Genomic DNA, 56191 nt, shown 5'->3' on the forward strand with positions numbered 1-56191 from the left:
TTACATTCCGAACCCGGAAGCTAAGCCTCACAGCGCCGATGGTACTGCAGGGGGGACCCTGTGGGAGAGTAGGACGCCGCCGAACAATCATTCACAAAGAACCCCCGATCCGTTCCGGATCGGGGGTTCTTTGCATTTCCGGTGACGTATCGTCAGGGCATGGACGATCAGACGACGGTCATGGCGAACAGTGTGCTCCGGCCCGAGCAGCGCGAGGGTGCCCTGCGGGTCCTGGCGGACGCCCAGGTGGTGGACGGTCGGGCCGCGGTGTCCGAGCAGGGCCGGCTCCGGCTCCGTTCCTCGGACACGCCGCGCGGGTCGGTCACCCACTTCGTCGAGAGCGAGGGCGCCGGCGGGCCCGCTGCGGCGGGGACCGGTGGCGCGGGGGCCGTCGTCGGCTACGGCCAGCTGGAGATCCAGGAGCGCCCGGCCGCCGAGCTGGTGGTCGACCCGGCGGCCCGTGGCCGGGGCTTGGCCCGTCCGCTGGTGGACGCGGTGCTGGCGGAGGCCCACCGGGCGGGGCGCGACGCGGTGGACTTCTGGGTGCACGGCGGTCATCCGGCGGCCCGGCACCTGGCCGGGGCGTACGGCGCCGAGCTGGTCCGCGAGCTGAGGCAGATGCGCCGCACCGGGCCGCAGACCGAGGCCGTCGCCGTCCCCGGGGGCGTCGAGCTCCGCACCTTCCGTCCGGGGGAGGACGACGCGGAGTGGCTGCGGCTGAACGCGCTGGCCTTCGCCCACCACCCGGAGCAGGGTGCCTGGACGGAGCAGGACCTCGCCGAGCGGCTGGCGGAGCCGTGGTTCGACCCGGCGGGCTTCTTCCTGGCCACCCGGAACGGCAGGGTGGTCGGCTTCCACTGGACGAAGGTGCACCCCGCCACCGCCACCGAGCCCGCCCTGGGCGAGGTGTACGTGGTCGGGGTGGACCCGGCCGAGCAGGGCAGCGGGCTGGGCCGTGCGCTCACCGCGGCCGGCCTCCGTCACCTGACCGGCTCAGGCGGGGGCGAGCGCGGGCTGAAGACCGTGCTGCTCTACGTCGACGCTGACAATCCGGCCGCCGTGCGGGTATATGAACGACTGGGGTTCACCATCCACGAGGTGGACCTCATGTACCGCGTGCACCACCAGGCCGGCCCGTCCGGCCAGGTCGGTGCGTCCGACTAGGCCGACGAGGCCGAATCGGCCGGGACACCCAGGACAGCCAGGACAGCCCCGACGGTCCGGACGGCCGGGACGGCCCGGCGGGCCCGGCGGGAAGCGGAGCGGTGGCCGGTCCCGGCGGGCCCACTAGCCCGACCGGGCGGCCCGGGGCAAGGGGTCGGACGACACCGGCCCTTGCCCCGACCGACTCAGCTTTCCTCCTGGCCATGCGGTGTTTACCGTGGATTCAATTGCTGCCGCGAAGATCACAGGATGAAGTCCGTAGTGTCTCGCTCGTGCAGAGTCGACCGCCACGCGTCGGCCGGCCCTGTACGGACCGCGCCCGGCGGGTGGGCGCTGGCCACGGGTGAGGACGACGGCCCGCAGAGCCATTCGCGTCCGGACGCCGTCCTGCTGCTGGAGGAGCTGGAGCCCATGAGCATTCCTCGCCCCGTCTCTGCCGCGCTGTCCCCGCCGGCCCGGATGTCCAGTGCGCTGGGGATACCGCCCGAGCTGCCGGCCGAGGACGAGCAGGAGTTCGACGCCCTGCCCCAGGGCCGCTTCCTCGATCGCGAGCGCAGTTGGCTCGCCTTCAACGAGCGGGTCCTGGAGCTCGCCGAGGACCCGGGGATCCCGTTGCTGGAGCGGGCCAAGTTCCTCGCCATCTTCGCGAGCAACCTGGACGAGTTCTTCATGGTCCGGGTGGCCGGGCTGAAGCGCCGCATCGCCACCGGCGTCGCCCAGCGCAGCGCCTCGGGCCTGCAGCCGCGCGAGGTGCTGGACCTGATCTGGACCCGCTCGCGGGAGCTGATGGCCAGGCACGCCGCGGCCTTCCAGCAGGAGGTGCTGCCGGACCTCGCCGCCGAGGGCATCGAGGTGGTCCGCTGGCCGGAGCTGGCGGAGAAGGAGCAGGCCCGGCTGCACACGCTGTTCCGGCAGAAGATCTTCCCCGTGCTGACCCCGCTGGCGGTCGACCCGGCGCACCCCTTCCCGTACATATCGGGACTCTCGCTCAACCTGGCCGTCGTGGTGCGCAACCCGGTGTCCGGGCACAAGCACTTCGCCAGGGTGAAGGTGCCGCAGTCGCTGGCCCGCTTCCTGGAGGCCTCGCCGCAGCGCTACGTCCCGCTCGAGGACGTGATGGGAGCGCACCTGGAGGAGCTCTTCCCCGGCATGGAGGTGCTGGCCCACCACGCGTTCCGGGTCACCCGCAACGAGGACCTCGAGGTGGAGGAGGACGACACCGAGAACATCCTCAAGGCCCTGGAGAAGGAGCTGATGCGGCGGCGCTTCGGCCCGCCGGTGCGGCTGGAGGTCGAGGAGTCCATCGACCCCTACATCCTGGACCTGCTGGTGCGGGAGCTGAACATCACCGAGGCGGAGGTCTTCCCGCTGCCCGGGCCGCTGGACCTGACCGGTCTGTTCGGCATCGCCGAGCTGGACCGCCCGGAGCTGAAGTACCCGAAGTTCGTGGCGGGCACCGCGCGCGGGCTGACCGACGTCGAGTCGGCCTCGCAGCCGGACATCTTCGCCGCGATGCGCGAGCGGGACGTCCTGCTGCACCACCCGTACGACAGCTTCTCCACCTCGGTCCAGGCCTTCCTGGAGCAGGCCGCCGCCGACCCGGACGTGCTCGCGATCAAGCAGACGCTGTACCGCACCTCGGGCGACTCGCCGATCGTGGACGCGCTGATCGACGCGGCGGAGTCCGGCAAGCAGGTGCTGGTGCTGGTCGAGATCAAGGCGCGCTTCGACGAGCAGGCCAACATCAAGTGGGCCCGCAAGCTCGAGGAGGCCGGCTGCCACGTGGTGTACGGCCTGGTCGGGCTGAAGACGCACTGCAAGCTGTCGCTGGTCGTCCGCCAGGAGGGCGACACCCTGCGCCGCTACTCGCACGTGGGCACCGGCAACTACCACCCGAAGACCGCCCGGCTCTACGAGGACCTGGGGCTGCTGACCTCGGACCCGCAGGTCGGGGCGGACCTCTCGGACCTGTTCAACCGGCTCTCCGGGTACTCGCGCCGGGAGTCCTACCGCCGCCTGCTGACCGCCCCGCGCGGTCTGCGCGACGGCCTGGTGTCGCGGATCCACAACGAGATCGCCCACCACCGGGCCGGCCGCCCGGCCCACGTGAAGCTCAAGGTCAACTCGATCGTCGACGAGGCCGTGATCGACGCGCTGTACCGGGCCTCGCAGGCCGGGGTGCCGGTGGACGTCTGGGTGCGCGGGATCTGTGCGATCCGGCCGGGGGTGCCCGGGCTGAGCGAGAACATCCGGGTGCGCAGCATCCTGGGGCGCTTCCTGGAGCACTCCCGGATCTTCGTGTTCGGCAACAACGGCGACCCGGAGGTCTGGATCGGCAGCGCCGACATGATGCACCGCAACCTGGACCGCCGGATCGAGGCGCTGCTGCGGATCACCGATCCCGCGCACCGCGCCGAACTGTCCGGGCTGATCGACCTCGGGGTGTCGGACGAGACCGAGTCCTGGCACCTGGGCCCGGACGGCGCGTGGACCCGCCACTCGCAGGACGCCGAGGGCCGGTCGCTGCGGCACGTCCAGGACCTGCTCATCGACTCGCGCCAGCGCCGCCGGGCCGCCACCTCGCGCTGACGCGACCACTGATGCGAGCCGCTGGAGCCACCGGCCCCGATGCCCGCGGGCCGGAGCTCCAGCGGTCGGCCACCAGCCCCGGGGGGACGAACCCGGGGGAACGGGGATCTACCACGCCATGACCGATGCGCCGATGACGGCCCAGGCGGCCTCCACCGCGACCGCCGGGGACATCCTCTCCAGCCATCTCACCGCCCAGGCGGGCGCGTTCCTGCGCGCCCTGCCGCTGGCGGTGGGCGAGGTCGGCGCCAGACCGGGGACGGCCGCGGTCGTCCCGGCGGCCGGCACCGCGGACCTGCTGCGGTCGGTGCGGCGGGTCGGCGGGCTGCTGCACACCTTCGGCACGCTGTTCGAGCAGGGCTGGGCCCAGGAGTCGCGCACCGAGCTGCGCTGGCTGCTCAACCTGCTGGCCCTGGAGCCCGGCTACGTCCGCCGCTCGGCCCGCCTGCTGGGCGCGCTGGACTCGCTGAGCGGCAGCGACCCGGAGGGGACGGGCATGCTGGCCGGGCACGCCGGGGCGCCCAAGGCGCGGGCGCTGCTGGACCGGCAGCTGACCCTGGCCCGCACCCGGGCGCACTCCTCGGTGCTCCAGGAGCTCCGCTCGGCCCGGCTGCACGCGCTGGCGGACCGGATGACCCTGCTGGTCGGCGAGGCCCCGCTGCTGGAGGCGGCGGGCGGACGGGCGGCGGCGGTGCTGCTGCCGCAGGCGGCCGCCGCGTTCGCGGCCCTGTCGGCCAGCGCCCAGCAGCTCCCGCTGCAGCGGGCCGCCACGCCGTACGGCGGGGACGGCATGCGCCGGCTGGGCGCGGTGCCCGCGGCGCGGGGCCCGGCGGACGCGGACGCGGCGCTGGCGGCCGACGACGCCCCGTGGGCGCGGACGCGGATCCTGGTGAAGCGGGCCCGGTACGCGTCGGAGGTGTGCGGCCGGGGTGCGGCGGAGCTGGACGAGCTGGACGCGGTGCTGGGCCGGCACCAGGAGGCGGCGGACGCGGCGGTGACCGCGGCCACGGCGGCGCGGACGCCGCGGATCACCCCGGCGACCGCGTACGTGCTGGGCGTGGTGCATGCTGATCAGCGACTGGAGGTGGAGGCGGCGCGGTACGCCTTCTGCCGCCGGTGGCCCGACCTGTCGCCCGGCCCGGACGGCTGGCCGGACCTCCCCCCTGCCGAGGGCTGGGGGCATTCCCCCGCACCACGGACGGCCTGAATTGCGTGATCGCCTGAGCACCGGGCGGGCAGAGGACAGCCCCACGACGAGGGCGGCGCACGCCCCGGTGATCCTGGCGGCCGGCGCGGTGCTGTGGCTGCCCGGCCGGCCGAAGAAGAGCGGCCGGCTGGGGCGGCCGCGGATCGCGGTGATCCACCGGCCCAAGTACGACGACTGGAGCCTGCCGAAGGGCAAGCTCGACCCGGGGGAGGGGATGGTCGCGGCGGCGCTGCGCGAGGTGCGGGAGGAGACCGGCTACTCCTGCGTGCTGGGACCGGAGCTGCCGTCCCAGCACTACCTGGTGCAGGGCCGGCCGAAGGAGGTCCGGTACTGGGCGGCGGTGCCGTCGGGCGGGGCCTTCCGGCCGAACCGCGAGGTGGACCGGCTGGAGTGGCTGCCGGCGGGCAAGGCCCGCGCGCGGCTGACGCACGGGCGCGACCGGCTGCTGGTCGACGCCCTGCTGCTGGTCCTGGGGGCGCGGCCGGTGCGGGCGGGCGGGGTGCCGCCGGCGGAGGAACGGCGGAAGTGATCTCGTCGCGCCCTTGCCGTGACGCAACCGTTACTACCTGACGTAGTTTCCTGTCATCCGTTCGAGGTTCACTCCCCGTTCACTTGCGACCGGCTGTCGTGTCACTTACCCGGCCTAACTTCGGGTCTACCGGAGGGCCGCACGGGCCCCGGACCACAGCAAAACCCGCGCTCCGCCGTCCTCGCACGGCCCGCGCGACGGGCAATGCCACAGAAAGGGACACCCCAGTGAAGCTCCAGCGGAACGGCCGCTCCAAGGCCCTCGCCATCGGTGCCATGGCGCTCGTCAGCTCGCTGTCGCTCGCCGCCTGCGGCTCGGACGATAACAACAACACCACGGCGTCCAACGGCTCCAGCGGTTCGGCCTCGGCCGCCGCGGCGATCAACTGTGGCAAGCCCGGTGCGCTGATCGCCGCCGGCTCGACCGCCCAGGGCAACGCGATCGACGTGTGGAAGACCACCTTCGGTGCGGCCTGCTCCGGCACCACGGTCAACTACGGCGGCGTGGGCTCCGGCGCGGGCGTCCAGCAGTTCACCCAGGGCAAGGTCCAGTTCGCGGGCTCCGACTCGGCCCTGAAGCCGGCCGAGGTCGACGCGACCAAGGCGGTCTGCACCGGCGGCCAGGGCATCGACCTCCCGATGGTCGGCGGTCTGATCTCGCTCGTCTACAACGTGGACAACGTCGACAACCTGGTCCTGGACGGCCCCACCGCCGCCAAGATCTTCGACTCGCAGATCACCAAGTGGAACGACCCGGCGATCGCCGCCCTCAACCCGGGCGCCAAGCTGCCGGACGCCGACATCCAGTCGTTCCACCGCTCGGACGACTCCGGCACCACCGACAACCTGACCAAGTACTTCTCCAAGGCCTCGGGCGGCGCCTGGACCTACCCGTCCAGCAAGACCTGGGCGGCCAAGGGCGGCCAGTCGGCCAACGGCAGCGCCGGCGTCGCGGCCCAGGTGAAGCAGGTCAAGAACTCGATCAGCTACGTCGAGCTCTCCTTCGCCCAGACCAACAACCTGAAGAGCGCCGCCATCAACACCGGCGCCTCCAAGCCGGTCGCGGCCACCGCCGAGAACGCCGCCAACACCTTCGCCAAGGCCAAGGTCGCCGGCACCGGCAGCGACCTGGCGCTGACGCTCGACTACGCGACCAAGGACGAGGGCTCCTACCCGCTGGTCCTGGTCACCTACGAGATCGTCTGCGACAAGGGCAACAAGGCCGACACGCTGGACACCCTGAAGGCCTTCCTGAGCTACACCATCAGCGACGCGGGCCAGAAGGCGATCGGCGAGAAGGGCTACGTCCCGCTGCCGAAGGAGCTGACGGACAAGGTCAACGCGGTCGTCCCGACCCTGGCCTGACCGTACGGCACGACCGGTGGGGCGGCCCCGTGAGCGAGGGGGGCCGCGGCCGCCCCACCGGAACGCACTGACCCAGCACCACGTCCGGGGCACCGCCGCCATGGTGCCGTCCCCCTTCCGGGGCGGCACCACCAGACCGGAGTAGACAATGACTTCATCCTCCCCTGCCGCCCCGCGAGGCAGGGAACGCCGGAAGCGCGACAGCCGCGTCGGCGACAAGATCTTCATGAACCTCGCCCGGGGTTCGGGCATCTTCCTGCTGGTCATCATGGCCGCCATCGCCGGCTTCCTGACCTGGCGGACGGGCCTGGCGCTCAGCAAGGACCAGGGCAACTTCCTCACCACCTTCGAATGGGCGCCGGACGCCCCGAAGCCGGTCTTCGGCATCGCCGTCCTGGTCTTCGGCACGATCGTCAGCGCCATCATCGCGATGGTGATCGCCGTCCCGGTGGCGATCGGGATCGCGCTGTTCATCTCGCACTACGCGCCGCGCCGGATCGCCCAGCCCTTCGCCTACCTGGTGGACCTGCTGGCCGCCGTGCCCAGCATCGTGTACGGCCTCTGGGGCGCGCTCTTCCTGGTGCCGCACATGGACGGCCTGACCAGCTGGCTGAACGAGTACCTGGGCTGGACGTACGTCTTCGACCAGACCAAGACCGGCACCACCCCGCGCAACCTGTTCACGGTCGGCATCCTGCTGGCGATCATGATCCTGCCGATCATCACCGCGGTCTCCCGCGAGGTGTTCCGCCAGGTGCCGCGGATGCACGAGGAGGCGGCTCTCGCGCTGGGCGCGACCCGCTGGGAGATGATCCGCACCTCGGTGCTGCCGTTCGGCCGCCCCGGAATCATCTCGGCCTCGATGCTCGGCCTCGGCCGCGCCCTCGGCGAGACCATCGCGGTCGCCGTGGTGCTCTCCGCGAGCAACGTCCTCTCGCTGCACGTCCTCGACCCGGGGGGCGGCACCTTCGCGCAGAACATCGCGCTGAAGTTCGCCGAGGCCGGTGACACCGGCCGCAACGCCCTGATGGCCTCCGGCCTCGTCCTGTTCGTCATCACCCTGCTGGTGAACGGTGCCGCGCGGCTGATCGTCGCCCGCCGCAAGGAGTACTCGGGGGCCAACGCATGATCTCGGAGCTCGCCTCTGTCCCCGCGGACGCCCGGCCGACCGGCCGGCCGCTGACCGCCAACCGGCTGCCCAAGTGGGCCCCGGCCGCCGTCGCCGCCGGCTCGCTCGCGCTCGGCTGCGGGATCGGCGCCGTCGGCGGGCTGGAGAGCCACCTGCAGTGGGGCCTGATCTCCGCCCTGCTCTTCGTGGCGATCGGCTACGGCCTCTCGGCCCGCGTCGAGGGCCGCCGCCAGGCCAAGGACCGGCTCGCCACCTCGGTGGTCTGGGTCGCCTTCATCCTGGCCGTCGTCCCGCTGGTCGCGCTGACGGTGTACACCGTCCAGCAGGGCATCGCGGTGGTCAACGGGAACTTCCTGAGCCACTCGATGAAGGGCGTCATCCAGTCCGGCCCCGGCGGCGGCATCTACCACGCGCTGATCGGCACCCTGCAGCAGGTCGCGCTGGCCACCGCCATCGCCGCTCCGGTCGGTCTGCTGACCGCCGTCTACCTGGTCGAGTACGGCCGCGGCAAGCTCGCCAAGGCGGTCACCTTCTTCGTCGACGTCATGACGGGTGTCCCGTCGATCGTCGCCGGTCTGTTCATCCTGTCGCTGTGGAACCTCGCCCTGGGCTTCAACTACTCCGGCTTCTCGGGCAGCCTCGCGCTGGCGATCCTGATGATGCCGGTCGTGGTCCGGTCCACCGAGGAGATGCTCAAGCTCGTCCCGAACGAGCTGCGCGAGGCCTCGTACGCGCTCGGCGTGCCGAAGTGGAAGACCATCCTGCGGATCGTCCTCCCCACCGCGATCGGCGGCATCACCACCGGTGTGATGCTCGCGGTCGCCCGCATCACGGGCGAGACCGCCCCGGTGATGATGCTGGTCTTCGGCGCCGACTACATCAACAGCAACCCGTTCGACGGGCCGCAGCAGTCCCTGCCGATGTACATCTGGCAGCAGTACTCGCTGGTCAACAACGACTACGGCTACGCCCGTGCCTGGGGTGCCGCGCTGGTGCTGATCGCCTTCGTGATGGGGCTCAACCTCATCGCCCGGGGCATCGCACGCTGGCGCTCGCCCAAGGGCGGACACTGAACGACCGACTGACGTACGACACAGCATTCATTAGCGGCCCCCAGGCCGCGGGCGAGAGAAGTAACGATCATGGCCAAGCGCATCGACGTCAGCGGACTGTCCGCCTACTACGGCACCACCAAGGCCATCGAGGACATCTCGATGAGCATCGAGCCCCGCTCGGTGACGGCCTTCATCGGCCCCTCCGGCTGCGGCAAGTCCACCTTCCTGCGCACCCTCAACCGGATGCACGAGGTGATCCCCGGCGCCCGGGTCGAGGGCAAGGTGCTGCTGGACGACGAGAACCTGTACGGCGCCAGCGTCGACCCGGTGGCCGTCCGCCGCTCGGTCGGCATGGTCTTCCAGCGCCCGAACCCGTTCCCGACCATGTCGATCTACGACAACGTGATCGCCGGCCTCAAGCTCGCCGGCGTGCGCAAGAAGTCCGTCCTGGACGACGTGGTGGAGCGCTCGCTGAAGGGCGCCAACCTCTGGAACGAGGTCCACACCCGGCTGAACAAGCCCGGGGCCGGCCTCTCCGGCGGTCAGCAGCAGCGTCTCTGCATCGCCCGCGCCATCGCGGTCGAGCCGCAGGTCCTGCTGATGGACGAGCCCTGCTCCGCGCTCGACCCGATCTCGACCCTCGCCATCGAGGACCTGATCGGCGAGCTGAAGTCGCAGTTCACCATCGTCATCGTGACCCACAACATGCAGCAGGCGGCCCGCGTCAGCGACCGCACCGCCTTCTTCAACCTGGCCGGCGTCGGCCAGCCGGGCAAGCTGATCGAGCTGGACGACACCCAGCGGATCTTCTCCAACCCCTCGGTCCAGGCGACCGAGGACTACATCTCCGGCCGCTTCGGCTAGACCGGACCGCCCGTCCCGCGCCGCCCGGCGCGCACGACGGGACCGAGACTGCTCCGCGGTGCTGCATGGCGGTGCCGCCGTGGAGCATGAAGAAGGGCCCGCCCCCGAGATGTGGGGGCGGGCCCTGTCACGTCCGGGGCGCTCAGCCCCAGAAGAGGTGGACGAACCAGTAGATCAGCGCCGCGACGGCGCCCGCCGCCGGCATGGTGATGAACCAGCCGAGCACGATGTTCTTGGCGACGCCCCAGCGCACCGCGCGGATCCGCTTGGTGGCCCCGGCGCCCATGATCGCCGAGGTGATCACGTGGGTGGTGGAGATCGGTGCCTTGAAGACGAACGAGGTGATGTACATGACCGTCGAGGCGGTGGCCTCGGCGGCGAAGCCCTGCGGCGGGTCCAGCTCGATGATCTTGCGGCCGAGCGTCCGCATGATCCGCCAGCCGCCCGCGTAGGTGCCCAGCGAGAGCATCGTCGCGCAGGAGATCTTCACCCAGACCGGGATGTCGCCGGTGGTCTGGCGGCCGGAGATGGTGAGCGCCATCACCACGATGCCCATGGTCTTCTGGGCGTCCTGCAGACCGTGCGCCAGCGCCATCGCGGCGGCCGAGGCGGTCTGCGCGACCCGGAAGTTGCGCTTGGCGCGGTGCGGGTTGGCCCGGCGGAAGATCCACAGGATCGCCAGCATCACCAGGAAGCCGCCGATCAGGCCGACCACCGGCGAGACGATCATCGGAATGACGATCTTGTCGATCACTCCGCTCCAGATCACCTCGGTGCCGCCGGCCAGCGCCGCGCCCACCAGGCCGCCGAACAGGGCGTGCGAGGAGGAGGACGGCAGACCGAAGTACCAGGTGACCAGGTTCCAGGCGATCGCGCCGACCAGGGCGGCGAACAGGATCGCCATGCCCTGGTTGCCGCTCGGCGTCTCGATGATCCCGCTGGAGACGGTGTGCGCCACGCCGCTGCCGAGGAAGGCGCCGGCGAGGTTCATCACGGCGGCCATCGCGAGCGCGGCCCTGGGGGTCAGCGCCCGGGTCGAGACCGAGGTGGCGATGGCGTTCGCCGAGTCGTGGAAGCCGTTGGTGTAGGTGAAGAAGAACGCAACGCCGATGACGGCGATGAGTGCAGCCGTGTCCACGAGGGTCAGGACTCCTTGACGGCGATGGTCTCCACCGTGTTGGCGACGTGCTCGAAAGCGTCCGCCGCCTCCTCAAGGACGTCCACGACCTGCTTGAGCTTGAGCACCTCGATGGCGTCGTACTGGCCGGAGAACAGGTGGGCGAGCAGCTTGCGGTGGATCTGGTCGGCCTGGTTCTCGAGCCGGTTGACCTCGATCCAGTACTCGGTCAGGTTCGACATGGTGCGCAGGTTCGGCATCGCCTCGGCGGTGAGCTCCGCGGCCCGCGCCAGCACCTCGATCTGCTGCTCGATCCCCTTCGGCAGGGTCTGGATGTCGTAGAGGACGACCAGGTCGACGGCCTCCTCCATGAAGTCCATGATGTCGTCCAGCGACGAGGCGAGGCTGTAGATGTCCTCGCGGTCGAAGGGCGTGATGAAGGACGAGTTCAGCTGGTGGAAGACCGCATGGGTGGTGTCGTCCCCGGCGTGCTCGGCGGCGCGCATGCGCTCGACGATCTCCGCGCGGGCCGACACGTCTGATCCCAGCAGTTCCAGCAGGAGCTTCGATCCGACGACGAGGTTCTCCGCGGCCGCGGCGAACATGTCGTAGAAGCTCGTCTCCTTCGGGGTCAGGCTAAAACGCACGGAAATCTCCGATGTGCGGGGTAGGGACTGAACGATGCTAGGTGCAACCGAGCGCATTCACGCAAACGGGGTGGTGCCCCCGGAGTCGGAACCTCCCCTTCCGTTCGGCGTGGCACCGGCCGCCCCGGACCGCCCGCCCGGGTGCGGACCTGAGGCCCAGTCTGACGGAACCCCGCCCGGATCGTCCCCGTCGTGCGGACGGAGGACCGGGGCGACGCTCAGACGGCTCAACCCGGCCCCCGGCCCCTCCGGGAGCGCCCGGAGCCGCCCCCGGACGGACGGCACATGCCGCGTCGGCCGTCGGAACACCACGGACGCCCCCGGTGTTGGACACTGGTGGCCGACGCAGCCACCAGGCACCCAGACGAAGGCGGGCCGATGACCACGACGCAAGCGCGCACCGCGCCGGACCACGCGCCCGAGCCCGGCGGCGCGCCCGGGACCGACCCGGCACCCGCCGCGGCCGCCCACCACGGCCCGCACGGCTACAGCGCGCAGAAGGACGCCCATCTGAAGCGGCTGCGCCGGATCGAGGGCCAGATCCGCGGCCTCCAGCGGATGGTCGACGAGGACGTCTACTGCATCGACGTGCTCACCCAGGTCTCGGCCAGCACCAAGGCCCTGCAGTCCTTCGCGCTCTCCCTGCTGGAGGAGCACCTGCGGCACTGCGTCGCCTCCGCCGCCGAGGAGGGCGGGGCCGAGCTCGACGCCAAGGTGGCGGAGGCCACGGCCGCGATCGCCCGCCTGCTGCGCAGCTGAGCCCCCGCGGCCGGCGCCGACCCGGCGCCCCCAGCCGCCCCCTGTCGACCCGGTGACGGCCACCGGGCGCCGACGGCCGTCACCGGGTGCCGGACTCCGTCGGCTCGTCGGCCGGCCCGGGCTCGGCCCGGTCGAGCAGCACCTCGTCGATCCGCTCGGTCGGCAGCCGGTCGCCGGCGCTGGCCGTCGCGGCGATCATCAGCTCGCCGGCCAGCTCGATCTCGTCGAGGGCCGCGTCGTCGTGGCCGCCGCTGCGGCCGCCCGTGGACGACACCACCTGCACCACCCCTTCAGTGCCTCGCCAGCCCGGGCGGCAGCCACCCGACGTCCAGCCTAGGCACTTCGGGGCCCGTCCACATGGCACGGACGGGCCATCTCGGCGCCGCCGAAACGGGTGACCGCCGCTCCCCGGACGGCCACCCGCGCCGGCGGCGCCCCGTCTCGCCCCGGCGCCGGAGCAGTGGCCGGACGGCCTACTTCGGGCTCTCCGAGGGCTTCATCGCGTAGATGTCCGAGGCCGGCGGCTCGGCCGCCTCCACCGGCTTGCCGAAGTCCGTCAGCGAGGTGGTCGAGGTCACCTTCACCTGGTCCTTGGCCTCCTTCGAACCGGCCACCCCGGCGAAGGTGAACACCTCGACCACCTTGTGCAGCCGGCCCTGGTCGTCCAGCCAGACGTCGTACGGGACCTCCTTCACCGTGAAGGTCTGGCCCCCCATCCGCAGGCCGTCCCCGCCCCGGCCACCGGTCGCGTCCGCCGCCTTGGCGAGGTCGAGGGTGCCGCGGTAGTGGTGCAGCGCCACCCCGTCGACCGTCTCGGTGCCCACCGCGTCGGCCTTCTGCGCCCCGCGCAGCGCGCCCGCGGCCGAGGCCGGGTCGGTCGCCCCGCTGCTGACCAGGTTGCCGTCCGGCAGCTGGCGCACGTCCAGCTTGACCCACTTGCCCTCGGGCACCTTCGCGCCGCTGTTCTGCAGGTAGACCGTGCCGGGCAGGACCACCTCGACGATCTTCCCGGTGGTCGCCGCGCCCGGGGGCACCTGGACCTCCAGCCGCCCGATCCGCTTCACGTAGTCGTAGCCGCCCGTCCCCGAGAAGACCGCCTTCTTCTCGGACGACTCGGTGACCAGCTCGGTCGCGGTGTGCGCGGAGCCGGTGCGGCCGGTGATGTCCGCCGCGTTGCGCACCGCCGTCAGCGGGTCCGCGGCGAGCTGGTCGGGGGCGGCCGACCGCTCGTCCGCGGAGTCGGCGGCGGAACCGCCCGCCGAGCACCCGGCGGTCAGGCCGGCCAGGGCGACGGCGAGCAGGGCGGCCCCGGCCGCCGAGCGCAGGTGCGGTACCTGACGGCGGCGACCCGGCCGCCCGGCGCGCTGCTGGTCGGTCATCTTCATCCTCGCGCAACCCCCTCGGGCCCGACTGCCCTGCCGGACACCACCGGGTGGGCAGAGCTGTTGTCGGGCAAACGAGTTGGGCCGCAAAGGGTTACGCGGGACCCACCGGCCCCTCCCGTCCGAGCGGCTCCTGGACGGCGTCGCGCGCCGGGCGTCCGGCGCGTTACGGTGAATCCCGTGCACAGTGAGCTGCCGGCCGCCCCCGGCACCCGGATGCCCGAACACCGCGTCGCCGTCAGCGAACGCGGCTCCTTCGCCTTCGCCACCTGCAGCTGCGGCTGGTACTCCCCGGCCCGCCGCTCGCGCGACCTGGCCCGCCGCGAGGCGGACGGGCACCTCGCCGCGACCGGCGCCCCGCCGGGCTGACGACGGGCCCGCGGCCCCCTCGGGCCGGCCGCCGGCCGCCGGCACCCGGCACCCGCGGCGCCGGAACGGACCGCCGGCTCAGGCCGCCAGGTCGGACTCCGGCGGCTGCTCCTCGCTGCGCACCGCCCCCCGCTCGCGCCCGCGCCGCCGCCCGCGCGGTGCGGCGGAGCCGCCGCGCTCCGCCGCCCGGATCAGCGGGGCGACGGCCGTGCGGCTCAGCGCGTGGCAGAGCGGTACCAGCACGGCCATCGCGATCGGCGCCAGCAGCAGCACCACGGCGGCGGCCAGTGCGAAGCCGCCGATCACGTCGGTCGGGTAGTGGACGCCCATGAACATCCGGCAGAAGCCCTGCAGCAGGGCCAGGCCCCCGGCGATCCAGCCGAGCCGGCGGTTCACCAGGAACAGCGCCACCGCCACGCCCATCGTCATGGTCGAGTGGTCGCTCACGAAGGAGTGCGTGCCGGCCTTGCCGTCCACCAGCACCAGCAGCCCGGGGTGGTCCACGAACGGGCGCGGCCGGTCGACGATCGCGGCGATCGGCAGGTTCGCCAGCTCGGCGATGGCGACCGAGAGCGGCACCCAGAGCAGCCCGGCCACCGCCACCGGCGCGTCCGGGCGGCGTCTGGCCTGCAGCCAGGCCACCAGGCCGAGCATCGCCAGGCCGATCAGGATGCCGTACTCGCCGATCCACGAGACCAGGTGGTCCAGCCACTGCGGTGAGCGCTTGGCCAGGCCGTTGACGGCGTAGAGCAGGCCGAGGTCGGGGTTGGTCGTGTCGGCAAGCGGCGTCGACACGCCGCACCTCCTTCTGGTCCGCTGCACCTGGTCGTTCCGCCCGGGGCCCTCCCGGGGCGGGAAGCTGACGGTGGGCCACCGGAACCAACGTCATCGCCGGTGCACAGCGTTCCACGGAAACGCGCGGTTATGGAAACTTGACTCAGCGTCCACAGGGCACTCACACGTCCCCCGCCGGGAGCGCTCAACCCCTCGCCGCCGGCCGGGCCGTCCCGGTGGCGCCGGTGGCACCCGGGCCGGTCGGGGCGGGCGGCGCGGCCGCCGCGGGCCGGGCGGCCGGGGCCGTGGCGGGGCCGGCCGGGGCGGGGGTGGCCGGAGCGGTGCCGCCGCCCGGGGCGGCGGCCGGGGCGGCCGGCGGCGTGGTCGGGTCCTGCGCGCCCGGACGGCTCGGGGCGCTCACCGAACCGTCCGCGTTCCGGGTTGGCAGCGCCTGCGCGCCGTCCGAGGTGACCCGGGTCGCCCCGATGTACTCCCGGGTGTCGATCTTGTCGTAGCGGATCACCGCGCCGGTGTGCGGCGCGTTGATCATGTACCCGCCCCCGACGTAGATCCCGACGTGGTGGATGCTCCGCGGATCGTTCAGGTCCGTCGCCCAGAACACCAGGTCCCCCGGCCGCAGCTGATCGCGCGACGGGTGCGGGCCGGCGTACCACTGGTCGTTCGCCACCCGTGGCAGCGTGATGCCCACGCTGGCGTACGCCGCCTGGGTCAGCCCGGAGCAGTCGAACCGCCCGTTCTGCGAGGGCAGGCCCTCACCGCCCCACAGGTACGGCGTGCCGAGCTTGCTCTGCGCGAAGTAGATCGCCCCCGCCGACTGCGCGGACACCTCCACCGGCGCCGTGGGCGCCGTGAAGCTGCGGGCCATCGCCTGGATGTTCCGCACGTAGCCCTGGGTCTCCTTGTACGGCGGCACCCCGTTGTACCTGGTCACCGCGTACGGGCCGGCGTTGTAGGCGGCCAGCATGTTCGCCTGCCGGTCGCCCGGCACCTTCGCGACGTCCCGCGCCAGCGCGCAGTCGAAGGTCGCCGCCGAGGCGATCGCGTCGAACGGGTCCCAGACGTCCTTCTTCCCGTCTCCGTCGGCGTCCGTCCCGTACGACGCCCAGGTCGCCGGCATGAACTGCGCCATTCCCTGCGCCCCGACGCCCGATTGGGCCTTCGGGTCGAATCCGCTTTCCTGGTACAGCTGCGCCGCGAGCATCGGCGGGGAGATCTCCGGACAGAGCGCGCCCCACTGCTGGATCGCCGCCTGGTAGGCCGCCGGGACCGTTCCCGGGGAGAGCGCCGCGCGATTGGCCGACGCCTGCGGCGTCCCGCTCGCCGCATACGTCCCCATCGTCACCAGACCGACGAAACCGACGGCGACAACTCCCGCAGCGGCGGCGGCCGTACCGGCCTTCCGGAGTACCATCAGCACCATCCCGACGAATCGTCAGTCGAAGTGTTCCGGAAGGCGTTGCTCACCGCAATCATCAGAGATACAAAGAGTGAGCGCTATCCTTCGTACGGTGGACATCCTCGCGTACGTGTCCGATGCCTCACGACCAATCCGCGAGAAGTAGCCAAGTCGACATCAGATCTGGCCAAGAATGGGTACCGACCCTTCGCGCGGGCGGGGTCAGGGCCCTTGAATTTGCCTGATCGGGCGGTGAGATGGAAATGAACCTGAGCAGCGTGCACACCTACGCGATCGGCCACCTGGCCGAGGACCCTCCAAAGAAGCCGAATATCGACACCATCATCGGCGGGATCGCCCCGGACTGGGGCCCGTTCGCGACCCTCGGGTCGGAGGCCCGCGTGATGGTCGAGGTCATCATGGCCGTCGCCATCCTGATCTGCCTCGGCATCGCCGTCTGGGGAGCCGCCAAACAGCGGATCGGTGCGACCGCGATGCGCGACAGCTTCGGCGCCGAACAGGGCAAGGGGCTGATCGTGGCGGGCCTGACCGGCGTGTTCATCATTGGATCACTCGGCACTCTGTTCACCATTGTCTACGGCATGGCGATCTGACGATCGGACAGCAGTAGCGCGCAGTAGCCAGGTCGAACCCCAGGTCGAACCCCAGGCCCCACCGGGCCCGCCCGGGCCCCACAAGGCCCGACGGGGCCCGTTCGAGGCCAGGCCCCGTCCCCCGACCGCCCCGGGCAGCCCGCGAGCCGTCCACCCCCGTTCCCGCCCTCCGTCCACGCCCGCCCACGGGCGGAGGGGCCCCGGAGCCACCCGGCTCCCCGCACCAGGAGGGCCGCCGTGCCGTTGTCCGACGACCAGCCGCACACCCGTACGCGGCTGCCGGTCGGCGAACAGCCCGCCTCCCAGCCGAGCCAGCGTCAGGCGCGCCCGACCCGCACCCTGATGACCGTCCTCGCCGTGGTCACCCTCCTCGTCGTGGCCATCTCCATCGCCAACCGCGACAAGCCCGACCCCCGCACCACCGGCCCCTCCGCCGACCGCGCCGCCCCCACCGCGCCCGCCGGCGCCGGCCCCGCCCCCAGCGGCGACCAGCCCGTCGGCACCACCACCAACGGCATCGGCTCCGGCTACCCGCACACCGACGCGGGCGCGCAGTCCGCCGCCGCCAACTACGCGGTCGCCGTGGGCTCCGCGGACATGTTCCGCACCGACAGCCGGCACACCATCATCGCCACCATCGCCGACCCCGGCGCGGCCCCGGCCCTGCAGACCCGCCTGGACCAGGGGTTCGGCGGCGACACCGCCGCCCGCTACGGACTCGACGCCCAGGGACGCGCCCCCAAGGGCCTCACCTTCGTCAGCCGCACCGTCCCGGTCGGCACGAAGTCCACCGGCTACAACGACGGCGACGCCAAGGTCGAGGTCTGGTGCACCGGCCTCACCGGCCTCGCGGGCGAACACTCCGTCCAGCCGGTGACGACGAACTGGTTCACGCTCGCGCTGTCGCTCCACTGGACGGGCAGCGACTGGAAGCTCACCGACTTCACACGTAAGGCAGGCCCAGCTCCGATGCCGGGTGATCAGCAGGCCGCCACCGCCGAGGAGATCGCCGGATCCGCAGAGCAGTTCGGAGGCTTCCGCTATGCGCGTTGACGGTGTGTTCGGGAGGAGGCTTCCCCGTCTCGGCCGACTGGCCGTCGTCCTTGGGACAGTTCAGGTCGGTCTCGCCGTCCTGGCCTCACGGGCCTTCGCAGAGCCGAGCCCCAGTCCATCGGCCACCAACAGCTGCGACGTCCTGCCTCTGCCGGGCAGCGATGTCTACTGCGCGTCCAAGCCCGGGGGCTCGCTCCCCGGGAGCGGGACCGTCGGCAATGTGACGGATCCGCTGGGGTCGTTGGCCAAGGGGTGTGCCCAGGCGGCGGCGTGGGTGGTGCGGAAGCTGTCGGGCGCGATCGACGGGACGACGCAGGTGGACTTCACCAACGCGTCGTTCCTGCAGCAGTACGCGGTGGTGTTCGCCGTGTCGACGGTGGTCACCCTGGTGCTGTGGCTGCTGGCGGTGACGAAGCGGGCGGTGCGGGGGGCGCCGTTGGCGACGGCGTTTTCGGAGGCGATCGGCTTCCTGTGGCTGACCGTGGTGGCGTCGGCGTTCACGCCGCTGATCCTGTACACCGTGGTGAGCGTGACGGACGGGCTGACCAAGGCGATCGCGGTGGGGACGAAGTCGGACACGGGGACGTACCTGGGCGGGTTCGCGGACACCCTGGAGAAGGGGGACGTGGGCGGCGGTCCGCTGATCCTGGTGATCGTGTCGCTGGTGGCGGTGCTGGCGGCGGCGGTGCTCTGGATCGAGCTGTTGATCCGGGCGGCGATGCTGTACGTGGGCGCGTTGCTGGGTACGGCGGTGTACGCGGGCCTGGTGGACAAGCAGCTCTGGAAGCACGTGCGCCGGTGGGCGGGGGTGATGGTGGCGGTGGACCTGGCGAAGCCGATCATCGTGGTCATCCTGGGCCTGGCGGGTGCGGTGGCGACCGGGGCCGGGGCCACCGACGACTTCGCGCGGGTGCTGTCGGGGCTGGCGATCCTCTTCCTGTCGATCTTCGCGAGCGCCGCGGTGTACCGCTTCGTGCCCGGCTTCGGCGACGAGATCATGAACATGCGGCACGCCCGGGCGAGCGCGGTGTCGGCCGGTTCGGCGATGATCAACGGCACCGCGAACCTGATGAAGCAGGGCATCACCACCCACGGCGACCGCGGTCCGCAGGCGGTCGGCGGGGGCGGTGGGGGAGCGGGCGGCGGCTCGGTGGCGCCGGGCATCGCGGCGCACGCCGGCCGGACGCCCGCCCCGCCGCCGCAGGCGGGGCCTCCGCAGGCCCCGGTTCCGATCCGCGACAGCAATCCAGCGAAGGGAGGGTGACGGGTAAGTGAGCAGCGAACCGCTCGGCCAGTACGGGGCCCAGTACGCCCAGCCGTACGTGCACCAGCGCCGCACCTACCTGATCGGCAAGGCCCGCCCGAACGCACCGATCGGCCGGAACCGGGAGTCCGGCGAGATCGTGCTGATCATCTTCGGGGCCTTCCTCGGCATGCTCTGGGGCCTGCTGATGCCGGTCCTGCCGCTGCGGATCGGCGGTCTGGTGGGTCTGCCCGCGCTGGCGATCGCGGCGGTGTACGTGCCGTACCGCAAGCGGACGTTCTACAAGTGGGTGGAGATCAACCGCACCTACCGCCGGACGGTCCGCAGCGGGCGGGCGCTGTGGCGCTCGGACGTGATGGACGCCGGCACCCGGATGGACGGCCGGGAGGTGGAGGTCGGTCCGCCGCCGGGGGTGGGGCGGCTGCGCTGGCTGACCGCGCCGTTCGGGCCGGACGAGGTCGGGGTGCTGATGCACCTGGAGCGGCGGACGGTGACGGCCGCGATCGAGATCGAGGGCCCGGGCGTCGGGCTGCGCGACTCGGAGGACCAGGAGGCGCTGGTCGACCGGTTCGGGACGCTGCTGAAGCACGTCGCCAACGGGGACGGCTTCGTGACCCGGCTGCAGATCCTGGCCCGGACGCTGCCGGCGGATCCGGACGCGCACGCCAAGGACGTGGAGCGGCGCGGTGACCACGACGCGCCGCGCTGGCTGCAGGACTCGTACGACCAGCTGCAGTCGATGGTGTCGACCTCCTCGGAGCAGCACCGGGCGTACCTGGTGGCCTGCATGCACTACACCCGCGACCTGGCCGCGGAGGCGCACGCGATGGGCCGGACGGCCACCGGCCGGCGGGCCCGGGACGACGAGGGGCTGGCGGCCGTGATGGCGCGCGAGCTGACCGACATCTGCGCCCGGCTGGCGGAGGCGGACATCCGGGTGCGCCAGCCGCTGGGCCAGGCCCGGTTGTCCTCGCTGCTGCACTCGATGTACGACCCGGACCACCCGATCGACCACATCCAGGCGATGTCCCGGCGCAACGCCTGGCCGGCCGAGCTGGACGCGACCCACCCGCAGTTCCTGCAGGCGAAGACCCGTGAGTCGGCGACCCGGGAGCCGTGGTGCCACGCCACGGCGTGGGTCAAGGAGTGGCCGCTGACCCCGGTGGGGGTCAACTTCCTGGCGCCGCTGCTGGTGCACACCCCGGACGTGATCCGGACGGTCGCGGTGACGATGGACCTGGAGCCGACGGACGTCGCGATCGAGCGGATGCTGACCGAGAAGACCAACGACGAGGCGGAGGCGAGCCGCGCGGCCAAGATGAACCGCACGGTCGACCCGCGCGACCTGGCGCACACCGGGCGGGTGGACCAGCGCGGTGACGACCTGGCCTCCGGCGCGGCCGGCGTGAACCTGGTCGGCTACATCACGGTGTCCTCGCGCAACCCCGACGCGCTGGCCCGGGACAAGCGGACGATCCGGGCCTCGGCCGGCAAGAGCTACCTCAAGCTGGAGTGGTGCGACCGGGAGCACCACCGGGCGTTCGTCAACACCCTGCCGTTCGCCACCGGCATCCGCCGCTGACCGTTCGGCGACCCCGCCGCCGCACCGCCCGCAGTCCGATCGCTCACCGCCACACCGGCTCACCGCCACACCGGCCCACCGTCCAGCCGCCCCACCGACCCGCCCCGGCGGCGTCCGACCACCACCGCCCGCCGACCAGACCAGGAGGCCGCCCATGGCGCTCGGCAACCTCACCGAGGCGTTCACCAGCCTGATGTTCGGCAAGGTGGAGACCACCCGGCTGCCGGTGCGCACGTCCACCGGGCAGGCGCAGGCGGTCTACCTGCCCACCGCCGCACCGGGTCTGGGCGACTCCGGGGTGATCATCGGGCGCGAGGTGTACAGCGGCAAGGGCTACGTCTACGACCCCTTCCAGCTGTACGGTCAGCAGCTGCCGGCCCCGCACTGGCTGGTGCTCGGCGAGTCCGGGAACGGCAAGTCGGCGCTGGAGAAGACGTACGTGCTGCGGCAGCTGCGGTTCCGCGACCGGCAGGTCGTGGTGCTGGACGCGCAGGGCGAGGACGGCGTCGGCGAGTGGAACCTGATCGCCAACGCGTTGGGCATAAAGTCGATCCGGCTGGACCCGATGGCCGCCCGGGACGGCGGCGTGAAGCTCAACCCGCTGGACCCGGCGATCACCCAGACCGGCCAGCTGTCGCTGCTGCGCACCATCGTCGAGGTGGCGATGGGGCGGGGTCTGGAGGAGCGGGCCGGGTTCGCGCTGAAGGCCGCGCACGCCCACGTGGTGGCCTCGGTGACGGACCGCCAGCCGGTGCTCGACGACATCATCGACACCCTGCGCAGCCCCGAGCTGTCCTCGGTGGAGTCGCTCGGCGTGGCGGTGGACGAGGTGCAGTCCTGGGGCCTGGACGTGGCGCTGGTGCTCGACCGGCTGGTCGACGGCGACCTGCGCGGCATGTTCGACGGCCCGACCACCGAGGGCATCGACCTGGACGCGCCGCTGATCGTCTTCGACCTCTCGCACATCGACCGCAACTCCATCGCGATGCCGATCCTGATGGCGATCGTCGGCGTGTGGCTGGAGCACACCTGGATCCGCCCGGACCGGAAGAAGCGCATCTTCCTGGTCGAGGAGGCCTGGCACATCATCAACAGCCCGTTCGTGGCCCAGCTGTTCCAGCGGCTGCTGAAGTTCGGGCGTCGGCTCGGCCTCTCCTTCGTCGCGGTGGTGCACCACCTCTCGGACGTGGTGGACGGCGCGGCGGCCAAGGAGGCGTCGGCGATCCTGAAGATGGCCTCCACCCGGACGATCTACATGCAGAAGGCCGAGGAGGCGCGGGCGACCGGCCGGGTGCTCGGTCTGCCGCGCTGGGCGGTGGAGATCATCCCCACACTTTCGCCGGGCATCGCGGTCTGGGACGTCAACGGCAACGTCCAGGTGGTCAAGCACATCATCACCGAGACCGAGCGGCCGCTGGTCTACACCGACCGCGCGATGACCGAGGACGCGGTGGCCGAACGGGACCGCGCTGAGCGGCAGTTGGCGGCCGAGCCGGGGGTCTGAGCCGCTTCGCCGGGGTGGCCGGCGGCCGGCCCGGGCGGCCCGCGGGGGCGGGCGCGGAGGCCGGTTCCCGGGCGCCGGCGTCGCCCTGACGGCGACGGTTCGTCAGGAGGTAATCCTCTCGTTACGTTCAACGTCCTGACAGCTACGCGCGTTGACCCTAGGCTTCACAGGCGCAACACATCGCCCGAACGCCCGGTCCAGTCCACAACCGGCGCTCCTCCTCCAAGGTGCAGGGGACCCTCTCATGCTCACCGTCAGATCCCGCCGTGCGGCGCTCGCCGTCGTCGCCGCCGCTGGTCTGTTCGGCACGGTGGCCGTGCCGACGGCCGCTCAGGCCGCCGACGCCAAGCGTCACAAGACCGTCAACCTCCAGCTGCTGGCGATCAACGACTTCCACGGCAACCTGGAGCCCCCGGCCGGCTCGTCCGGCACGATCAAGGAGATCGACCCGGCCACCGGCAAGGAGGTCGCGACCCCGGCCGGCGGCATCGAGTACCTGGCCACGGCGCTGCGCCAGGCCCGGATCCCGGCCGACGACTCGATCACCGTCGCGGCCGGCGACATCGTCGGCGCCAGCCCGCTGACCTCGGCGCTCTTCCACGACGAGCCGACCATCGAGGCGATGGACAAGCTCGGCCTGGACGTCACCTCGGTGGGCAACCACGAGTTCGACGAGGGCGCGGCGGAGCTCCTGCGGATGCAGGAGGGCGGCTGCCACCCGACCGACGGCTGCTACGAGCCGGGCCGCACCTTCAAGGGCGCCAACTTCAACTACCTGTCGGCCAACGTCACCGACGAGAAGACCGGCAAGCCGCTGCTGGCCCCGTACTGGGTGACCAAGTCCCAGGGCGTGAAGGTCGGCTTCATCGGCGTCACCCTGGAGGGCACGCCGAACATCGTGACCGCCGAGGGCGTCAAGGGCCTGAAGTTCGCCAACGAGGTCACCACGATCAACAAGTACGCCGCCGAGCTCAAGGCGAAGGGCGTCAACTCGATCGTCGCGCTGATCCACGAGGGCGGCTACCCGGCGAGCAGCGTCTACAACTACGACTGCGGCCCGGCCGGCCAGGGCATCTCCGGCCCGATCGTCGACATATCCAAGAAGCTCGACCCGTCGATCGGCGCCATCGTCACCGGCCACACGCACAACGCGTACGCCTGCACCATCCCCGACCCCAACGGCGTGCCGCGCTCGGTCACCAGTGCCGCCTCCTTCGGCCGCCTGTACACCGAGATCGACCTCAAGCTCGACAAGACCACCGGTGAGATCGTGCGCCCCTCGGTCAAGGCCGAGAACCACGTGGTGCGCCGCACCGTCGAGAAGGCGCCCGACATGACGGCGCTGATCGACCACTACTCCAAGCTCGCCGCCCCGATCGCCAACCGTCCGATCGGCTACATCGGCTCGGACATCAACGGCCGCGGCAACAGCGACCTGGAGAAGCCGCTCGGTGACCTGATCGCCGACGCGCAGCAGGAGGGCCTCGCCGCCGCCGACAAGGGCGGGGCGCAGCTCGCCTTCATGAACCCCGGCGGCATCCGCTCCGACCTGGTCTACAAGGCCACCGGCGCCGAGGGCGACGGGGTGGTGACCTACGGCGAGGCGTTCACCGTCCAGCCGTTCACCAACATGATGCAGGTCAAGACGCTGACCGGGGCCCAGCTCGTGCAGCTGCTCCAGCAGCAGGTCAGCGGTGCCAACCTGGCCGCGCCGAAGATCCTGCAGGGGTCCGCGGGCCTGAAGTACACCCTGGACATGCGCAAGACCGGTGCCGACCGGGTCCTCGTCGACACGATCCGGCTGAACGGCGCCCCGATCGACCCGGCCGCCAAGTACCGCGTCGCGGCCAACGAGTTCCTGGCCGGCGGCGGCGACGGCTTCCCGGCCTTCGCGGCCGGCACCGACAAGCTCGTCGGCGCCTCCGACCTGGACGTCTTCACCGCCTACCTGGGTGCCCACAGCTCGGCGGCGTCGCCGCTGAAGGCCCCGGCGCAGGACCGGATCAAGGTCATCGGCCCGGGCAGCGACATCGACTGACCGTGAGCCGGCACAGGACGGGCGGGGCGCTGTCGGGGCGCCCCGCCCGTCCTGCTTTCCGGCCTACTCGGGGGCCGGCCCGCCCGGCAGCCGGACGGTCGCCAGGGCGCCGGGACCGCCGTCCCCGGCCGGGCCGAGCGACACCTCGCCGCCGGCCTCCCGCACGCTCTGCGCCACGATCGACAGCCCCAGGCCGGAACCGGGCAGCTGCCGGGAGGACGGCGAGCGCCAGAACCGGTCGAACACGTACTGCAGTTCGTCCGGGGGGATGCCCGGACCGTGGTCCCGGACGGTCAGCACGCCCTGCCGGAGCCGGACCTCGATGGTGCCGCCCGGCGGGCTGTACTTGACGGCGTTGTCCAGCAGGTTGATCACCGCCCGTTCCAGGGCGGCGGCGTCGCCGTGCACGAACCAGGGGTCGGTGGCCGTCTCGAAGACCAGCCCCGGCCCGCGCAGCTTCGCCCGTTCGACGGCCCGGCCCGCGATCTCGTGCAGGGCGACCACCGTCGGGTTGTGGACCGGTTTGGGGGAGTCCGGGCGGGACAGCTGCAGCAGGTCGCCGATCAGCACGGTGAGCTCCTGCATCTGCGCCTTCATGTTGCCCAGCAGCTTGGTCTTGGTCGCCGGGGGCAGCGGGCGGCCGGTGTCGTTGCTGCGGATCAGCAGGTCCACGTTGGTGCGCAGCGAGGTCAGCGGCGTCCGGAGCTCGTGGCCGGCGTCCGCGATCAGCCGGGTCTGCCGCTCGCGGGAGTTGGCGAGGGCGGTGCTCATGGAGTTGAAGGAGGTCGACAGGCGGGCGATCTCGTCGTCCCCGTGCACCGGGATGGTGGTGCCGACCTCCTCGGTGCGGGCGATGTGCTCGACGGCGTCGGTGAGCTGGTCGACCGGCTTGAGGGCGGAGCGGGCGACCAGCCGGCCGGCGATGGCGGCGAGCGCGATGCCGCCGAGCGCCACCCCGCCGAGGATGAAGGCGAGCTTCTGGAGCGAGTCCTCGACGGGCTGGGTGGAGGTGGCGACCATGACCAGCGCGGTCGGGTACCCGCTGACCTCGGAACCGGCGGCGCTGATCCGGACCATGGCCGGGGTGCCGTTGGTGTAGTGGCCGTCGCGGATGATCGACTGGCCGGGCTTCAGGTGCAGGGCGTTGCTGTCGCTCGACTCGACCATGATCGCCCTGCTCGCGCTCATCGGCAGGCACACCAGCGGCGTGCTGGTCGGGCTCAGCAGGACGTACTGGGTGTCCCGCGGGACGGGGGCGCCGACCGGGGGCTGCCGGCCGTTGCTCTGGACGTTCCGCAGGGCCGTCTGCGGGGTGGAGGCGCAGTCGTTGCTGCTGATCGGGGGCAGCTGGATCCGGATGTTCTGGAGGTCGCTGCGGACCAGCCCGTAGAGCTGCTTCTCCACGATGAACCAGCACGCCAGCGCCGACAGCGCGATGGCGACGGCCACCGCCGCGGCGCTGAGGAAGATGAGGCGGCTGCGCAGTGAGCGGGAGCGCAGCCAGAGGGCGAGGCGCCGGTGCCGGGAGGAGCGCGGCGGGACCAGCGGAGGGGGAGGAACGGTGCTCACGCCGTGGCGCCGGCGGCCGGGCGCAGGGCGTAGCCGACGCCTCGTACGGTCTGGATGAGGCGCGGCATGCCGCCCTGCTCGGTCTTGCGGCGCAGGTACATCACGTAGACGTCCAGGGAGTTGGAGGAGGGCTCGAAGTCGAAGCCCCAGACCGCCTTGAGGATCTGTTCGCGGGTGAGGACCTGGCGGGGGTGGGAGAGGAACATCTCCAGCAGCATGAACTCGGTGCGGGTGAGTTCGACGGGCCGGCCGGACCGGGTGACCTCGCGGGTGGCGGTGTTCATCCGCAGGTCGGCGAAGGCCAGCACCTCGCTCTCGTCCTCGGCGGCGGCGCGGGCGGCGGCCTCGGTGGCGAGGGCGTTGCGGCGGAGCAGGGCGCGGACGCGGGCGAGCAGTTCGTCGAGCTCGAAGGGCTTGGCGAGGTAGTCGTCGGCGCCGACGTCCAGGCCGGTGACGCGGTCCCCGACGGCGTCGCGGGCGGTGAGCATCAGGACCGGGACGGTGTCGCCGCGGGAGCGCATCCGGCGGACGGCGGTGAGGCCGTCCATGCGCGGCATCATGATGTCCAGCAGGACCAGGTCGGGCTTGTCCCGTTCGACGGACTCCAGCGCCTCGTAGCCGTCGGTGGCGGTGGCGACCTCGTAGCCCTCGAAGGCGAGGCTGCTCTCCAGGGCGTCCCGGAGGGCGGGTTCGTCGTCGACCACGAGGAGCCGGGCGGAGGGGTGGCCGGCCTCGGCGGGGGTGCGGTCGTCGGCGGACGGGGTCATGGGCGGCTGCCCTTTCTCGTCGGGTGGAGGGCCTGCTGGAGCGGTGGTCCGTCGTACAGGGTCCTACAGGTTCTGGCCGGCTTCGAGCTTCGGCAGGACCTGCTTGATGTCGTTGATGGGGATGGAGAAGCCGAGGCCGACGCTGCCGGCGGTGCCGCCGCCTGCGGTCGAACTGGTGCCGCTGGGGGCGTACATGGCCGAGTTGATGGCGATGACCTGGCCGTTGGCGTTGATCAGCGGGCCGCCGGAGTTGCCGGGGTTGAGGGCGGCGTCGGTCTGGAAGGCCTTGTAGGTGGTGGTGCTGCCGCTGTTCTGCTGCGGGAGGCTGCCGCGCAGGCCGGGCAGGGAGGGGAAGCCGAAGCCGCCGTTGCTGCTGGTGCTGCCCTCGTCGAGCTGGACGGTGACGTCGCGGTTCTCGGCGCTGATGATGCCGGAGGTGACGGTGCCGGTGAGGCCGTCGGGGTTGCCGATGGCGACGACCGGGTCGCCGACGGCCACGGCGGAGGAGTCGCCGAGGGTGGCGGGGGTCAGGTTCTTGGCGCCGGTGGCGGTGATCACGGCGGCGTCGAGGGACTTGTCGGTGCCGGTGACGGTGGCCTGGGCGGTGGAGCCGTCCTTGAAGGTCACGGTGATCGGTCCGCCGTCGGCGGCGGTGTCGATGACGTGGTAGTTGGTGAGGATCCGGCCGCTGCCGTCGAGGACGACGCCGGTGCCGGTGGCGGTGCCGCCGGCGCCCTTGACGGTGATCTGGACGACGCTGGGCGAGACGGCGGCGGCGATGGCCGGGACGTCGGCGCTGCCGTCGGAGCGGGCCGCGACGGGGCTGACGACGGTGCCGGTGCGGGCGCCGGACGTGTGCTGGTCGGCGGCGACGACCCCGCCGGTGACACCGCCGAGGACGGCCGCGACCGCGGCGACGGCGGTGACCAGGACGACCCGACCGCGGAGCAGGCCGCGCCGGGCCCGGCGGCCGTGCCCGCCGTGGTCGCCGGGCTCGCCCGGCCGGCCCGCGGTGGGCGGCTCGGGGGGCATCGGCGGGGGCGGCGTGGGGGTGTCGAAGCCGCTCGTGGAGTGGTCCTCGCGGTAACCGTAGGCGGTCGCGTCGGTGCTGCTGCCGAGGACGGTGCCCTCGACCACGCGGGGCTCGTACGGGCCGTACTGCTCGCTGTGGTGCCGCTGCTGTTCGCTCATGCCGACCAAGCTCCGCCCGGTGCATGAGGATCGGATGAGAACCGGATCAGAAGGACCCGAGAAGCCCGTTGGGTTCTCATAAAGCCTGGTCAGGTGGTGTCCGGCGGCCGGTGGAGCGGAGCCCGCTACTCCGCTTCGGCGGCCGCGGCCGGTGCGGCGCCGTTGCAGCCGCAGGACCGGCGGATCACCAGGCGGGACGGGAACTTGCGGACCCGCTCGGTGTCCGAGCCGGGCACCATCAGCGAGTCGTCGAGCACCAGGTCGACGGCGGCCCGGGCCATCGCGTCCCGGTCGGAGGCGACGGTGGTGAGCGGCGGGTCGGCGAGCGCGGCCTCGGGCACGTCGTCGAAGCCGGCCACCGCGAGGTCCTCGGGGACCTTGAGGCCGACCTCGCGGGCGGCCCGCAGCACGCCGATCGCCTGGTCGTCGGTGGAGCAGAAGATCGCCCGCGGCCGGTCCGGGGAGCGCAGCACGCCGAGCGCGACCTCGTAGGCGCCGTAGCGGTGGAACGGCGCGTCGATCAGGTGGGGCTCGGTGGGCAGGCCGTGCGCGTCCATGGCGCGCTGCCAGCCCTCGACGTGGTCGATGACCGGGTCGCCGGGGGCGGGGGACTCCACCGGGCCGCCGAAGCAGGCCACGTACGGGTGCCCGTGCTCCTCCAGCAGGTGGCGGACGACGGCCTCGGCGCCGCCCACGTCGTCGGTGACCACGGCGACGTCGTCGATGGCCTCGGGCCGGCGGTGCAGCAGCACCACCTTGGCGCCCTCCATCGCGGCGAACTCCTCGGCGGCGCGCTGCGAGGGGCCCTGGCTGACCAGGATCAGGCCGGAGACGCGCATCCCGAGGAAGGCGCGGACGTAGTGCACCTCGCGGTCGTCCACGTAGTCGGAGTTGCCGATCAGGACGAGCTTGCCGCGTTCGGAGGCGGCCCGTTCCACGGCGTGCGCCATCTCGGCGAAGAAGGGCTGGCGGGCGTCCGGGACGACCATGCCGATGAGGTTGGTCCGGCGGGAGGCCATCGCCTGGGCGACGCTGTTCGGCCGGTAGCCGAGCTGCTCGATCGCCGCGAGGACCTTCTCCCGGGTCGCGGGCGCGACCGGGCGCGGCCCGTTGTTGATGACGTAGCTGACGACCGCGGTCGAGGTACCAGCCAGCCGGGCTACATCGTCGCGCGTCACTTTGGCCACGGGGGGAGTCTACGCGTGTGGCGTCCGCGTCGGCAGTGGGACCTGGGGCTGCCTGCGGGTGGACGGCGGGTGCCCGGGGGGCGAACCGGACAAGCCGGGCGGGGGGCGGCCCGCCCGGCCGGCCGGTCAGGACTCCAGCTGCGCCGCGGGGCGCTGGGCGAGCTCCGGGCGCTCTCCCTTCTCGGGCTTCTCCGGGACGACGAAGCGGTAGCCGACGTTGCGCACGGTGCCGATCAGCTGCTCGTGCTCGACGCCGAGCTTGGCGCGCAGCCGCCGGACGTGCACGTCCACCGTCCGGGTGCCGCCGAAGTAGTCGTAGCCCCAGACCTCCTGCAGCAGCTGCGCCCGGGTGAAGACCCGGCCGGGGTGCTGGGCGAGGTACTTGAGCAGCTCGAACTCCTTGAAGGTGAGGTCGAGCGCCCGGCCCTTGAGCTTGGCGGAGTAGGTGGCCTCGTCGACCGAGAGGTCGCCGTTGCGGATCTCCATCGGGCTGTCGTCGGTGGTGACCTGGAGCCGGCCGAGGGCCAGTCGCAGCCGGGCCTCGACCTCGGCCGGTCCGGCGGTGTCCAGCAGGACGTCGTCGACGCCCCACTCGGCGGTGACGGCGGCCAGGCCGCCCTCGGTGAGCACCAGGATCAGCGGGCAGCCGATGCCGGTCGAACGCAGCAGCTGGCAGAGGCTGCGGATCTGCGGCAGGTCGCGCCTGCCGTCGACCAGGATGACGTCCGCGCTGGGGGTGTCCACGAGGGCGGACCCCTCGGCGGGCGCCACCCGGACGTTGTGCAGCAGCAGGCCTAGGGCCGGCAGCACCTCCGCGGAGGGCTGCAGTGCGTTGGTGAGGAGGAGGAGAGAACTCATACCCGGTAGTCCCCTTTCCGGGTCGTCGCGGTCGCGTTGCGGCTGCCGCCACAGCCGGATGGCGCACGTGCTGAAGTGAGGGGGAGGTCGGGCGCCGGGGACGCACCGGGGGATCGGCCGGAGCGCAGGACGTGGCGCGCGGGCCGGGGGTCCCGCAACCCCTGGCGCACCGTTTCTGCCCTGCTCATCCCGCGAACCCTCCGGTCTGGTCCGGCTCCGGGCGGCGGCCCGGGTGCCGGGTGGCGACGCCCCGGCCGGCCCGGGGCACGTCGTTGTGCCGGGTGAGGCGGGGGCGGTCCCGCGATGCGCCGGGGGTGGACCGACGAATCGCACGAACGTCCGTACTGGCGTCCTGAAAGCACAAAAGGACCCGGGGGCGACTCTGCCCGGATCCCTCTTGGACGTCGAGGATAGCCGAAGGCCTCCCGCACCGGGAGGGCTCGAATCCGGCGGTTGGGCGATTTCGGGCGCGCGCCGGGTGAGCCTGGACACAGCTTCGAGCGGTCCTCCGCGGCCGCGGGGCCAGGGCGATTGCCGGTCGCGGCGGCGGACACGCCATCATGGGACGCACATCGGCGGTGCCGCGCGGGTCCACCTTTCGGGTGATCGGGCGGCGGTTCCGGTGGTGGGCCGGACCGGGGCACCGGGGCCGGGCGAGGACGACGAGAAGGGGTGGCCCCGATGGGTGCGACCACCGAGCCCGCGAGCGGCGCCCGGGTGCGCGGGACGATCCGTTACTGGGCGGCCGCGAAGTCCGAGGCCGGACTGGCCGAGGAGCCGTACGACGCGGCGACCCTGGCGGAGGCCCTGGCGGCCGTCAGGGAGCGGCACGCGGACCGGCCGAAGCTCGTCCAGCTGCTCGGGCACTGCTCGTACCTGGTCGACGGCGCGCAGGTCGGCGGCCGGGACCACACGACCGTGGCCCTCACCGAGGGCGGCACGGTCGAGGTGCTGCCGCCGTTCGCGGGAGGCTGAGCGCCGTGACGGACATGAACGACGCCAACCACGCCGCGCCCGGCGAGTGGCCGCAGCAGCCCCGGCAGCCGCAGCCCGCCGACCCGCAGCACGACCCGCAGCACGACTCGCAGTACGGGCAGCAGCCGTACCCGCAGCCGTACCCCCAGGGGCAGCAGCCCCGGGCGGCGTACGGGCAGCAGCCGTACCAGCAGCAGCCCTACCCGCAGGGGCGGCAGGAGCCGTACGGGCAGCAGCCGTACGGGCAGCAGCCGTACCCGCAGGCCCAGCCGGGGCAGCAGCCGTTCCAGCAGGCCCCGCAGGCCCAGCAGCCGTACCCGGCGGGACGGCACCGGCAGCCGCAGCCGCAGCCCGACGCGTACCCGCACTCCCAGCCGTACCCGCAGCCGCAGCCGTCCTACGGCCATCCGGGGTACGGGCAGGCCCAGGTGCCGCCCGTCGACGACGCGGCGACGACGCTGCTGCCGCCGGTGCCCGCGATGGACGACGCGGCGGCGACCACCCTGCTGCCGCCGGTCCCGGCGATGGACGACGCGGCGGCGACCACCCTGCTGCCGCCCGTGCCGGCGATGGACGACGCGGCGGCGACCACCCTGCTGCCCCCGGTGGGCGGTGCCGGCGCGCCGCCGGTCGCCCGGACGCCCGCCCGGCCCGCGGCGCAGGCCGGGGGGCGGCCGCCGGCCGGGCCCCTCGCGCAGCAGCCGCAGCCGCAGCCGCAGCCGCAGCAGCCGCAGGCGCCGCGCCTCGACCAGCCGACCATGACGCTCAAGCGCCCGGCCGCCCCCGGCGGGCCGGCCGGCGCCCCCGCCGTGCCGCCGTACGCGGCCGTGCCGGCGCAGCCCGCGCCGCCCGTGCGGCCGCCGGCGGCCGCCGGCCCGGCGGGCCGGACCGGTTCGCCGATCATCGACCCGGGCCTGCAGCCCGCGCTGATCACCGCCGGCGCGGCCGCGCTGCTGGCCGGCGGGGCCGCGCTCGGCCAGGTGGGGCTGGCCCTGGTGGTCGTGCTGCTCCAGGTGCTGACGGCGGCCGGCTGGTTCCGGCTGAACGGCATGTGGCCGGCCCGCCAGGGCATCGCGCTGGCCGCGCTGGCCGGGTTCACCGCGGACGCGGCCGTGCTGCTGGCGGACGCCGACAACGGCGTCGCGGCGGTGGTCGGGACGCTCGGCGGGTTCTTCCTGCTGGTCCTGGTGCTGCAGACGTTCCGCCCCTCGGACCCGAAGGAGCGGTTCTACGCGCTGACGGTGCTCGGCTCGGCCACCGTGGTGACGGCCCTGTGCACCACGCTGCTGCTGGCCGACTGGGTGCCGGCCGGGGTGGGTGCGGTCGCACTGGCCACCGTGCTCGCCGCGGCGCCGCTGCCCGGCCCGAAGCAGCTGGGCCCGGTGTTGGGCCTGGTGGCGGCCGTGCTGCTGGGGCTGCTGGTCGGCGCGCCGCCGGCGCTGGGGGTGCTGGCCGGGCTGGGTGCGCTGGTCGGCCGCCGGGTCGCGGCGTACGACTTCCCGTCCCGGTTCGTGCACATGACGGCGGGGGTGGCGCTGCCGCTGGCGGTGGCCTCGCCGCTGATCTGGATGGCCACCGACCTGCTGGCCGGCTGACACCCGCCCGCGCGGGCGCCCGGCTCCTGGGCCCGCCTCCCGTGGGCCCTCCCGTCCCGCCCCGGAACCATGCTCCGGGGCGGGACGTCGTACGGTCGTGCGGGACCGCCCCGGCAGGGACGGCCGCACGGGCCGCCGCACGACGGCCCGGGAAGGCGGCGCCGGACGGTGCCGCCGGAGGACGGCGGACGACGACCGAACGACCACGGCGACCGGCGACGACGGGGGAGAGCGATGCGCGGATGGCTGAAGGCGACGATCGGCCTGGTGGTGGTCTCGGGCCTGCTGGTCGCCGCCGACCGGATCGCGGTCGGGGTGGCCGAGGACGAGGCCGCCGACCAGCTGGTGAGCAGCGGCCGGATGAGCCAGCGGCCGGACGTCTCGATCGAGGGCGTCCCGTTCCTCACCCAGGCGCTGTCGATGAAGCTGGACGACGTCCGGATCTCCTCCGACGGCCTGACCGTCGGGGACGGCGGCCGCCGGGTGGCGCTGCACGCGTTCACGGCCAAGCTGTCCGGCGTGAAGGTGGGCGACAGCATGAAGAGCGCCACCGTGGACAGCGGCACCGGCAGCGGACTGATCACCTACGCGGACCTCGCGCAGCTGCTGCCGCCGGCCTCCCAGCTGATGCACGGGGCGAAGCTGCCGATCGGCGGCGGCTCCCGGCTGACCCTGGCGTACGCCGGGCCCGGCAAGATCAAGGCCTCGCTGGGGCCCGTCGAGGTCGGGGAGGGCTCGGTGCACAACACGGGGAACACCGTCACCGCGGACGGGTTCCAGCTCAGTCCGCTGGCCGGGATGTTCGCCGGGGTCACCAACCAGAAGCTGGAGCCGATGAGCTTCACCCTGGACTCGCTCCCGGCCGGGCTGAAGCTGGCGGGCCAGGACGGCGCGACGCCGCTGCCGGAAGGGCTCCGGCTGAGCTTCGAGGGCAAGGACGTGCAGCTGCTGGGCTGACCGCCCGGCTCGGTCCGGCTCGGCCCGGCCTCGCACCGGATCGTGGGCCGCCGGACCGTTGCGCCTCGTTCCGTTTCCTGCCGTACCGTTCCCTGCCGTACCGTTCCGCTCCGCGAGACGCGCCGTCCAGCGCGGGTCGCGGAGCGGTGTCGTTTCCGCCCGTTGTGTGCCGTCGTGGCGGGCCCGGCTCGGCCCCGGGCGGTGCGCTGCAGGCCGCGCGGAGTCCAAATCTCAGCATTCAGGCCATTTGGTCTCACTATTCGGTACGCTAATGACAGCGGGCCTCCGGTGTCCCTAGCATCGTCGACATGAAGCGACAGACGGATCTCACGAAGCGGCGGGCGGTCGACCTGTGCCGCGTGGCCGCCTGTCTGTGTCGAATGCGCTAATTCGGCGTCTTGGCAGGGCAATTGATGCCCGCCGCCGATTCTTCCGGTGACCCAGCCCGGCCGCTCCGGCCGGCCGTCGCCGCCACGCCGTGCCCCTCCCCGCCCGGTCGCCCCGGACTGCCCTCCCCGTCCCATCATTCGGACAGGAATTCGGACCGTAGTCGTCCCGGCACCCCGCAGCACTCCTGAGCAGCACCTTCCGCAAACCGCCCTCGGATGGAGAACACCACCATGAGCCGCAGCGACGTCCTGGTCGACGCCGACTGGGTCCAGGCCCGCCTGGACGACCCGAAGGTCGTCATCGTCGAGGTCGACGAGGACACCTCCGCGTACGACAAGAACCACATCCGCAACGCCGTCCGGATCGACTGGAAGCAGGACCTCCAGGACCCGGTCCGCCGCGACTTCATCGACCAGGCCGGCTTCGAGGCGCTGCTCAGCGCCAAGGGCATCGCCAACGACGACACCGTCGTGCTCTACGGCGGCAACAACAACTGGTTCGCCTCCTACGCCTACTGGTACTTCAAGCTGTACGGCCACGGCGACGTCCGCCTGCTGGACGGCGGCCGCAAGAAGTGGGAGCTGGACTCCCGCGACCTGGTCTCCGAGGTGCCGGCCCGCCCGGCCACCGAGTACCGGGCCCAGGCCGTCGACTCCTCGATCCGCGCCTTCCGCGACGACGTGATCGCCGCCATCGGCACCCTGAACCTGGTCGACGTCCGCTCGCCCGACGAGTTCTCCGGCAAGCTGCTCGCCCCGGCCCACCTCCCGCAGGAGCAGTCGCAGCGCCCCGGCCACGTGCCGAGCGCCCGCAACATCCCGTGGGCCAAGAACGCCAACGACGACGGCACCTTCAAGAGCGACGACGAGCTCAAGGCCCTGTACGAGGCCGAGGGCATCGACCTGGCGAAGGACACCATCGCCTACTGCCGCATCGGTGAGCGCTCCGCGCTCACCTGGTTCGTGCTGCACGAGCTGCTCGGCCAGGAGAACGTCAAGAACTACGACGGTTCGTGGACCGAGTACGGCAGCCTGGTCGGCGTGCCGATCGAGCTCGGCAGCAACTGAGCCTCCGGCTCGACCGTAAGTCAGAAGGGAACACAGACATGTGCGGTGCGAAGGCCGGCGGCCCGGACCTGGCAGGAGTTGACGTGGCGAACGAGACGATCATCCAGGGTTCGGTGACCCGCGACGGTGAGCCGGTCAACGGCTACGTCCGGCTGCTGGACGAGGGCGGCGAATTCACGGCCGAGGTGCCCACCTCGGCGACCGGACAGTTCCGGTTCTTCGCCCGCCCGGGCAAGTGGACCCTGCGCGCGCTGGTGCCGGGCCAGACCGTGGACCGCCAGGTGGTGGCCTCCCAGGGCACCGCCGTCGAGGTCGCGATCGCGGTCTGACGCGGACGGACGACACAGCGGGGGGCCTGCCGCGGCGGGCCCCCCGGTCGTACCGTGGAGACGTGCAGGCGAGACGGCGGCGGCGGTTCTACTTCGCCATGATGGGCGTGTGCCTGGGCCTCTTCGTGCTGGCCTGGGGCGTGGTGCGGTTCTTCTCGGTGGGGGCCGCGATCGGCATGTGCGTGGTCGCCATGGTCATCCCGCCGGCCGCCGCGGTGTTCGCCAACAAGCGCGACCCGGACGACGACTGGTGGAACGACCCGCGCTGGGACGACCCGAAGTGGGACGACCCCGGCCACGACCGGGACCGCCCCGACCACGAGGAACGCGGCTAGCGCCCCTCCGGCGGACGGCGGACGCCGTCAGTAGACGAGCGCCTGGACGCCGTCGGCCATGATCTCGCTGACGAAGACCTGCGCGCCCGCGATCCGGACGCCGTCGAGGGTGTCCTTCTGCTCGATCCCGCGCCGCACCGCGCACTGGGTGCACAGCGTCACCGAACCGGCCGCCAGGATCGAGTCCAGCAGGTCCGGCAGCGGCGCCGCGTGCGGCAGCTCGAACTCCTTCGCCCGCCCCGGGAGGGCGAACCAGGAGGACTCCCCGGTCAGCCAGAGCGAGACCTCGATCCCGCTGGCGACGGCCACCGCCGCCACCGTGAACGCCTGCGAGCACCGCTCCGGCGCATCCGCCCCGGCGGTGACCTTGATGACGAGTTTCTTCGACATGGCGCCACCTTAGAGGTCCGGCGGCCCCCGCTCGCCGTCATCCCGGGATCCCTTGGACAAACCTTGGGCGGCGCCGGAGCGCGGGGGCGCGAAACGGCGACGTGGTGGGGCTCACCGCGACCCGCCGATGACCGGCGGATAGAGTGAGCGGCAGCAAAATCCACCACACTGTCGCCGCCTGGGAGCCCCCCGTGTCCGGTCTGGAAATGTTCTTCGACGGTCTGCTGGCCCTCATGGCCGTGCTGATCACCTGGTTCGCCATCTTCTCGGTGATGAAGCTCTACCAGGGCCAGCGCTGACCCCTGCCGTACGGTTGAGGCAGTCCCACACCGACGACAGCGACCAGGAACATGATCGAGATCCCCTCTGACCTCCACAAGGACGTCGTCCCGCTCGCCTTCCTCCTCGGCACCTGGGAGGGCGCGGGCGTCTATGACTTCCCGGGCACGGAGAAGTGCAACTTCGGCCAGGAGATCGTGATCCGGCACGACGGCCGGGCCTTCCTCGAGTTCCGCTCCCGCACCTGGGTGCTGAACAACGAGGGCGAGAAGGTCCGCCCGCTGGAGAACGAGCACGCGTTCTGGCGCATCACCAGCAACCCCGACGGCACCAGCGGTGCCCGTGGGATCGAGATCTCCTCCGTCCGGGACGACGGCACCGTCGAGATCTGGTACGGCGAGCTGGCCGACGGCAAGCCGCAGATCGACGTCTCCACCGACGCGGTGGCCCGCATCGAGGGCTCGCCGGAGTACTCGGGCGGCAAGCGTCTGTACGGCTTCGTCAACGAGGAGCTGCTCTGGGTCGGCGAGAAGGCCGCCCCGAACGTGCCGCTGCGCCCGTACATGTCCGCCCAGCTGAAGAAGGTGCTCAGCCCGGCCCAGCTGATCAAGGACATCAACGACCTGCCGGACGACGGCATCGCCTTCTTCAAGTAGGCGCGGCGCGGCCGGGCGGACCTCTGGTCCGCCCGGGAACGGCTTCGCAGGAGTAGGGACCGGCCCCGCGGCCGGTCCCTACACTTGCCTCAGGACCCCCGACTTGGCAGGGACAGCACCGTGGCGGACACCGGCACCACCGACTGGCAGCTCTCCGGCGACTGGAAGGCCGACCTGCGCGAACGCGGCTACCGGCTGACGCCGCAGCGGCAGCTCGTGCTCGAGGCCGTCGACGTCCTCGACCACGCCACCCCCGACGACATCCTCGGCCACGTCCGGCGGACCGCCAGCGGCATCAACATCTCCACCGTCTACCGGACGCTGGAGCTGCTGGAGGAGCTCGGCCTGGTCTCGCACGCCCACCTCGGGCACGGCGCACCGACCTACCACCTGGCCGGCCGCCACCACCACCTGCACCTGGTCTGCCGGGACTGCGACCGGGTCACCGAGACCGGCACCGAGATCGCCGAGCCGCTGATCCGGAGCCTGCGCGAGCAGCACGGCTTCGACACCGACCTCAAGCACTTCGCCATCTTCGGCCGCTGCGCGGACTGCACCGCCAAGCTCGCCGAGGGCGGCTCCCCGGGCCGGTCCTAGGACCGGCGGAGGGGCGGGACCGGGACCGAGGGCCCGGCCGGGACCGCAGGGGCAGGCCCTAAGCTGGCCGGTATGAAGAGCCCGCTGCTGAGCCTGCCCGGAGCCGTTCCCGCCGAGGGACCCGACGAGGGCGTCGCCGCCCACTACGGCGACATCTTCCGAGAGCAGCGCAACCTCGCGCAGGGCACCGGCTTCGTGGACCTCTCGCACCGGGACGTGCTCACCGTCACCGGCGACGACCGGCTCTCCTGGCTGCACCTGCTGCTCACCCAGCACGTCAGCGAGCTGGCCCCGCAGCAGGCCACCGAGGCGCTGGTGCTCTCCCCGAACGGGCACGTCGAGCACGCGCTCTACCTGGTCGACGACGGCGCCACCACCTGGGTGCACGTCGAGCCGGGGACCGGGGCGGCGCTGCGGGGCTACCTGGAGAGCATGCGGTTCTTCTACCGGGTGGAGGTCGCCGACGCGACCGCCGAGTACGCCGTGGTGCACCTGCCGGAGGGCTCCGCGGCCTCCGCCGAGGGCGCCGCCGCGGTGCGTGAACTCCCCTACGGACGTGACCTGTTCGTGCCGCGCGCCGAGCTGGAGAAGCTGACCGCGGGGTACGGCCCGGCGGCGGGGGTCTGGGCGTACGAGGCGCTGCGGATCGAGGGCCACCGCCCGCGGCTGGGCTTCGAGACCGACCACCGGACCATCCCGCACGAGGTGGACTGGCTGCGCACCGCCGTCCACCTGCAGAAGGGCTGCTACCGCGGGCAGGAGACGGTCGCCCGGGTGCACAATCTGGGGCGCCCGCCGCGCCGGCTGGTCTTCCTGCACCTGGACGGCACCGAGGAGACGCTGCCCCCGCACGGGGCGGAGGTGCGGCTGGCCACCGAGCCGGACGGGCGCGCGCTGGGCGTCGTCACCTCCTCGGCGCGGCACCACGAGCTGGGGCCGATCGCGCTGGCGGTCGTCAAGCGGAACGTGCCGGTGGACGCGGTGCTGCTGGCCGGGACGGTGCCGGCGACGCAGGACGTGATCGTCCCGCAGTAGCCGCAGTAGCCGCAGTAGCCGCAGGGCCCGCTTGGGGCCGCCGGCTGCCGGGCGGCGGGTCAGACCTCGACGAGGACGGTGAACGGGCCGTCGTTCACCAGAGCCACCTGCATGTCGGCGCCGAACCGGCCGGTCTCGACCTTGGCGCCGAGCTCGCGCAGCCGGGCGACCACCTCGTCCACCAGCGGCTCGGCGACGGGGCCGGGGGCGGCGGCGTTCCAGGTGGGCCGGCGGCCCTTGCGGGTGTCACCGTAGAGGGTGAACTGGCTGATCACCAGCAGCGGGGCGCCGAGGTCGGAGCAGCTCTGTTCGACGCCCTCCTCGTTCGCGGGGAGCAGCCGCAGCGTCCACAGCTTGCGGGCCAGCTGGGCGGCCTTGGCCGGGGTGTCGTCGTGGGTCACGCCGACCAGGACGCAGAGTCCGGGCCCCTCGATCGCGCCGACGGTCTCTCCGGCCACCGTCACCCGGGCCTCGGTCACTCGCTGCACCACTGCTCGCATGCCGCCATTGTGCCGGAGCGCCCGGAGCCGTCCGGACCGCCCCCGGGCGCTCCCGGTCGCTCCCGGGCCGCCGCGAAGGGCGCCGGGCCGGGCGCCGCGAAGGGGCGTGCATGAGGGTGGCGCGCGCTGGGTGGTGCACGCCTGCGCGGGGTCGGGCGCCGCGCTTCCTGCGGAAAGGCCCGGTCGTATCAGCCACCCCCGTTCGCCAGGGGGCCGTTCGGGTGCACGGGCGGTGCGCCCGCGCCGGGCGGGGTGGCACGCTGGGGGACCGTACGGAGGGCCCGGCGCGCCACATGGTCCGCCGCACCGGGCCGGGTTCGGCCGGGTGGCCGAGCCGATGGGTCAGGCGTTCTGGCGGTGTCGCCCCGGCGGGTGGTTCCGGCCGGGACCCGGAACCCCCGGGGGGTGGCCGGGCGTGCCGACGGACGGGACGCGCGAGCCCGTCGAGGGGCGGGCCGGGCGGGCGGCAGGGACGGGGTGCCGCGAGCGGGCGGGATCGGACGACGGCAGGTGATGGTGGATGGACGCGAGCAGCGCTGCGTGGGACCGGTCCGGGCGGGTGGTCGAGGTGGTCGAGGTGGTCGAAGTGGTCGGGGACGGCGCGGGCCCAGGGGTGCCGGGGGCGTTGCCGGAGCCGCAGCTGGAACGACTGGGCCTGGACCAGCTGAGGGTGCTGCGCCGGGAGACGATGGAGCAGGAGGCCGACCTCTCCTACCTGCGGCGGCTGCTGCACGGCCGGATGGACATCCTGCGCGCCGAGCTCGACCGCAGGCCCGGTGCGGTCCGCGCGGCGGGTCCTGAGGGCGCCGGAGGCCTCCCCGGCGACCTGCTGGACCGCCTCCCGGCCATCCTGACCGACGCGCCCTCCACCGTGCGGCGCTCGGCCCGGCACGTCACGCTCCGGCCGCCGCGCACCCACGAGTCGCAGCTGGAGGCGGACGCGCTGATGGGGGACGTCCAGCTGGCCGACCTGGCCGCGCACCCGGCCGAGGCCCTGCTGGCCGCGCTGGAGCGGCTGCGCGCGCACGAGCGCGAGGTGTCCGGGCGCCGCAACCGCCTGCTGCGGACGGCCGACGGTTGCAATGCCGAGATCACCCGCAGGTACCGTGATGGGGAAGCACGGGTCGACGACCTGCTCGCAGGAGGGCCGCTCTGACCGGGTGAGGCGCCAGGGGCGGGTGGGCCCGGCCCGACCCGGTCCACCCCCGCCCCCGGAAGGCCTCCGCCATGTCCCAGTCCGCCACCCCTCCCGTGCTCGCCGAGGTCATACGCTCGGGCTTCACCGAGGGCCGGCACCACGGCTCGCTGGTGCTGCTCGCCGCCGACGGCTCGGTCGAGTTCGCGCTCGGCGACCCCGGTGCGCCGGTCTTCCCCCGGTCGACGGCCAAGCCGTTCCAGGCCGTGGCCACGCTGCGGGCCGGGCTGGAGCTGGAGGGGGCGCTGCTGGCGCTGGCGGCCTCCAGCCACTCTGCAGAATCGTTTCACCTGGACGGAGTCCGGAGCATCCTCGGCTCCGCGGGCCTGGACGAGTCCGCCCTGCGCACCCCGGCCGACCTGCCGCTGGACGAGACCGAGGCGGAACTGCTGCTCGGATCCGGCGGCCTGCGCGCCCCGATCCTGATGGACTGCTCCGGCAAGCACGCCGGCTGGCTGGCCGCCTGCGTCGCCAACGGCTGGGACACCGAGGGCTACCTCGACCCCGGGCACCCGATCCAGCAGCTGGCCCGCGAGGCCCTGGAGGAGGGCACCGGCGAGACCGCCGCGCACGCCGGCGTGGACGGCTGCGGCGCCCCGCTGCTGGCCGTCACGCTGACCGGCCTGGCCCGCGCCTACCGCGGACTGCTGCTGGCCGCCGAGGGCACCGCGCAGCGCCGGGTGGCCGACGCGATGCGCGCCCACCCCGAGTACGTGGCCGGCACCCGCCGGGCCGACACCTGGCTGATGCGGGCCGTCCCCGGGGCGCTCTCCAAGATGGGCGCCGAGGCCGTCCAGGTGGTGGCGCTGCCGGACGGGCGGGCACTCGCCTTCAAGATCGACGACGGTGGCGAGCGGGCCCGCGGCCCGGTGCTGGCGGCCGCGCTGCGCCGTCTCGGGGTGACCGGCGCGGACGAGGCCGTCGAGCGGATCGGCGCGGCCCCGCTGCTGGGCGGCGGCGTTCCGGTCGGCGAGGTGCGGGCGGCGTTCTAGGGTCTGTCTTCAAACCCGCGTCTGCGGGGCGGCGTTGGGGCACGCACCTCGCCGCGTTGTCGTCGGTCGCCAATGCTCCGCAGTGGCTCCCTCCTCCGCCTTGCGATGCACGCACCCCAACGCCGCCCCGCCCGCCCTCCGAGCGGACGACGGGGGTTTGAAGACAGACCCTAGCGCCCGTCGCCGCCCCGGTCGGCCGGTGGTGCAGGCCGCCCGCCCGGACGCCCCCGGGACGCCCGCCGGACGCCCGCCGGACGCCGGTGGCGGCCGTCGGCGTGCGGGCGGACCGGGTGCGGTGCACGGTGGACCGGGGGCCGTCGCACAGCTGAGGGAGTCCGTCATGACTGACCACGTGTACCGGGTGACCGAGATCGTCGGGTCCTCGACCGAGAGCGTCGACGCCGCGATCCGCAACGGGGTGGAGCGGGCGTCCCGGACGCTGCGCAACCTCGACTGGTTCGAGGTGACGCAGGTCCGGGGGCACCTGGAGGACGGCCGGGTGAAGCACTTCCAGGTCGGTCTGAAGCTCGGCTTCCGGCTGGAGGACTGACCGCGGTCAGCGCTCGGGGAGCACCAGCGGCACGCCGGTGCGCGGGTGCGCCAGCACCTCGACCGGATGGCCGTACACCTCGCTGAGCAGCGGTGCGCGCAGCACCTCGGCGACCGGTCCGTCCGCGACCGTCGCCCCGTTCGCCAGCAGCACCACCCGGTCCGCGTAGGCCGCCGCCAGGGACAGGTCGTGGAGCACCACGACCACGCCGTCCCCGGCGGCGGCGCGCTCCCGGGCGATCCGCAGCACCAGCTCCTGGTGGCGCAGGTCGAGGGCGGCGGTCGGCTCGTCCAGGAGGAGCAGCGGCGCGCGCTGGGCCAGCACCCGGGCCAGTGCCACCCGGGCCCGCTCGCCGCCGGACAGGGCGGTGAACGGGCGCCCGGCGAAGGCGGTCGACTCGGTGGCCGCCATCGCCTCGGCGACCACCGCCCCGTCCTCGGCGGCGGCCGTCGTGCCGGCCCACGGGGCGCGGCCCATCCGGACCACCTCGCCGGCCGGGAACGGGAAGGACAGCTCGGCGGACTGCGGCAGCAGCGCCCGGTGCAGGGCGAGTTCGGCGGCGCCGTAGTCGGCGAGCGGGCGGTCGAGCAGCCGGACCTCGCCGCCGTCCGGCCGGACGTCCCCGGCCAGCACGGACAGCAGGGTGGACTTGCCGGCGCCGTTCGGCCCGAGCAGGGCGACCACCTCGCCCGCGGCGACCCGGACCGCGGCGCCGGCCAGCAGGTCGCGGCCGCCGGCCTGCAGCCGGACGGCCTCGGCGGTCAGCAGTGCCGTGCCGAGCGGCGGTCGTGCGGGCGTCCCCCGGTGGGTGCGCAGTCTCACGCCCAGCCTCCCTGCCTGGTCCTGGTCCGGCGCAGCAGCCAGAAGAAGAACGGGCTGCCGATCAGCGCGGTGAGCACGCCGAGCGGCAGTTCGGCCGGTGCGGCGAGGGTCCGGGCGGCCAGGTCGGCGGCCACCAGCACCAGGGCGCCGCCGAGGGCCGAGGCGGGCAGCAGGAAGCGGTGTCCCGGCCCGGCCAGCATCCGCAGCAGGTGCGGGACGACCAGCCCGACGAAGCCGATGATGCCGCTGACCGCGACGGCCGCGGCGGTGAGCAGCGCGACCACGGTGATCAGCACCAGCCGCATCCGCTCGACGTCCACCCCGAGGTGGCGGGCCGGGCGCTCGCCGAGGGCCAGCAGGTCCAGCCGACGGGCGTACAGCGGCGCGACGGCGAGCCCGGCCGCGGCGAAGGGCAGGACGGCGAGGACCTTGCCCCAGGTGGCCTGGGAGAGCGAGCCGAGCTGCCAGAAGGTGACCTGGCTGATCGCGGCGGAGTCGGCGGTGAACAGCAGGAGCCCGATCAGCGCGCCGCAGAAGGCGTTGACGGCGACCCCGGTGAGGATCAGCGTCACGACCTCGGTGCGCCCGCCGGACCGGGCGAGCAGGTACACCCCGAAGACCGTCACCAGGCCGGCGGCGAAGGCCGCCGCGCTGGCCGTCCACGCCCCGAAGGCGTCGAGGCCGAGCACGATGCAGGCGACCGCGCCGACCGCGCCGCCCGAGGAGACGCCGATCACCGCGGGTTCGGCGAGCGGGTTGCCGAACACGCCCTGCATCAGCGCTCCGGCGCAGCCGAGTGAGGCGCCGACCAGCAGGGCGAGCACCACCCGGGGCAGCCGGACGTTCCACAGCACCGACTCGGGCACCCGGTCCAGCGCGTGGCCGCCGAGCCCGAGCCGGTGGGCGCCGGAGGCGAGGATGTCGCCGAGCGGGATGCGGTAGGCGCCGACGCCGGCCGCGAGCAGGGCGCAGAGCACCAGGGCGGCGGCGAGCGCGGTCACGAGCAGCGGCGCGCGGTTGCGTGTGCGGGGTGTCGGGAGGCCCGTCTCCCGTACGGCGGTGGTCACTTGGCGTCGCCCGGGTAGAGCTGGGCGGTGATCTCGCGCAGCACCCGGGGGGTGCGCGGGCCGTAGCTGAGCAGCTGGCCGTCCTCGATCGAGACGACCCGGCGGTCGAGTCCGGCCGGGGTCTGGGCGACGCCGGGGAGCTTGAGCAGGCCGTCGACGCCGCCGACCGACTCCAGACCCTTGCTCATCACCAGGATCGCGTCGGGCGCGGCCTTGACCAGGGCCTCGCTGGTGAGCGGGGTGAAGTCGCCGGTGAGGCCGGCCGCGGTGCCGGCGTCCTCGCCGCCGACCGCCTCGATCAGCGAGCCGGCGCCGGAGGCGGGCCCGCCGAGCAGGTAGACGGAGGCGCTGCCGCGCAGGTAGAGGAAGGCGACCTTGGGGTGCTGGCCGGCGGCCGGGACGGCGGCCCGGGCCTCGGCCGTCGCCCGGTCGGTGCGCTCCTTCAACTGCCGTCCGGCGTCGGGGACTCCGAGGGCGGCGGCAACGGTGTCGATGCGCGGGCCGACGTCGGCGAGCTGCTTGGCGTCGTCCAGCACGAGCAGCGGGACGCCGGCCGCGCGGATCTGCGCGATGGCCTCGGCCGGGCCGGTGGAGCGGTCGGCGAGCACGACGGTGGGGTGCAGGGAGAGCACGCCTTCGGCGGAGACCTCGTGGGCCTGGGTGATCACCGGCAGGGCGGCGGCCTGCCGGAAGGTGGTGGAGACGTCGCGGGCCACCACCTTGGGGCCGAGGCCGAGGCTGAACACCAGCTCGGCGAGGCTTCCGTCGAGCGGGATGATCCGTTCGGCGCTGCTGACGGTGACCTGTCGGCCGTCGGCGGAGGCGGTGGTGGCGGGCAGCTGCGGGGTGGGTTCGCCGGGCAGCGGCTCGACGGCGTCGGCGGTGCGGGCGGCGCCGGCCGGGGTGGCTCCGCCGGGTGCCCCGGCCGGGCCGCAGGCGGTGAGGGGGAGCAGCAGGCCGAGGGTGAGCAGGAGGAGGGCGGGCCCGCGGGTCACCCGGGATCGGATCGTACTGCTGCTCAACGCGCTTCCCTTCGACGGGAGTTGTCGCCGGTCCCGGCCTGGCGGGGCGGGTGGCGGCGGGACTCTTGACTCGTATATTAGGTTAGCCTTACCTGAGTTTCGCAAGGGGGTCGGCGATCTGCCGCGCCCTTTCCCCGTCGTGCCCCGCACCCCGCCGAGGAGTGATCCGCCGTGCCCCTGTCCAGCCGGCTCCGCCGTCTGGCCGCCACCCTGGTGGCCGCCCTCGCCGCCCTGCTGGCGGTGGGCCCGTCGCCCGGGCGGGCGATGGCGGCGGAGGGCGGCGTCGCCGGCGGGCGGTTGGACTGGGGGATCAGGCAGTCCTTCCTGGCGTACGTCACCGGCCCCGTCGCCAAGGGGAGTTGGGCGCTCACCGGGGGCGCCGCCACGGTCGGCGGCAGCGGCTTCCGGTTCCACTCCGCGACCGGCTCGTACGACCCGGCGAGCGGTGCGCTGACCGCCGCCTTCTCCGGCGGCGTCCGGTTCACCGGGCACCAGGAGGGCGGCGTCGACGCGCTGGACCTCAGCATCGGGCGGCTCACCGTCCGGGCCGTCCAGGGCGGTGCCGCCGGGCTCTACGCCGACGTCAGCAGCAAGTCCCGGGAGACCGGGCAGGTGTCCGCCGCGAGCCAGGCCCGGCTGGCCGACCTCTCGCTGGCCGGCGTCGACCTGCGCGGCGCGGCCGGCACCCTGACCCTCGGCAACGTACCGGCCACCCTGACGGACGCCGGGGCGAAGGCCTTCGGCGGCTTCTACCCGGCCGGGACGGCCCTCGACCCGCTCAACCTCTCGGTCAACCTCCGGGCCGCACAGCCGGGTTCTGCACCGCCCTCGACCCCGGCGGCGGCCCCGTCGGCGACGTCGGCCGGGGCGGGTGCCGAGCCGGCTCCGGGCCACGCGGCTCCGGGCTCCGCCGTGCCGACCCCGGCCCCGCCCACCGCGCCGCCGGCCCGGACCGAGTTCACCGACGGCGCCCTCGACTGGGGGGTGCGCCGCACCTTCCGCGACTACGTCACCGGCGCCGTGGCCCAGGGCCGTTGGGAGCTCGGCGCGGGCGCGGCCGACGGCGGGGCCTTCTTCCGCTGGCGCCCGGCCAAGGGCGGCTACGACCCCGCGAAGGGCGAGCTCACCGCCGCCTTCACCGGCACCGTCCGCTTCACCGGCCTGCGCGCCGGCGACGGCTTCGGCCTGGACCTCACCCTCGCCGCACCGGGCGTCACCGTGGCGGGCGGCCGGGGCCGACTGGCAGCGGACGTCTCCGGGCGGACCCCGGACGGCACCACCCGGCAGCTCACCGGCGTCGAGCTGGCGACCTTCGACCCGGCCGGCCTCCGGACCGAGGGCGGCCTGCTCAGGGCCGTCGAAGTGCCGCTCGAACTCACCGAGGACGGCGCCAAGGCGTTCGGCGGCCTCTACCCGGCCGGCACCGCGATGGACCCGCTGAGCTTCGCCGTCGCGCTCGACCCGGCCGCCGCCCTGCCCCCGCTGCCCGACCTGGGCAGCGCCCCGCCCGCCGCACCCGGACCCGCCGGGAGCTCCGCCGGCCCCGCCGCGGCACCCGTGACGGCGTCCGCCGGGGGCTCCTCGGACGGCGTCCCGGTGGCGGCCGTGGCCGGCGGCGCCCTGCTGGTGGCCGCGCTGGCCGCCACCGGCGGCCTGCTCGTCCGGCGCCGACGCGCGGCGGCCGCGCCGGACCAGGCCCCGGCCCCGGGTGCCGCGCCGGGTTCCGCGCCCGGCTCCGACGACGCGGCCTGATCCCCCCGGGGAGCGTCCCCCCGCTCCTCCGCCTCCCCCCGTCCCTCCCGATCGGAGTACCCGCCATGTCCCGCAACCGCACCAGGCTGGCCGCCCTCGCGGCCGCCACCGCCGGCCTCGGCCTGACCGCCCTCGGCGCCCCCGCACTGGCCTTCGGCGCGGGCGGCCCTGCCGGCGTCACGTACGACACCGGCGCGCTGGACTGGGGCGTGAAGGCGAGCTTCCGCAGCTACATCGGCGGCCCGGCCTCCCAGGGCGGTGCCGTCGAGCTGACCGGCGGTGCCACCACCAACGCCGACGGCACCTTCCACTTCGGCCTGGCGAGCGCCTCGTACGACCTCGCCACCCACGCGCTGCGCTCCTCCTTCACCGGCGGGGTCCGCTTCACCGCCCACCACGGCGCCCTGGACGTGGCCTTGAGCGACCTGAAGGTCACCACCGCCGGGACGACCGGCACGCTCACCGCCGATACCGCCTCCAAGGAGTCGATGGGCGCCACCGAGGTCACCCGCCGGGACGACGTGCCGCTGGTGACCTTCACCGTGGGGCGGGACACCACCACCGGCGTGCCGACCGCGGCCAAGCTGACCGACCAGGGCGCCCAGGCCTTCGCGGGCTTCTACCCGGCCGGGACGGACATGGACCCGCTGTCGCTGCTGCTGAAGCAGGGCGCGGCGACGCCGTCGCCGACCGCCACGCCCTCCGGCACGGCCTCGCCGAACCCCACCACCGCGCCGACGCCCACCGGCACGCCGTCCGCCACGGTCGCGCCCTCCGGCACCGCCACGCCGTCGGGCACGCCGTCGGCCACCGGCTCGCCCTCCGCGACGGGATCGCCGAGCGCGTCCCCGTCCGCGAGCTCGTCCGCGACGGCCTCGCCCTCGGCGACCGGCACCCCCTCCGCGACCGGCACGCCCGCCCCGAGCGCCGCTCCCGGCCGGCTGCCGGTGCTGACCGGCACCCTCGACTGGACGGTGAAGGAGAGCTTCCGCACCTACCTCGCCTCCCCGACGGCCGCCGGGAAGGTCGAGTTCGGCGGCGGCGCGGCCGACTACCGCTTCGGCGGCGCGACCGGCGGCTACAACACCGCCGACCACACGCTGTCCGCCGCCTTCACCGGTTCGGTGCGCTTCCTCGGCCACCCCGGCAAGGACGGCTGGGCGCTCGACACGACGCTCTCCAAGCTCGGCCTGACGATCGACCAGGGCGGCGCGTTCCTGACCGCCGACGTGAACGGCAAGTCCGCCGACGGCCGGTCCACCGTGCTGAGCGGCGCGCGGATCGCCAGGCTGGACGTCCCCGCGGCGGCCCTGAAGCCGGTGAACGGCGTGGTGACGCTCACCGCCGTCCCGGCCGTGCTGACCGCCGAGGGCGTGCCGGCGTTCACCAACTACCCGGCGGGGACGGCGCTGGACCCGGTGTCCGTCACGCTGTCCTTCGACCGGGACGCCCAGCTGCCGGGCGCCCGCCCGGCGGTGGCGGGCTCCGGCGGCGGCGCGGGTGCCGCCGCGGTGGCGGGGGCCCAGGGGCCGGCCGGCGGCGCCTCGCTGACCTCCGGCGGCTCGGGCGCCGCGCTGGCCGCCACCGGCGCGGACACCCCGGTCGTCCCGCTGCTGGCCACCGCGGCCGGTCTGCTGCTGGTCGGCGGCAGTGCCACCGCCCTGGTGCGCGGCCGCCGCGGCGCGCGGTCCTGACGCACCTCCGGGACGCGCGACGGCCCCGGCGAGCAGCTGCTCGCCGGGGCCGTTCCGTCGGTGGCGCCGGTCGCGCCGGTCGCGCCGGTGGCGCGGTCAGGCGCTCAGCGGGTAGCGGGTGTCCAGGTCCCGGAAGACCGTGCCGTTGAGCCCGAAGGCGCGCTTGCACTCCTCGACCACCCGGCGGCGCTCGACCTCGTCCATCGCCGCGCCGGCCGCGTCCAGCCGGGCCCGGTAGTCGCGCTTGAAGGCGGCCGGGTTGTCGACCTCCTCGAAGACGTAGAACCGCACGCCGTCGCCCTTGCGCTCGAAGCCCCAGGTCCGCTCGGCGATGCCGCGGATGATCTGACCGCCGGACAGGTCCCCCAGGTAGCGGGTGTAGTGGTGGGCGAGGTAGCCGGCGGGCCAGTCCTCGGCCAGTTCCGCGACCCGCGCCGCGTACGCCTCGGTGGCGGGCAGCGGCTCCAGCCCGTCCCGCCAGCGGGGGCCGCGCAGGTGCTCCAGGTCGCGTTCGACGGCGGCGGTGCGCAGCAGGGCCCGGTCGATGAAGGGGCCGGTCAGCGGGTGTTCGGCGAGCTGTCCGGCGCGGCTCTCCAGAGCCCGGTAGACGTACCAGAGCTGTCCGGTGAGGTCGGCGTAGGCCTCGACGCCGAGCTGCCCGCCGAGCAGGCGGCTCATGAACGAGGACTGCTCCGCGGCCTCGTGCTCCTCGCTGCTGGCGGTGCGGAGCACGGTCGAGAACGGGACGGGCTCGGGCGTGGGCATGCGGCCTCCAGGGATCGGATCAGGCCCCGACTATTTTGGTTAGCCTAACCTAATTCGACATCATGCCGACAGGGTGTCGGCAAGACCGGGCGCACCCGGACACGGCGAAGGCCGGGGACCCGCGGACGAATCCGCGGACCCCGGCCTCCGACTGCCCCGACCTACCTCGAACGCCCTGATCGAACGAGATCGGAACGACGGCTCAGTGGCCGCCCTGCTCCGCCAGGCGCTTGATCGAAGCGGTGACCTCGGCCTCGGCCTCGGCGCGGCCGACCCAGTTGGCACCCTCGACGGACTTGCCGGGCTCCAGGTCCTTGTAGACCTCGAAGAAGTGCTGGATCTCCAGGCGGTCGAACTCCGACACGTGGTGGATGTCCCGCAGGTGCTCCCAGCGCGGGTCGGTCGCCGGGACGCACAGCAGCTTGTCGTCGCCGCCGGCCTCGTCGGTCATCTGGAACATGCCGATGGCGCGGCACTTGATGAGGCAACCCGGGAAGGTCGGCTCGTCCAGGATGACCAGGGCGTCCAGCGGGTCGCCGTCCTCGCCGAGCGTGCCCTCGACGTAGCCGTAGTCGGCCGGGTAGCGGGTCGAGGTGAAGAGCATCCGGTCGAGCCGCAGACGGCCGGTCTCGTGGTCGACCTCGTACTTGTTACGAGAGCCCTTCGGGATTTCGATAAGGACGTCGAACTCCAACGGTTCCTCCAAGGTAGGGACTGACAGAATCCAAGTGTCTCCTACGGGAGTGAGTGCTCGGGAAAGGGGCCGGTCGGTGGGAGCAGGGGGCGGGGCGGTGCACCGCCGCAGGGGGAGGGCCGCGGGGCTGTTCGGGGCGGCGCTGCTGGTCGTCGCAACGGTGCTGACCTCGGGTGGGGCGCACGCGCAGCCCTCGCCGTCGGCGAGCGGCCACAGCTCCGACCGGGGGGAGGACGGCGACCGGGACGGCGGCCGCAAGGGCGACCACGGCAAGGGGCCCGCCACGTCCAGGCCGGGTGACGGTCCGACCACCCGTCCGGCCGATCCGCCCGCCACGACGGCCACTCAGGGGGCGCGAGGTCCCGCGGGCGCCACCGGCACCCCCGGCACCCCCGGCACCACGAGCGCCACCGCGAGCCCGGGCGGCGCCACCGCCCCGGCCGCGCGCCCGGCTCCCGCCCAGGGCGCCGTCCTGGCCTCCGTGGAGGCCGGCGCGGACGCCGCCGTCCCCACCTCCCAGGGCCTCCAGCAGGCCCTCGCCGGCGCCCTCGCCGACCGGAACCTCGGCACCGTCACCTTCGCGGTGGCCGACGCCGCCGACGGCCGGCTCCTCTACGGCTCCGGCGAGAACGTCCCCGCCACGCCCGCCTCCACCACCAAGCTGGCCACCTCGATCGCGGCGCTGTCGCTGATCCCCGGTGACACCCGGCTGAGCACCAGGGTGGTCAGGGGCGCCGACGCCGGCACCGTCACCCTGGTCGGCGGCGGGGACCCGACGCTCACCGCGCTGCCCGCCGACCAGGTGCAGATCGGCGGCCAGGCCGCCGACGCCGACACCGCGCCGGCCTCGCTCGACGCCCTCGCCCGGCAGACCGCCGCCGCCCTGAAGGCCGCCGGCACCACGAGCGTGCACCTGGACTACGACCTGTCGATGTACACGGGCAGCCCGCAGCACAAGAACCACGACGGACAGAACATCGCCCTGGTCGTCCCGTTGATGCTCGACGAGGGCAAGGTCGACCCCAGGAGCCGTGAGGAGGCGCCGGCCCGGGTCGCCGACCCCGCCGGGCAGGCGGCCGAGGCCTTCGCCGCGCTGCTCAGGGCCCAGGGCGTGGCCGTGGAGGGCAAGGCCCGGGCCGCCGCCGCCCCGGCCGCCCCCGGTGCGGCCGTCCTCGGCCGGGTGGACTCGCCGACCGTCGCCCGGCTGGTCGAGCGGCTGCTCACCACCTCCGACAACCAGCTCGCCGAGGCGATGGCCCGTCAGGTCGCCGTCGCCGCGCACCAGCCCGCCGGTTTCGAGGGCGCCGCCACCGCCGTCACCCAGGAGCTCGCCAGGCTCGGCGTGCCGATGACGGGCGTCGCGCTCAACGACGGCAGCGGCCTGCACCCCGGCAACACCGTCCCGCCGGCCGTCCTGGTCCGGCTGCTCGCGCTGGCGGCCTCCGAGCAGCACCCGGCCCTGCGCCCGGTCCTCACCGGCCTGCCGATCGCGGGCTTCACGGGCACCCTCGGCAAGCGCTACGGCTCCGGCTCGGGCTCCGCCGACGCGGCCGGGCTGATCCGCGCCAAGACCGGCACCCTCAGCGGCGTCAACACCCTGGCCGGCACGGTGGTGGACGCCGACGGCCGCCTGCTGGCCTTCGCCGTGATGACCCGCACCACCGCCCCCGTCGACACCGCCCGCGCCGCCATGGACCGCATCGCCGCCCGACTCTCCGCCTGCGGCTGCCACTGACCGGCCCCGGGCCGGGTCCGGGTTCGGCGGGTGGCTGCCGTTGACGGGTGCGAGCACGTACGGTGAGGGCATGACGAGCGCGAGTGGCGGTGCTGGCATGGTCGACTGGAATCTCGCGGTCGCAACCGCGACCAGGTTGGTGCGGCCGGGGCCGGAGGTGAGCCGGGCCGAGGCCGCGGCGGTGGTCGCCGAGCTGCGCCGGCACGCGCTGGAGGCCGAGGAGCACGTCCGGGCCTTCACCGGGATGCGGTCGAGCAGCCTCGCGGCGGCCGCCGCGACACCGGTACTGGTGGTGGACCGCCCGGGCTGGGTGCGGGCGAACGTCGCGGGCTTCCGGACGGTGGTCCAGCCGCTGGTGGACAAGCTCCAGGCCCGCCGGGCGAGCAGTCCGACGGCGGGCGTGTTCGGCACGGTGGGCGAGAAGGCCACCGGGATCGAGGTGGGCGCGCTGCTGGCGTTCCTCTCCACCAAGGTGCTCGGCCAGTACGAGACCTTCGCCCCGGCGGAGCCGTCCCTGGAGGCGCCGGACAGCCCCGCCGCGCTGTTCGACAAGCCGCGGCTGGGGCCGGAGGGCCCCGGGCCGGGCCGGCTGCTGCTGGTGGCGCCGAACATCGTCCACGTGGAGCGGGAGCTGGACGTCGACCCGTCCGACTTCCGGCTCTGGGTGTGCCTGCACGAGGAGACGCACCGGACCCAGTTCACCGCGGTGCCGTGGCTGCGCGACCACATCCAGTCCGAGGTGCAGTCCTTCCTGGCCGAGACGGACGTCGACCCGGGTGCGCTGCTGGACCGGCTGCGGGACGCGGCGGGCTCGCTGGGCGGCGGCGGCCCGCAGGGGGCCGGGGGCCGGGAGGGCGCGCCGTCCGCCGGGTTGATGGAGATCGTCCAGTCGCCCGCGCAGCGCGAGATCCTGGGCCGGCTGACGGCGGTGATGTCGCTGCTGGAGGGCCACGCCGACGTGGTGATGGACGGGGTCGGCCCGGCGGTGGTGCCGACGGTGGCGGAGATCCGGGAGAAGTTCCAGCAGCGCCGCGACCGCGGGGCGAACCGGCTGGACCTGGTGCTGCGCCGGCTGCTCGGGATGGACGCCAAGCTGCGGCAGTACCAGGACGGCGCGGTGTTCGTGCGCGGGGTGGTGGACCAGGTCGGCATGGAGGGCTTCAACCGGGTCTGGACGTCCCCGAACACGCTCCCGACCAAGGAGGAGATCCACGACCCGGCCGCCTGGGTCGCCCGGGTCGCGCGCTGACGGCGGCCGGCCGCGGCGGCGACGGACCCCGCCGCTAGCCGGGCGCGGGGTGGCGCAGGGTGGGCGCAGGGCGGTCAAACCCGCTCGTACGAGTGGTCCAATCGGGCAACGGGAGGGAGAAGATACGTTTCTCCATTCACCCGAACGTGGGACGGTGGTCGTACCGGTGGCGCGGGTGGCGTAGCGGGCCGCCACTTTCTGCCACCATCTGTGAGCGCCCGGTAACAGGGTGCTCACACGGGGCGCGGCCCGGCCGCGCGAACCGTCGTCCTGTCCCCTCCGCCGAGGAGCCGTCCGCCGTGGGACCACACCCCGCCGTCGCCGCGATACGCCTGGCCGTCCGCCGCACGCTCACCGACCTCGCCGCCGAGGCCGGCACCACCTTCACCGCGCCCGTGCGCGAGCCCCGCGAGCGCCCCGCCGGCGCGCCGCTGGTGGGCGCCGCCGTCGGCACCACCCTGATCGGCAACGCCGCCCGCCACCCCTCCGGACTGCCCCGGACCCCGGCCGCCCCCGGCTCGCCGCTGGTGCTGGTCGCCGTCAGCGGCGGCGCCGACTCGATGGCGCTGGCCATCGCCGCCGCCTTCGAGGCCCCCAAGATCGGCCTGCGGGTCGGCGCCGTCACCGTCGACCACGGTCTGCAGGCCGGCTCCGCCGACCGGGCCGCCCAGGTCGCCGAACGGCTGCGATCGCTCGGCCTCGACCCGGTCGAGGCGATCCCGGTCGACGTCGGCCGGGCCGGCGGCCCGGAGGCGGCCGCCCGGGACGCCCGCTACGCGGCCCTGGACGAGGCCGCCGAGCGGCTCGGCGCGATCGCCGTCCTGCTCGGCCACACCCGCGACGACCAGGCCGAGACGGTGCTGCTGGGCCTGGCCCGCGGCTCCGGCGCGCGCTCGCTGGCCGGCATGCCCGCGCAGAAGGGCCGCTACCGCCGCCCGCTGCTGGAGCTCGACCGGGCGGCGACCCGGCAGGCCTGCTCCGCCCAGGCGATCCCGGTCTGGGACGACCCGCACAACTGTGACCCCGCCTACACCCGCTCCCGGGTCCGCCACGAGGTGCTGCCGGTGCTGGAGAAGCACCTGGGCGGCGGCGTGGTCGAGGCGCTGGCCCGGACGGCGCGGCTGTTCCGCGACGACGCGGACGCCCTCGACCAGTGGGCCTCCCTGGCCGAACGCGACCTCCGGACCGGCGAAGGCACCCTGGACGCCGTGAAACTCGCCGAACTGCCGCCCGCCGTCCGCCGCCGGGTGCTGCGCCGGGCCGCGCTCCGGGCGGGCTGCCCGGCCGGCGACCTGTTCGCGCGGCACCTCGAGACGATCGACCTGCTGGTCACCGGATGGCGCGGCCAGGGGCCGTTGCACCTACCCGGGGGCGTCGAGGCCACCCGCAGGTGTGGCACGCTGGTCTTTCGGCGGCAGGGCGACTGACGGGCTGGCATGCCCCGGGGTGGCCGGCCGCCGGCCACACAGACCCCGAACGTTTGAGGACGTATCCCCGGTGGACCAGAACGACATGGGCGCTGACCTCGCGAAGGTGCTCATCAGCAAGGACGAGATCGACGCCAAGCTCCTGGAGCTGGCCGAGCGCATCGACCGGGACTACGCAGGCAAGGACCTGCTGATCGTCGGCGTCCTCAAGGGGGCCGTGATGGTCATGGCCGACCTCGCCCGCGCCCTGCACTCGCAGGTCACCATGGACTGGATGGCGGTGTCGTCCTACGGCATGGGCACCAAGTCCTCCGGCGTGGTGCGCATCCTGAAGGACCTGGACACCGACATCGCCGGCCGGGACGTCCTGATCGTCGAGGACATCATCGACTCCGGTCTGACGCTGTCCTGGCTGCTGGGCAACCTGGGCTCGCGCGGCCCGGCCTCGCTCGAGGTCTGCACGCTGCTGCGCAAGCCGGACGCGGCCAAGGTCGAGATCGACGTGAAGTACGTCGGTTTCGACATCCCGAACGAGTTCGTGGTCGGCTACGGCCTGGACTACGCGGAGAAGCTGCGTAACCTGCCCTTCATCGGGACCCTCGCCCCGCACGTCTACGGGGGCTGAGAACCCCGTTCGGGCTACGGGTGGGAACAGCAGGTGGTTCCCGCCCGTTGGACCGGGCGGACAAAGAACGAAGCTGTGTCGCTGCGCTCCCGCCACCGGCGGGCGCGACTGCGGTACGGTCCAATAAAACCGCTCTTCACATGAGCACCGACCGGATGCGCCGCGGCCCACAGCCCCCCGGCGCCGTTGAGTGGCAGGAGGGACGGGGCGGCAACGCCCCGCATGGATGGACGTCAAGCGATACTTCCGTGCGCCGATCATGTGGATCGTGCTGGCCGTCCTCGCCGTCATCGTATTGATGCAGGTCGTTTCGGACTCGAACGGCTACAAGACGGTGGACACCGGTCAGGTCGTCGCAGCGATCGACGCCAAGCAGGTCAAGTCCGCGCAGATCACCACCGGTGACTCGAACACGATCAAGATCCAGCTGAAGGACGGCGCCACGCTGTCCAACGCCGGGACGGGCAAGCCGCCGTCCGGCAGCAAGTTCCAGGCCTCGTACATCGGCGACCAGGGTGTCTCGATCGCCGACAAGCTGCAGGCCCAGATCAACGACAACGACTCGAGCACGCTCTCCGAGGGCTACACCGTCAGCCCGGAGAAGCAGAGCACCTTCGTCAGCCTGCTGCTGTCGATGCTCCCGATCGTCATCATCGTCCTGGTCTTCCTGTTCCTGATGAACCAGATGCAGGGCGGCGGCTCCCGGGTCATGCAGTTCGGCAAGTCCAAGGCCAAGCTGCTCACCAAGGACACCCCGAAGACGACCTTCGCGGACGTCGCGGGTGCCGACGAGGCCGTCGAGGAGCTCCACGAGATCAAGGAGTTCCTCCAGGAGCCGGCGAAGTTCCAGGCCGTCGGCGCCAAGATCCCCAAGGGCGTGCTGCTCTACGGCCCGCCCGGCACCGGCAAGACCCTGCTGGCGCGCGCCGTCGCAGGCGAGGCCGGGGTGCCGTTCTACTCCATCTCGGGCTCCGACTTCGTCGAGATGTTCGTCGGTGTCGGCGCCAGCCGCGTCCGCGACCTCTTCGAGCAGGCCAAGGCGAACGCCCCGGCGATCGTCTTCGTCGACGAGATCGACGCCGTCGGCCGGCACCGCGGTGCGGGTCTCGGCGGCGGCCACGACGAGCGCGAGCAGACCCTCAACCAGCTGCTGGTCGAGATGGACGGCTTCGACGTCAAGGGCGGCGTGATCCTGATCGCCGCGACCAACCGCCCCGACATCCTGGACCCGGCGCTGCTGCGCCCGGGCCGCTTCGACCGCCAGATCGCGGTGGAGCGCCCCGACCTCCAGGGCCGTCTGGACATCCTGAAGGTCCACCAGAAGGGCAAGCCGATCGCGCCCGACGTCGACCTGTCGGCCGTCGCCAAGCGCACCCCCGGCTTCACCGGTGCGGACCTGTCGAACGTCCTCAACGAGGCCGCTCTGCTGACCGCCCGCTCGGACAAGAAGCTGATCGACAACGGCATCCTGGACGAGGCGATCGACCGCGTCGTGGCCGGTCCG

At 73.4% G+C, this 56191-nt stretch carries 54 protein-coding genes and 1 rRNA gene (1 of these 55 cut by a window edge); 37 read left to right on the forward strand and 18 right to left on the reverse strand.

Annotation, left to right across the window (positions count from 1 at the left end; translation table 11 throughout):
* From rrf to pstB, 9 genes are all read left to right on the forward strand, one after another.
* Positions 1–85: ribosomal RNA gene (gene rrf / locus ACIRS1_RS35925) — 5S ribosomal RNA — on the forward strand; the annotation flags it as partial.
* Positions 86–159: 74 nt separating this feature from the next.
* Positions 160–1164: a mycothiol synthase gene (mshD, locus tag ACIRS1_RS35930; protein WP_402846669.1), complete on the forward strand. Its 1005-nt coding sequence runs from the start codon at positions 160–162 to the stop codon at positions 1162–1164.
* A 411-nt stretch (positions 1165–1575) separates the two neighbouring features.
* Entirely contained in the window at positions 1576–3753 is a 2178-nt protein-coding gene (locus ACIRS1_RS35935) for an RNA degradosome polyphosphate kinase (RefSeq protein ID WP_360214933.1), read from the forward strand.
* A 118-nt stretch (positions 3754–3871) separates the two neighbouring features.
* Positions 3872–4960 (forward strand): CHAD domain-containing protein, encoded by a 1089-nt coding sequence (locus ACIRS1_RS35940; RefSeq protein ID WP_360214936.1) that lies wholly within the window; start codon positions 3872–3874, stop codon positions 4958–4960.
* A gap of 13 nt (positions 4961–4973) precedes the next feature.
* Positions 4974–5489, forward strand: a complete 516-nt coding sequence (locus tag ACIRS1_RS35945; protein ID WP_402846737.1) for an NUDIX hydrolase — start codon at positions 4974–4976, stop codon at positions 5487–5489.
* Between the two features lie 227 nt (positions 5490–5716).
* Entirely contained in the window at positions 5717–6853 is a 1137-nt protein-coding gene (gene pstS, locus ACIRS1_RS35950; protein ID WP_387907416.1) for a phosphate ABC transporter substrate-binding protein PstS, read from the forward strand.
* Between the two features lie 148 nt (positions 6854–7001).
* Positions 7002–7982 carry a phosphate ABC transporter permease subunit PstC gene (gene pstC, locus ACIRS1_RS35955; RefSeq protein WP_402846672.1) on the forward strand — a complete coding sequence of 327 codons (981 nt, stop codon included), beginning with the start codon at positions 7002–7004 and terminating at the stop codon, positions 7980–7982.
* Positions 7979–9055 (forward strand): phosphate ABC transporter permease PstA, encoded by a 1077-nt coding sequence (gene pstA / locus ACIRS1_RS35960; RefSeq protein ID WP_360214945.1) that lies wholly within the window; start codon positions 7979–7981, stop codon positions 9053–9055. Before pstC ends, pstA begins: the two co-directional genes overlap by 4 nt.
* Positions 9056–9124: 69 nt before the next feature.
* Positions 9125–9901, forward strand: a complete 777-nt coding sequence (gene pstB / locus ACIRS1_RS35965) for a phosphate ABC transporter ATP-binding protein PstB (RefSeq protein ID WP_360214948.1) — start codon at positions 9125–9127, stop codon at positions 9899–9901.
* A 142-nt stretch (positions 9902–10043) separates the two neighbouring features.
* On the opposite strand, the gene ACIRS1_RS35970 is transcribed toward pstB, so the two are convergent.
* Positions 10044–11039, reverse strand: a complete 996-nt coding sequence (locus ACIRS1_RS35970) for an anion permease (protein WP_402846674.1) — start codon at positions 11037–11039, stop codon at positions 10044–10046.
* 5 nt (positions 11040–11044) lie between these two features.
* Positions 11045–11665, reverse strand: coding sequence for a DUF47 family protein (locus ACIRS1_RS35975; protein WP_329489086.1), 621 nt, complete (start codon positions 11663–11665; stop codon positions 11045–11047).
* A 378-nt stretch (positions 11666–12043) separates the two neighbouring features.
* On the opposite strand from ACIRS1_RS35975, the gene ACIRS1_RS35980 reads away from it, so the two are divergent.
* Complete coding sequence (locus ACIRS1_RS35980) at positions 12044–12424, forward strand: metal-sensitive transcriptional regulator (RefSeq protein WP_360214954.1); 381 nt, start codon at positions 12044–12046, stop codon at positions 12422–12424.
* A gap of 79 nt (positions 12425–12503) precedes the next feature.
* Here ACIRS1_RS35980 and ACIRS1_RS35985 read toward each other — a convergent pair whose 3' ends face one another.
* Entirely contained in the window at positions 12504–12701 is a 198-nt protein-coding gene (locus ACIRS1_RS35985; RefSeq protein WP_387907421.1) for a hypothetical protein, read from the reverse strand.
* Between the two features lie 196 nt (positions 12702–12897).
* Positions 12898–13803 (reverse strand): hypothetical protein, encoded by a 906-nt coding sequence (locus ACIRS1_RS35990; RefSeq protein ID WP_402846677.1) that lies wholly within the window; start codon positions 13801–13803, stop codon positions 12898–12900.
* A 183-nt stretch (positions 13804–13986) separates the two neighbouring features.
* Between ACIRS1_RS35990 and ACIRS1_RS35995 the strand changes: the two genes are divergently transcribed.
* The gene (locus ACIRS1_RS35995; protein ID WP_360214960.1) at positions 13987–14175 is read left to right on the forward strand and encodes a hypothetical protein; all 189 of its coding nucleotides are present in this window, start codon (positions 13987–13989) and stop codon (positions 14173–14175) included.
* A gap of 78 nt (positions 14176–14253) precedes the next feature.
* Here the strand turns inward: ACIRS1_RS35995 and ACIRS1_RS36000 are convergent, their stop codons facing one another.
* Entirely contained in the window at positions 14254–14970 is a 717-nt protein-coding gene (locus ACIRS1_RS36000; protein ID WP_402846679.1) for a phosphatase PAP2 family protein, read from the reverse strand.
* A 184-nt stretch (positions 14971–15154) separates the two neighbouring features.
* Positions 15155–16381 carry an NlpC/P60 family protein gene (locus ACIRS1_RS36005; protein WP_402846681.1) on the reverse strand — a complete coding sequence of 409 codons (1227 nt, stop codon included), beginning with the start codon at positions 16379–16381 and terminating at the stop codon, positions 15155–15157.
* Between the two features lie 248 nt (positions 16382–16629).
* Here ACIRS1_RS36005 and ACIRS1_RS36010 point away from each other — a divergent pair, with 248 nt between their 5' ends.
* The 6 genes from ACIRS1_RS36010 (at position 16630) to ACIRS1_RS36035 (ending at position 24421) form a co-directional block, all read left to right on the forward strand.
* Positions 16630–16980, forward strand: coding sequence for a hypothetical protein (locus ACIRS1_RS36010; protein ID WP_360214969.1), 351 nt, complete (start codon positions 16630–16632; stop codon positions 16978–16980).
* Between the two features lie 237 nt (positions 16981–17217).
* On the forward strand, positions 17218–18033 hold the full coding sequence (locus tag ACIRS1_RS36015) for a hypothetical protein (RefSeq protein WP_402846683.1): 816 nt from the start codon (positions 17218–17220) through the stop codon (positions 18031–18033).
* A gap of 220 nt (positions 18034–18253) precedes the next feature.
* On the forward strand, positions 18254–19297 hold the full coding sequence (locus tag ACIRS1_RS36020; protein WP_402846685.1) for a hypothetical protein: 1044 nt from the start codon (positions 18254–18256) through the stop codon (positions 19295–19297).
* A gap of 7 nt (positions 19298–19304) precedes the next feature.
* Positions 19305–20879, forward strand: a complete 1575-nt coding sequence (locus ACIRS1_RS36025) for an SCO6880 family protein (protein WP_360214978.1) — start codon at positions 19305–19307, stop codon at positions 20877–20879.
* Positions 20880–21033: 154 nt separating this feature from the next.
* Positions 21034–22383 (forward strand): ATP-binding protein, encoded by a 1350-nt coding sequence (locus ACIRS1_RS36030; RefSeq protein WP_360214981.1) that lies wholly within the window; start codon positions 21034–21036, stop codon positions 22381–22383.
* A 244-nt stretch (positions 22384–22627) separates the two neighbouring features.
* Positions 22628–24421 (forward strand): bifunctional metallophosphatase/5'-nucleotidase, encoded by a 1794-nt coding sequence (locus ACIRS1_RS36035; protein ID WP_360214984.1) that lies wholly within the window; start codon positions 22628–22630, stop codon positions 24419–24421.
* 63 nt (positions 24422–24484) lie between these two features.
* Here ACIRS1_RS36035 and ACIRS1_RS36040 read toward each other — a convergent pair whose 3' ends face one another.
* The 5 genes from ACIRS1_RS36040 to ACIRS1_RS36060 form a co-directional block, all read right to left on the reverse strand.
* Positions 24485–25990, reverse strand: coding sequence for a sensor histidine kinase (locus ACIRS1_RS36040; RefSeq protein ID WP_402846688.1), 1506 nt, complete (start codon positions 25988–25990; stop codon positions 24485–24487).
* On the reverse strand, positions 25987–26757 hold the full coding sequence (locus ACIRS1_RS36045) for a response regulator transcription factor (RefSeq protein ID WP_402846690.1): 771 nt from the start codon (positions 26755–26757) through the stop codon (positions 25987–25989). The genes ACIRS1_RS36040 and ACIRS1_RS36045 overlap by 4 nt, the downstream gene beginning before the upstream one ends.
* Before the next feature lie 63 nt (positions 26758–26820).
* Positions 26821–27948 carry a S1C family serine protease gene (locus tag ACIRS1_RS36050; protein WP_402846692.1) on the reverse strand — a complete coding sequence of 376 codons (1128 nt, stop codon included), beginning with the start codon at positions 27946–27948 and terminating at the stop codon, positions 26821–26823.
* Positions 27949–28073: 125 nt separating this feature from the next.
* On the reverse strand, positions 28074–29135 hold the full coding sequence (locus tag ACIRS1_RS36055) for a LacI family DNA-binding transcriptional regulator (RefSeq protein WP_360214996.1): 1062 nt from the start codon (positions 29133–29135) through the stop codon (positions 28074–28076).
* A 126-nt stretch (positions 29136–29261) separates the two neighbouring features.
* Positions 29262–29993, reverse strand: a complete 732-nt coding sequence (locus ACIRS1_RS36060) for a response regulator transcription factor (protein ID WP_360214999.1) — start codon at positions 29991–29993, stop codon at positions 29262–29264.
* A 681-nt stretch (positions 29994–30674) separates the two neighbouring features.
* Here ACIRS1_RS36060 and ACIRS1_RS36065 point away from each other — a divergent pair.
* The 7 genes from ACIRS1_RS36065 (at position 30675) to ACIRS1_RS36095 (ending at position 35641) form a co-directional block, all read left to right on the forward strand.
* Positions 30675–30968, forward strand: a complete 294-nt coding sequence (locus ACIRS1_RS36065; RefSeq protein ID WP_360215002.1) for a MoaD/ThiS family protein — start codon at positions 30675–30677, stop codon at positions 30966–30968.
* Positions 30969–30973: 5 nt separating this feature from the next.
* Positions 30974–32563: a hypothetical protein gene (locus tag ACIRS1_RS36070; RefSeq protein ID WP_402846696.1), complete on the forward strand. Its 1590-nt coding sequence runs from the start codon at positions 30974–30976 to the stop codon at positions 32561–32563.
* Between the two features lie 234 nt (positions 32564–32797).
* Positions 32798–33520 carry a DUF2993 domain-containing protein gene (locus ACIRS1_RS36075; protein ID WP_360215008.1) on the forward strand — a complete coding sequence of 241 codons (723 nt, stop codon included), beginning with the start codon at positions 32798–32800 and terminating at the stop codon, positions 33518–33520.
* Positions 33521–33828: 308 nt separating this feature from the next.
* Positions 33829–33909 (forward strand): Ms5788A family Cys-rich leader peptide, encoded by an 81-nt coding sequence (locus tag ACIRS1_RS36080; RefSeq protein ID WP_350517234.1) that lies wholly within the window; start codon positions 33829–33831, stop codon positions 33907–33909.
* 231 nt (positions 33910–34140) lie between these two features.
* Positions 34141–34977: a sulfurtransferase gene (locus ACIRS1_RS36085; RefSeq protein WP_360215011.1), complete on the forward strand. Its 837-nt coding sequence runs from the start codon at positions 34141–34143 to the stop codon at positions 34975–34977.
* 38 nt (positions 34978–35015) lie between these two features.
* A complete protein-coding gene (locus tag ACIRS1_RS36090) occupies positions 35016–35306 on the forward strand; it encodes a DUF1416 domain-containing protein (RefSeq protein WP_030059605.1) in 291 nt (96 codons plus the stop codon).
* Positions 35307–35404: 98 nt separating this feature from the next.
* Positions 35405–35641: a hypothetical protein gene (locus tag ACIRS1_RS36095; RefSeq protein ID WP_360215112.1), complete on the forward strand. Its 237-nt coding sequence runs from the start codon at positions 35405–35407 to the stop codon at positions 35639–35641.
* 27 nt (positions 35642–35668) lie between these two features.
* Here ACIRS1_RS36095 and ACIRS1_RS36100 read toward each other — a convergent pair whose 3' ends face one another.
* Positions 35669–36031, reverse strand: a complete 363-nt coding sequence (locus ACIRS1_RS36100) for a DsrE family protein (protein WP_360215014.1) — start codon at positions 36029–36031, stop codon at positions 35669–35671.
* Positions 36032–36381: 350 nt separating this feature from the next.
* Here ACIRS1_RS36100 and ACIRS1_RS36105 point away from each other — a divergent pair, with 350 nt between their 5' ends.
* From ACIRS1_RS36105 to ACIRS1_RS36115, 3 genes are all read left to right on the forward strand, one after another.
* Positions 36382–36966 carry an FABP family protein gene (locus ACIRS1_RS36105; protein WP_360215017.1) on the forward strand — a complete coding sequence of 195 codons (585 nt, stop codon included), beginning with the start codon at positions 36382–36384 and terminating at the stop codon, positions 36964–36966.
* A 120-nt stretch (positions 36967–37086) separates the two neighbouring features.
* Complete coding sequence (locus tag ACIRS1_RS36110; RefSeq protein WP_360215020.1) at positions 37087–37563, forward strand: Fur family transcriptional regulator; 477 nt, start codon at positions 37087–37089, stop codon at positions 37561–37563.
* A 72-nt stretch (positions 37564–37635) separates the two neighbouring features.
* On the forward strand, positions 37636–38598 hold the full coding sequence (locus ACIRS1_RS36115) for a YgfZ/GcvT domain-containing protein (protein ID WP_402846699.1): 963 nt from the start codon (positions 37636–37638) through the stop codon (positions 38596–38598).
* 59 nt (positions 38599–38657) lie between these two features.
* On the opposite strand, the gene dtd is transcribed toward ACIRS1_RS36115, so the two are convergent.
* Positions 38658–39098 (reverse strand): D-aminoacyl-tRNA deacylase, encoded by a 441-nt coding sequence (gene dtd, locus ACIRS1_RS36120; protein ID WP_402846701.1) that lies wholly within the window; start codon positions 39096–39098, stop codon positions 38658–38660.
* 520 nt (positions 39099–39618) lie between these two features.
* On the opposite strand from dtd, the gene ACIRS1_RS36125 reads away from it, so the two are divergent.
* The 3 genes from ACIRS1_RS36125 (at position 39619) to ACIRS1_RS36135 (ending at position 41835) form a co-directional block, all read left to right on the forward strand.
* Complete coding sequence (locus ACIRS1_RS36125; RefSeq protein ID WP_402846703.1) at positions 39619–40254, forward strand: ABC transporter substrate-binding protein; 636 nt, start codon at positions 39619–39621, stop codon at positions 40252–40254.
* Between the two features lie 71 nt (positions 40255–40325).
* Positions 40326–41285 carry an asparaginase gene (locus tag ACIRS1_RS36130; RefSeq protein ID WP_402846705.1) on the forward strand — a complete coding sequence of 320 codons (960 nt, stop codon included), beginning with the start codon at positions 40326–40328 and terminating at the stop codon, positions 41283–41285.
* A 340-nt stretch (positions 41286–41625) separates the two neighbouring features.
* Complete coding sequence (locus tag ACIRS1_RS36135; RefSeq protein WP_360215035.1) at positions 41626–41835, forward strand: dodecin; 210 nt, start codon at positions 41626–41628, stop codon at positions 41833–41835.
* A gap of 6 nt (positions 41836–41841) precedes the next feature.
* On the opposite strand, the gene ACIRS1_RS36140 is transcribed toward ACIRS1_RS36135, so the two are convergent.
* The 3 genes from ACIRS1_RS36140 to ACIRS1_RS36150 are packed head-to-tail and all read right to left on the reverse strand — an operon-like array spanning position 41842 to position 44719.
* Entirely contained in the window at positions 41842–42657 is an 816-nt protein-coding gene (locus ACIRS1_RS36140) for a heme ABC transporter ATP-binding protein (RefSeq protein ID WP_402846707.1), read from the reverse strand.
* Positions 42654–43724, reverse strand: coding sequence for a FecCD family ABC transporter permease (locus tag ACIRS1_RS36145; RefSeq protein WP_402846708.1), 1071 nt, complete (start codon positions 43722–43724; stop codon positions 42654–42656). Before ACIRS1_RS36145 ends, ACIRS1_RS36140 begins: the two co-directional genes overlap by 4 nt.
* A complete protein-coding gene (locus ACIRS1_RS36150) occupies positions 43721–44719 on the reverse strand; it encodes a hemin ABC transporter substrate-binding protein (RefSeq protein ID WP_402846710.1) in 999 nt (332 codons plus the stop codon). Before ACIRS1_RS36150 ends, ACIRS1_RS36145 begins: the two co-directional genes overlap by 4 nt.
* Before the next feature lie 198 nt (positions 44720–44917).
* Here ACIRS1_RS36150 and ACIRS1_RS36155 point away from each other — a divergent pair, with 198 nt between their 5' ends.
* Together ACIRS1_RS36155 and ACIRS1_RS36160 are read left to right on the forward strand one after the other, a co-directional pair.
* On the forward strand, positions 44918–46498 hold the full coding sequence (locus ACIRS1_RS36155; protein WP_402846711.1) for an HtaA domain-containing protein: 1581 nt from the start codon (positions 44918–44920) through the stop codon (positions 46496–46498).
* A gap of 65 nt (positions 46499–46563) precedes the next feature.
* On the forward strand, positions 46564–48192 hold the full coding sequence (locus ACIRS1_RS36160) for an HtaA domain-containing protein (protein ID WP_402846713.1): 1629 nt from the start codon (positions 46564–46566) through the stop codon (positions 48190–48192).
* A 96-nt stretch (positions 48193–48288) separates the two neighbouring features.
* Here ACIRS1_RS36160 and ACIRS1_RS36165 read toward each other — a convergent pair whose 3' ends face one another.
* Positions 48289–48957: a heme oxygenase (biliverdin-producing) gene (locus ACIRS1_RS36165; RefSeq protein ID WP_402846715.1), complete on the reverse strand. Its 669-nt coding sequence runs from the start codon at positions 48955–48957 to the stop codon at positions 48289–48291.
* A gap of 202 nt (positions 48958–49159) precedes the next feature.
* Positions 49160–49651, reverse strand: a complete 492-nt coding sequence (locus ACIRS1_RS36170; RefSeq protein ID WP_030244505.1) for an inorganic diphosphatase — start codon at positions 49649–49651, stop codon at positions 49160–49162.
* 97 nt (positions 49652–49748) lie between these two features.
* On the opposite strand from ACIRS1_RS36170, the gene dacB reads away from it, so the two are divergent.
* From dacB to ftsH, 5 genes are all read left to right on the forward strand, one after another.
* Positions 49749–51386 (forward strand): D-alanyl-D-alanine carboxypeptidase/D-alanyl-D-alanine-endopeptidase, encoded by a 1638-nt coding sequence (gene dacB / locus ACIRS1_RS36175; protein WP_402846716.1) that lies wholly within the window; start codon positions 49749–49751, stop codon positions 51384–51386.
* Positions 51387–51456: 70 nt separating this feature from the next.
* Positions 51457–52635, forward strand: a complete 1179-nt coding sequence (locus ACIRS1_RS36180; protein ID WP_402846718.1) for a zinc-dependent metalloprotease — start codon at positions 51457–51459, stop codon at positions 52633–52635.
* Between the two features lie 299 nt (positions 52636–52934).
* Positions 52935–54062, forward strand: a complete 1128-nt coding sequence (gene tilS / locus ACIRS1_RS36185; protein WP_396316900.1) for a tRNA lysidine(34) synthetase TilS — start codon at positions 52935–52937, stop codon at positions 54060–54062.
* Between the two features lie 70 nt (positions 54063–54132).
* On the forward strand, positions 54133–54687 hold the full coding sequence (gene hpt, locus ACIRS1_RS36190) for a hypoxanthine phosphoribosyltransferase (protein WP_030059589.1): 555 nt from the start codon (positions 54133–54135) through the stop codon (positions 54685–54687).
* A 226-nt stretch (positions 54688–54913) separates the two neighbouring features.
* On the forward strand, positions 54914–56191 hold the 5' portion of the coding sequence (gene ftsH / locus ACIRS1_RS36195; RefSeq protein ID WP_360215056.1) for an ATP-dependent zinc metalloprotease FtsH. It continues 777 nt past the right edge of the window; 1278 of the gene's 2055 nt are visible here — the first part of the coding sequence; its start codon is at positions 54914–54916; its stop codon lies off the right edge, out of view.

This window comes from Kitasatospora sp. NPDC101176, assembly GCF_044768035.1.
Taxonomy (GTDB): Bacteria; Actinomycetota; Actinomycetes; order Streptomycetales; family Streptomycetaceae; genus Kitasatospora.

Excerpts from the sequence above, each read along its gene's own strand:
- ACIRS1_RS36180 (WP_402846718.1), top strand. The coding sequence starts at position 51,457 with ATGACGAGCGCGAGTGGCGGTGCTGGCATGGTCGACTGGAATCTCGCG.
- ACIRS1_RS36075 (WP_360215008.1), top strand. The coding sequence starts at position 32,798 with ATGCGCGGATGGCTGAAGGCGACGATCGGCCTGGTGGTGGTCTCGGGC.
- ACIRS1_RS36005 (WP_402846681.1), bottom strand. The coding sequence starts at position 16,381 with ATGGTACTCCGGAAGGCCGGTACGGCCGCCGCCGCTGCGGGAGTTGTC.
- ACIRS1_RS36050 (WP_402846692.1), bottom strand. The coding sequence starts at position 27,948 with ATGAGCGAACAGCAGCGGCACCACAGCGAGCAGTACGGCCCGTACGAG.
- dtd (WP_402846701.1), bottom strand. The coding sequence starts at position 39,098 with ATGCGAGCAGTGGTGCAGCGAGTGACCGAGGCCCGGGTGACGGTGGCC.
- ACIRS1_RS36030 (WP_360214981.1), top strand. The coding sequence starts at position 21,034 with ATGGCGCTCGGCAACCTCACCGAGGCGTTCACCAGCCTGATGTTCGGC.
- mshD (WP_402846669.1), top strand. The coding sequence starts at position 160 with ATGGACGATCAGACGACGGTCATGGCGAACAGTGTGCTCCGGCCCGAG.
- ACIRS1_RS36010 (WP_360214969.1), top strand. The coding sequence starts at position 16,630 with ATGAACCTGAGCAGCGTGCACACCTACGCGATCGGCCACCTGGCCGAG.
- ACIRS1_RS36115 (WP_402846699.1), top strand. The coding sequence starts at position 37,636 with ATGAAGAGCCCGCTGCTGAGCCTGCCCGGAGCCGTTCCCGCCGAGGGA.
- ACIRS1_RS36160 (WP_402846713.1), top strand. The coding sequence starts at position 46,564 with ATGTCCCGCAACCGCACCAGGCTGGCCGCCCTCGCGGCCGCCACCGCC.
- ACIRS1_RS36085 (WP_360215011.1), top strand. The coding sequence starts at position 34,141 with ATGAGCCGCAGCGACGTCCTGGTCGACGCCGACTGGGTCCAGGCCCGC.
- ACIRS1_RS36080 (WP_350517234.1), top strand. The coding sequence starts at position 33,829 with ATGAAGCGACAGACGGATCTCACGAAGCGGCGGGCGGTCGACCTGTGC.
- ACIRS1_RS36105 (WP_360215017.1), top strand. The coding sequence starts at position 36,382 with ATGATCGAGATCCCCTCTGACCTCCACAAGGACGTCGTCCCGCTCGCC.
- ACIRS1_RS36090 (WP_030059605.1), top strand. The coding sequence starts at position 35,016 with ATGTGCGGTGCGAAGGCCGGCGGCCCGGACCTGGCAGGAGTTGACGTG.
- ACIRS1_RS35940 (WP_360214936.1), top strand. The coding sequence starts at position 3,872 with ATGACCGATGCGCCGATGACGGCCCAGGCGGCCTCCACCGCGACCGCC.
- ACIRS1_RS36045 (WP_402846690.1), bottom strand. The coding sequence starts at position 26,757 with ATGACCCCGTCCGCCGACGACCGCACCCCCGCCGAGGCCGGCCACCCC.
- ACIRS1_RS36165 (WP_402846715.1), bottom strand. The coding sequence starts at position 48,957 with ATGCCCACGCCCGAGCCCGTCCCGTTCTCGACCGTGCTCCGCACCGCC.
- ACIRS1_RS36100 (WP_360215014.1), bottom strand. The coding sequence starts at position 36,031 with ATGTCGAAGAAACTCGTCATCAAGGTCACCGCCGGGGCGGATGCGCCG.
- ACIRS1_RS36125 (WP_402846703.1), top strand. The coding sequence starts at position 39,619 with ATGGACGCGAGCAGCGCTGCGTGGGACCGGTCCGGGCGGGTGGTCGAG.
- ACIRS1_RS35935 (WP_360214933.1), top strand. The coding sequence starts at position 1,576 with ATGAGCATTCCTCGCCCCGTCTCTGCCGCGCTGTCCCCGCCGGCCCGG.
- ACIRS1_RS35980 (WP_360214954.1), top strand. The coding sequence starts at position 12,044 with ATGACCACGACGCAAGCGCGCACCGCGCCGGACCACGCGCCCGAGCCC.
- ACIRS1_RS36065 (WP_360215002.1), top strand. The coding sequence starts at position 30,675 with ATGGGTGCGACCACCGAGCCCGCGAGCGGCGCCCGGGTGCGCGGGACG.
- ACIRS1_RS36035 (WP_360214984.1), top strand. The coding sequence starts at position 22,628 with ATGCTCACCGTCAGATCCCGCCGTGCGGCGCTCGCCGTCGTCGCCGCC.
- ACIRS1_RS36095 (WP_360215112.1), top strand. The coding sequence starts at position 35,405 with ATGATGGGCGTGTGCCTGGGCCTCTTCGTGCTGGCCTGGGGCGTGGTG.
- pstA (WP_360214945.1), top strand. The coding sequence starts at position 7,979 with ATGATCTCGGAGCTCGCCTCTGTCCCCGCGGACGCCCGGCCGACCGGC.
- pstC (WP_402846672.1), top strand. The coding sequence starts at position 7,002 with ATGACTTCATCCTCCCCTGCCGCCCCGCGAGGCAGGGAACGCCGGAAG.
- ACIRS1_RS36130 (WP_402846705.1), top strand. The coding sequence starts at position 40,326 with ATGTCCCAGTCCGCCACCCCTCCCGTGCTCGCCGAGGTCATACGCTCG.
- ACIRS1_RS36135 (WP_360215035.1), top strand. The coding sequence starts at position 41,626 with ATGACTGACCACGTGTACCGGGTGACCGAGATCGTCGGGTCCTCGACC.
- pstB (WP_360214948.1), top strand. The coding sequence starts at position 9,125 with ATGGCCAAGCGCATCGACGTCAGCGGACTGTCCGCCTACTACGGCACC.
- ACIRS1_RS35990 (WP_402846677.1), bottom strand. The coding sequence starts at position 13,803 with ATGACCGACCAGCAGCGCGCCGGGCGGCCGGGTCGCCGCCGTCAGGTA.
- ACIRS1_RS36060 (WP_360214999.1), bottom strand. The coding sequence starts at position 29,993 with ATGAGTTCTCTCCTCCTCCTCACCAACGCACTGCAGCCCTCCGCGGAG.